This is a genomic window from Streptomyces sp. NPDC093094 (assembly GCF_044754345.1).
Taxonomy (GTDB): domain Bacteria; phylum Actinomycetota; class Actinomycetes; order Streptomycetales; family Streptomycetaceae; genus Streptomyces.
Window position 1 is genome coordinate 1 of record NZ_JBIVOX010000013.1, and the last position, 55,881, is coordinate 55,881.

The following is a 55,881-nucleotide window of genomic DNA, read 5'->3' on the forward strand; positions in this document are numbered from 1 at the left end:
CTTCGGTCTTGCGTCTCCGACTCTATCAGACCGTTTCCCGGCCCGATTTCCTCGGTGCTTTCCAGGGTCCCGCTCCCGCGTTTCCCTTTCCGGCGGTCCCGACTTTATCAGAAGTTTCGAGCCGGTCTGACCGGCCATCCTTTTCCGAATTCATCGGGGTGGCTTCATTGATATCGATGAGATCGATGTTTCAAGAAGCAGGTAGATACTAACCTGCCGCCGACCGGACCATGTCCAGTTCCAGGCAACTGTTCGAATCTACCTCCCCGCCTGCTCCGTGTCAACGGTTCTGGCGGGACGAAGAGGACACTAGCAGCTCACGGGGCCGTTCCGCACATCAGGCGGCGGTCGGCACGGTGGCGCTTCGTTCGGTGTCGGCGACATCGCCGGTGGCGCCCTCGCGGGCGGCCCGGCCGCCGAGGACGTAGACGTACAGGAGGAAAGCCAGCTCGGCGGCGATGCCGATCGCGATGCGTGCCCAGGTGGGCAGGCCGGAGGGGGTGACGAAGCCTTCGATGGCGCCGGAGACGAAGAGGACCAGAGCCAGGCCGATCGCCATGCCCACGGCCGCGCGTCCTTCCTCCGCGAGGGCGGTGCGGCGGGTGCGGGGGCCGGGGTCGACGAGAGTCCAGCCGAGACGGAGCCCGGTGCCGGCGGCGACGAAGACCGCGGTCAGTTCGAGCAGGCCGTGCGGGAGAACGAGGCCGAGGAAGGTGTCGAGGCGCCCGGCGGACGACATCAGGCCGATACCGACGCCGAGGTTGAGCATGTTGAGGAAGAGGATCCACAGGACCGGCAGACCCAGGAAGATGCCCAGGACCAGACACATGGCGGCGGCCTGGGCGTTGTTCGTCCAGACCTGCGCGGCGAAGGACGTCGCCGGGTGGCTGGAGTAGTAGGTCTCGTACTCGCCGCCGGGGCGGGTCATCTGGCGGAGCTCGCCGGGGGCTCCGATGGACGCCTGTACCTCGGGGTGGGTGCCGATCCACCAGCCCAGGAGGGCCGCGACGAGGGTGGACAGCAGCGCGGTGGGTACCCACCAGTGCCGCGAGCGGTAGACGGCGGCCGGGAAGCCGTGCACGAGGAAGTCCGTGACGTCGCGCCATGAGGCGCGGCGGGTCCCTGTGACGGCACTGCGCGCGCGTGCGACGAGTTGGCTGAGTCTGCCGGTGAGCTGCGGGTCGGGTGCGCTGGACCGGATCAGGGACAGATGGGTGGCGGTGCGCTGGTAGAGGGCGACGAGTTCGTCGACCTCGGCGCCGGAGAGGCTGCGGCGGCGCCGGAGCAGGGCGTCGAGGCGGTCCCACTCCGCCCGATGGGCGGAGACGAAGACGTCGAGGTCCATCGGTGTGCCTGCTCCTCGGCTGGTCGTCGCCTGTCGGCGCTTCTCGTCGCTCGACTGTGCTCGCCTTCGGCGGGCTCGTCATGGATGTCAGCTTGTCGTACTGCGACGCGATGCGTCCTCAGCTTGGCAGACTGGCGGATCTCGGGGCAGGTCGGGGAAGGGCGGCGGGCGTGAGTGAGCTGGTGACGGGTGAGGCTGTGGCGTTGGAGCTGCGCCCGGCGAAGCTGCCGAGCAGGGCGCTGGCCGTGTTGCTCGACCTGGTCGTGGCCGGGGTCGTCTATACGACCGTGTCGATCGGCCTGGCGATAGCCACGGCGTCGCTGGACGACGCGGCACAGATGGCGGTGTCGATCGCGTCCTTCGTCCTCGTGCTGGTGGGCGCGCCGATCGCGGTCGAGACGCTCAGCCACGGCCGTTCGCTCGGGAAGACGGCGTGCGGTCTGCGGGTGGTGCGGGACGACGGCGGGCCGATCCGGTTCCGGCACGCGCTGGTGCGCGGTGCGGTGGGTGTCGTCGAGATTCTGCTGACGCTCGGGGTGGTGGCCTGTGTCGCCTCGCTGATGTCGGCGCGCGGCAGGCGTCTCGGTGATGTCTTCGCCGGGACGCTCGTGGTCCGGGAACGGGTGCCTGTCGCGCCGAGCGGGTATGTGCCGCCGCCCCCGCCCTGGCTGTCGGGGCGCTTCTCGTCGCTCGACCTGTCCGCGGTGCCCGACGGGCTGTGGCTGGCGATCCGGCAGTACCTGACGCGGATGCGGCAGCTCGACCCGCAGATCGGGGCGGCTATGGCGGGGCGGCTCGCCGCGGACCTCGCGGCACGGACGGGGGCGCCGGTTCCGCCGGGCGTTCCGCCGGGCGCCTTTCTGGCCGCGGTGCTGCAGGAGCGGCAGACCCGGGAGGCCCAGCGGGCCTTCGGCCGGGGCACGGCCGCCGGCGGGCAGGGGACCGGGACAGCGGAAGCCCCCTGGGGTCCCGGAGTGCCCGGCGTGTCTCCCGGGGTGTCCGGAGCGCCCGGTCCGTACGGGGCCGCGGCGTCGGCGCAGGGTGACGGGGGCGGGGCCTACGTCCCGTCCGTGCCGGCTGCGCAGGCCGCTCCCGCGGTTCCGGAGGCCGAGCGGCCGTCGGGCGAGCGGCCCACCGGGGGTTTTGCGCCTCCCGCGTGATCCGGGCCGTGTCCGGACGGCCGCCCGCCGGAGGTCGGTCGGGTCGGTCCCGGTCGGGTCGGTCCCGGTCGGGTCGGTCCCGGCCCGCTCAGTCCCAGTCCCGGCCCGCTCAGTCCCGGTCCGCGAACTGCGACGGCGGCGTGTCGAGGTCCTCCAGCTCGATGCCGGGGGCCGCCAGGACCACGTCCCCGGCGATGTGGACGGCGTGCTGTTCTCCCGTGTCCAGGGCTGTGACCTGGTATTCGTCCACGGTCAGGGGGCCGTTGTCAGTGGCGTGTGCTTCGCTCTTCACCAAGGCCCAGGACTGATCCAGGGTGCGGGGGGCGAGGACCGGGTCCGTGAACGCGACCAGGCGTACGCGGGTCGCCTGTCCGGAGGGGGTGAGGCGCAGGAGACGGGCTGTGGCGACGAGGAACGCGGGGGACGTGCCGGTGAAGGCGTGGGCGCGCACATTGCCTTCCGCGGCATGGGTGCCGGTGGGGTCCGTGCGGACCCAGGTGACGCCGTCGAGGGCGGCGCCACGCACCTGCCAGCCGCCCGCGTGGAGTTCCAGGCGGAGGGGGCGGCCCAGCTCGTCCAGGGCGAGGTCGACGGAGCCGTGGGGGTCTCCCGCCGGAGTGGTCAGCTGGGAGACGTAGCGCCAGCCGGAGGGGCCGGGGGCGCAGTGGAAGTGTTCGAGCGCGAGGGGGGTGTGATCGTGCGGATCGTGGAGCGAATAGCGGCCGCGGGGCATGGGGGTCCTGGGTTCTGACGGCTTGGGCTCGGTCTCCGCAATTCTGACGGGCTCCGGCCGGGGCCCTGTCTCGAGGCCGCCGGCCGAGCCGGCGGTGTCTGCGGCAGGCCGCTCGGGCCGGCCGAAGGGGCAGGCCCCCGGCACGGGGGTGCGGGGGCCTGCCTCTGAGGATCCGGTACGGCGGTACCGGCGACCCTGGCCGGGTGCCGGTACCGGCAGCCTCGGCTCAGTAGCGGTAGTGGTCCGGCTTGTACGGGCCGTCGACCTCGACACCGATGTAGGCGGCCTGCTCCGGACGCAGGGTGGTGAGCTTGACGCCCAGCGCGTCCAGGTGGAGCCGGGCGACCTTCTCGTCCAGGTGCTTGGGCAGCGTGTACACACCGGTCGGGTACTCGGCCTGCTTGGTGAACAGCTCGATCTGGGCCAGCGTCTGGTCCGCGAAGGAGTTGGACATCACGAACGACGGGTGGCCGGTGGCGTTGCCCAGGTTCAGCAGACGGCCCTCGGACAGCACGATGATCACCTTGCCGTCCGCGAAGGTCCAGGTGTGGACCTGCGGCTTGACCTCGTCCTTGACGATGCCCGGGACCCGGGCGAGGCCGGCCATGTCGATCTCGTTGTCGAAGTGGCCGATGTTCCCGACGATGGCCTGGTGCTTCATCCTGGCCATGTCGGCGGCCATGACGATGTCCTTGTTGCCGGTCGTGGTGATGAAGATGTCGGCCGTCTCCACGACCTCGTCCAGGGTCGTGACCTGGTAGCCGTCCATCGCCGCCTGGAGCGCGCAGATCGGGTCGATCTCGGTGACGATCACCCGGGCGCCCTGGCCCCGCAGCGACTCCGCACAGCCCTTGCCGACATCGCCGTAACCGAGGACGACCGCGGTCTTGCCGCCGATCAGGGTGTCGGTGGCACGGTTGATCCCGTCGATCAGGGAGTGACGGCAGCCGTACTTGTTGTCGAACTTCGACTTGGTGACGGCGTCGTTGACGTTGATCGCCGGGAACAGCAGCGAACCGTCACGGTGCATCTCGTACAGACGGTGCACACCGGTCGTGGTCTCCTCGGTGACACCGCGGATCTCGGACGCCAGCTGGGTCCACTTCTGCGGGGTCTCGGCCACCGTGCGGTTGAGGAGCTCCAGGATGACGCGGTGCTCGTCGGACTCGGCGGTGTCGGGCGAGGGGACCTGGCCGTCCTTCTCGTACTCGACGCCCTTGTGGACGAGGAGGGTGGCGTCGCCACCGTCGTCCAGGATCATGTTCGGGCCGCCGGTGGGGGTGTTCGGCCAGGTCAGCGCCTGCTCCGTGCACCACCAGTACTCCTCCAGGGTCTCGCCCTTCCAGGCGAAGACCGGGACGCCCTGGGGGTTGTCCGGAGTGCCGTTCGGGCCGACGGCGACGGCGGCGGCCGCGTGGTCCTGGGTGGAGAAGATGTTGCAGGAGGCCCAGCGGACCTCGGCGCCCAGGGCGACCAGGGTCTCGATCAGGACGGCGGTCTGCACGGTCATGTGCAGGGAGCCGGTGACACGGGCGCCCGCGAGGGGCTGTGCGGCGGCGTACTCCTTGCGGATCGCCATCAGGCCGGGCATCTCGTGCTCGGCGAGGGTGATCTCCTTACGGCCGAACTCGGCCAGGGAGAGGTCGGCGACCTTGAAGTCCTGTCGGTTGTCGACAGTCGTCATTGCGAGCTGCTCCTCGGGGTTGGGGCGAGGTGTGGGTACGGCTGGTCTGCGCGGCGGCGGACACAGGGGTGCCCGAAAGAGGACACAGGCATGCCCGCGTGCGCGCAGCGCAGTCCGTCGGAGGCCCTCTCTCCCTCGGTCGGTCCGCCAGGGGACCGCCCGACCGCCATCAGCAGCGACGTCTGGCTCCATCCCAAGCTACACCGCTGGGCCCGGCCGTCCCCAGTCCGCCTTCGAACACATCGAGCCGATCATGCGGGGGCCGCGGGCGGAGGTGTCACCGGGCGGGCGCTACTGTCTGCGGCCGAACGGGCGGCACGAAGGGGCGAGTTCATGACATCGGCGCGCAGGCTGTCGGCGGCGGGGTGGCTGATCGGGGTGCTGGGACTCGGGGTGGCGGCCGGCTGCTTCTGGGCGGCGTGGACCGGTCACCGGACGAGCACGGTCGGCGGTGACTCGATGAGGCCGACGTACCGGCAGGGGGACACAGTGATCATGGAGGTGGTCGACGGGTCCGAGGTCGGCCGGGGTGACGTCGTGCTGGTCTCCGTGCCGCAGACGCGGGGCCTGCCGGTGATCAAGCGGGTCGTCGGGGTGGGCGGCGACCGGGTCGTGTGCTGTGAGGGCAGCGGGGCCGGGGCGCGGCTGCTGGTCAACGGGCGGCCGCTGGAGGAGCCGTACGTGGCGGACGGGGTCGTGGACGGTGCCGCGGGCGGTGTCCTGAACCAGCCGTACGACGTGAAGGTGCCGGAGGGCCGGCTGTTCGTGCTCGGCGACCACCGGGCGAACTCCAGGGACTCGCGGTCGTACGGGCCGGTGCCGGCCGGGGCCGTGCAGGGGCGTGTGCCGGACGGGTGGACGGTTCCGGCGGGGCCGGCGGTGCTCGGGTCGGTCGGGTGCGTCCTCGCCCTCGCCGGTCTGGGGCTGGGCGTCGCCGGCAGGGCGGCGCGGCGGCGGGGCGGGGTGCCGACGCCGTCGTGGCCGCCGGGGGCCTGAGAGGGCGCGGCAGGCTCGTGGAGGCGAGGCGCGGTGCGGCCGGGACCGGGTCCTGGTGTCCGCGCGGCTCCTCGGCGGCTCGGCCGCACCGCAGGCGTCGGGTCCGAGGAGGGGTGGCCGCCTGCCGGGGGGCGGCTGCCCCGTGCCGGATCGGCCCCGCTGCGGATCGAGGGAACCGGAGGGAGCTCGTCCGGCCCGCCGAGCCGGTCGGTGGCCTTGCGGGCGGTGCTCGGCGGCGTGTGGTCCGTGGCCGGTGGGGACCGGACCGCCCGGGGCGGTCAGCCGCCGCGCTGCGGCGGAGCACGGGGCCGGAGAGACCTGGAGAGACACGGCGGGCCCGCCGGGAGATCGGCGGGCCCGTGGGGTGCGGTGCGGGGATCCGGTGGTCAGTGGCCGACGGCCGGGCCGCCCGGGGTGGCCTCCCGGTCGGGGCCCTTGGCGGCCTCGGACGCGCTGAAGATGTCGGGTTCGAGGTAGATGACACGGGCGATCGGGACGGCCTCGCGGATGCGGGCCTCGGCGGCGTCGATGGCCCGGGCGATCTCGGTGGCGGTGCCGTCGTGCCGTACCGCGACCTTGGCGGCGACCAGGAGCTCCTCGGGGCCGAGGTGCAGGGTGCGCATGTGGATGAGGCCGGTGACGGTGTCGCCGTCGACGACGGCGGCCTCGATCCGCTGGACCTCCTCGATGCCGGCGGACTCGCCGAGCAGCAGGGACTTGGTCTCGATGGCCAGGACGACGGCGATCAGGACGAGCAGGACGCCGATGCAGACGGTGCCGATGCCGTCCCAGACGCCGTCACCGGTGAGCAGGGCGAGGCCGACGCCGCCCAGGGCGAGGACCAGGCCGACCAGTGCGCCCAGGTCCTCCAGGAGGACGACGGGCAGCTCGGGGGCCTTGGCCCGGCGGACGAACTGCTTCCAGGAGAGCTCGCCGCGCAGTCCGTTGGACTCCTTGATGGCGGTGCGGAAGGAGAAGGACTCGGCGATGATCGCGAAGACGAGGACTCCGACCGGCCAGTACCAGTGCTCGATCTCGTGCGGGTTCTTGATCTTCTCGTAGCCCTCGTAGAGGGCGAACATGCCGCCGACGGAGAACAGGATGATCGAGACGAGGAAGGCGTAGATGTAGCGCTCGCGCCCGTAGCCGAAGGGATGCTGCGGAGTGGCCTCGCGCTGGGCCCGCTTGCCGCCGACCAGGAGCAGGGCCTGGTTGCCGGAGTCGGCGAGCGAGTGGACGCCCTCGGCGAGCATCGAGGACGAGCCGCTGAAGGCGAACGCCACGAACTTCGATGCCGCGATCGCGAGGTTGGCGCCGAGTGCCGCCACGATCGCCTTGGTACCGCCTGACGCGCTCATGTGTTCGCGTTGTCCCTTCGTACGCAACCCTGGGCGCCGCCCTCGGCTTTGCCCGTCCTTTGCCGGTGGGCCATTGTTGCAGCCCGCTCCGGGACGGGTACCCCTGGTCTTCCCCGACCCACGGTCAGGCGATGACGGTCGCGCGGAAGAGGGTGCCCGTACCGGACACATCGGTCTTTTCGCCCGCCGGGACGAAGACGGAGGTGCCGGGGGTGAGTTGCTGCTCGCCCACCCGGACCGTGCCGGCGGTGCAGAGCAGGATCTGGGCGGTGGCGCGGGTGAGGTCGTGGACGGCGCCGGCGGGCGGGAGGACGTAGCGGGACAGCCGGAACTCGTCGATCGGCGTCTCGTAGAGCTCCTCGCCGTCCGGGGACGCCTCCGGGCGCAGCACGCCGGGGTCGGCGGCCTCGAAGCGGACGATGCGCAGGAGTTCGGGGACGTCGACGTGCTTGGGGGTCAGACCGCAGCGCAGGACGTTGTCGGAGTTGGCCATGATCTCGACGGCGAGGCCGCTGAGGTAGGCGTGCGGGATGCCGGCGCCGAGGTAGAGGGCCTCTCCGGGCTGGAGACGGACGTGGTTGAGCAGCATGGCGGCGATGACGCCGGGGTCGCCCGGATAGTGGTGGGCGAGGTCGGCGTACGGGGCGTACGCGCCGCCGAGGCGGACGCAGGCGGCGGTGGCCTCGGCGACCGTGTGGTGCATCTCGTCGGGGTCGGCGGTGAGGATCGCGGTGAGGACCTCGCGCAGGGCGGCGTCCTCGGGGTGGGCGAGCAGCAGGTCGGCGTAGGGCTTGAGGGAGTCGACGCCGAGGCCGGCGAGCAGGTCGGCGGAGCGCACCGGGTCGCGGAAGCCGCACAGGCCGTCGAACTCGGTGAGCGCGCAGACCAGTTCGGGCTTGTGGTTGGCGTCCTTGTAGGTGCGGTGCGGGGCGTCCGCGGGAACGCCCCGGCGCTCCTCGTCGGCGTGGCCCCGGCGGGCCTGCTCCAGGTCGGGGTGGACCTGGAGGGAGAGCGGCGCTCCGGCGGCGAGGATCTTGAGCAGGAACGGCAGACGCGGGCCGAACCTGGCGACCGCCGCCTCGCCCAGTTCCCGCACCGGGTCCGCGTCGACGACCTCGGTGAGCGTGCCGCGTGCGGTGCGGGAGGGCGCGCCGGGGTGGGCGCCCATCCACATCTCCGCCTGGGGCTCGCCGGTCGGTTCGACGCCGAGCAGTCCGGGGATCGCGGTGGTGGAGCCCCAGGCGTAGGGGCGGACGGTGTTGTCGAGGCGGTCCATGCGCGTCTGCCTGTTCTCTCTTCGTACGACGCGTGCGACGCGGGTCCGTTGCCGCGTACGACGGTCAGGGTTCCCGGGTCACATCAGGCTCCCGAGGCGAGCGCCAGGTAAACGGCGGCGAAATCCGTGATGGCGATCAGTTCCGCGAGGGTCTCCAGTTCGTCGCCGGACTCGGGTTCCAGCTCGCTGATGGGCGTGTCGTGGCTGAGGGCGAGGTCGCGGGCGGCGGGGGCGGCGGTCAGGCCGCCGAGGGGGCGGTCGCGCAGGAGCACCACGCGCGCGTGCAGGGCGGGCGGCTCCTCGACGCGGTCGCGGAAGAAGTCGTCGGGGTCGGCGCTGGCGGCGAGGGGCCCGGCCAGCAGGGTGCCGTGCGCGACGAGCGCCTCGGGCAGTTCGGCGACGAGGGCCGGGCGGCCGGCGAGTTCGGCGAGCGCGGCGGCGAAGCGCCGGCCGGCCGGGCCCGCGGAGACGCCTTCCGTCCAGACCACCGGCAGCGTGTCGGCGAGTTCGGCGGCGAGGGTCTTGGCGGGGTTGCTGTACGTCGCGATGGCCGGGCCGCAGCGTTCGGCGATGTGGTCGAGGCGGTCGGCGACCTTCTCCAGGGCGTCGCCGGGGGCGGCGACCAGGCCGATGCGGTCCAGCAGGGCGAGCAGCGGGGTCAGCAGGGCCCACAGGACGCCGGGTGCGGAGGCGGTGAGGGGTTCGTCCTGCTCGTACGGGGCGGTCGCCATGGGGACGAACAGGCCGTGCACGGTGGTGAGGGCCTCGCTGAGCGGGGTGCGGGCCGGGCCGACGGCGGCGACGGTGCAGCCGCGCCGGTACGCCTGTTCGGCGAGGAGCGACAGTCCGGGTTCGGTGCCGTCGGGTGTGGCGATCAGCAGCAGGTCGACGGAGCCCGCCCAGCCGGGCAGTTCCCAGCGCAGGGCGCCGGCCGCGGGGGCGACACCGGTGGGGGCCAGCCGGGTGACGGGGCTGCCGGCGCCGGCGAGGGTGCCGAGGAGGTCGGCGACGCAGATGGCGGCGGCGCCGGGGCCCGCGATGAGGACGCTGCGGGGGCGGCCGTCGGGCTTGAGGTCACCCACGCCGGCCTCGGCCGCGTGCCGGGCCGCGGTGCGGACGCGCGCACCGGCCTCGGCGGCGCCCCGCAGCAGAGCGCGTCGATCGGCCTCCGCGAGGGCGTCCGGGGTGTCGAGCAACGATTCGTCGAGCATGGGCGGAGAGCCTCCGGTCGCCGGGTCGGTGCGAGCGCTTGCGCGGCCTGTTGCGGGGGGCCGGGATGTGCGTACGGGGTTACGCGGGGCGGCGGGCCTCGTCGACGAGGAGCACGGGGATGCCGTCGCGGACCGGGTACGCCAGGCCGCAGTCCTGGCCGGTGCAGATCAGCTCGGCGTCCCGCTCCTCCAGGGGGGCGTGGCAGGCCGGGCAGGCGAGGATCTCCAGGAGGCCGGCTTCGAGCGGCATGGGGCGTCCCTTCGGGGCGGGGGCTGTATGCGTAGGTGCCTGGTCAGCGTACCGCCGGGACGGGGGTGGCGCGGGAGTACGGCGGGTCGGACGGGTGCCGGCGGGGCGATGCCGCGGGTGCGAGGTGCTGTACCCGCACCCCCGGCGTACTCGCACCCCCGGCGTGCCCGGAGGCGCGAGGGAAGGCCGTACCCGCACCCCCCGGCGTGCCCGGAGGCGCGAGGGAGAGCCGTACCCGCACCCCCCGGCGTGCCCGGAGGCGCGAGGGAGAGCCGTACCCGCACCCCCCGGCGTGCCCGGAGGCGCGAGGGAGAGCCGTACCCGCACCCCCCGGCGTGCCCGTCCGGATGCACGGTCTCGCCCGGCCGGCCCCGGTCGTGCGTGCCCGGGCCTCAGCCGCGGATGATCGACAGCGCCTCGTCGCGGATCCTGGCCATCGTCGCCCCGTCCCGGGCCTCGGCGTTCAGGCGGAGCAGCGGCTCGGTGTTGGAGGCGCGGACGTTGAACCACCAGTCCGCGGTGGAGACGGTGAGGCCGTCGAGGTCGTCGAAGGACACGCCCTCCCGGCCCTCGTAGGCGGAGCGGATCGCGGCGAGGCGCGCGGCCTGGTCGTCGACGGTGGAGTTGATCTCGCCGGAGGCGGCGTAGCGGTCGTACTGAGCGACGAGGCCGGACAGCGGCCCGTCCTGGCCGCCGAGGGCGGCGAGGACGTGGAGCGCCGCGAGCATGCCCGTGTCGGCGTTCCAGAAGTCCTTGAAGTAGTAGTGCGCGGAGTGCTCGCCGCCGAAGATCGCGCCGGAGCGGGCCATCTCCGCCTTGATGAAGGAGTGGCCGACGCGGGTGCGTACGGGGGTTCCGCCGTTCTCCTTCACGACCTCGGGGACGGACCAGGAGGTGATGAGGTTGTGGATGATCGTGCCCGTGCCGCCGTTCTTCGCCAGTTCGCGGGAGGCGACCAGGGCGGTGACGGCGGACGGGGAGACCGGGTCGCCGCTCTCGTCCACGACGAAGCAGCGGTCGGCGTCGCCGTCGAAGGCGAGGCCGAGGTCGGCGCCCTCCTCGCGGACGCGCCGCTGGAGGTCGACGATGTTGGCCGGGTCCAGCGGGTTGGCCTCGTGGTGGGGGAAGGTGCCGTCCAGCTCGAAGTACATCGGCACCAGTTCCAGCGGCAGGCCCGCGAGGACGGTGGGCACGGTGTGGCCGCCCATGCCGTTGCCCGCGTCGACGACGACCTTCAGGGGGCGGACGGAGGTCAGGTCGACGAGCGAGCGCAGAAAGGCCGCGTAGTCCTCCAACGTCTCGCGCCGGGTGACGGTTCCCGCGGTGGAGGCGGGGGCCGGAGCGCCCGACTCGCGCCACAGCTCGACGAGTTCGCGGATCTCGGTGAGGCCGGTGTCCTGGCCGATCGGAGCGGCGCCCGCACGGCACATCTTGATGCCGTTGTACTGCGCGGGGTTGTGCGAGGCGGTGAACATCGCTCCGGGCAGGCCGAACGCCCCGGAGGCGTAGTAGAGCTGGTCCGTGGAGCACAGACCGATCTCGGTCACGTCCACGCCGAGCGCGGCCGCGCCCCGCGCGAACGCGCCGGAGAGACCCGGGGACGAGGGCCGCATGTCGTGTCCGACGACGATCGCGTCCGCGCCGGTCACCCGGGCGAAGGCGGCGCCGAAGAGCTCGGCGAGCGACTCGTCCCACTGGTCGGGGACGACTCCGCGCACGTCGTACGCCTTCACGATCTGCGACAGATCAGCAACCACGGCCAACCCTCCTGAAAGTCCTGTCGGTCACCTCAAACTACCCGCAGCACCTCGCGCCCCGTCGTGCGCTCCAGGGGCGCGGACTCCCGCCCGTCACCCAGGGCAGGGATCGGATTCAGGCCGGGGAGGCCGACGGGACGCCCGAGCGGGCGCCGGGCCGGGTCAGTTGTCCGGCGAGCGGAGAACGCGCAGGTGGCCGCGGCGGGCGACCTCCATGGGGTCCGCCGCGCGGGCCCCGCCGGCCCGGGCGGCGCGTTCCTGCGGGCGGGCCGCCTCGCGCACCGCGTTGGCGAGCGCCTCCAGGTCGTCGCCGCTGGGGCGGGCCGGGGCGGAGCCGTCGAGGAGCCGGACGACCTCCCAGCCGCGCGGGGCGGTGAGGCGCTCGGAATGCTCGGCGCACAGGTCGTAGCAGTGGGGCTCGGCGTAGGTGGCGAGCGGGCCGAGGACCGCGGTCGAGTCGGCGTAGACGTACGTCAGCGTCGCGACGGCGGGTCGGCCGCAGGCGGTGCGCGAACAGCGACGTACAGGGCTCACGACGTTGGACGGTACCGCACTCTTGAGCGGGCCGCGACGACTCTCCACCAGGTCACCCCACCGTGTCGTGTTGCAAAACGTCCCACAAACCCTTTCTGTCCTACCCTGCCGAGCCGCGCAGGTATGCGTCCCGGTGGGCCGGACGCCGTCCGGCCCTGTGACCAGTCGGTACAAACTCGGCCATTCGGCCCCGGGTTCACCGGTCGCGGAGAGATACGGAGAGATACGGAATCGAGCCCGACCTCGGCCGGAACGGTCGTCCTGCGGCATGTCCGCGAGGTGGCCTGATGCCGTGCCGGGCGGCGTGTGGGCACCGGGCAGCCGGGCCGGGCGGCGACTAGGCTTCACCGGTGATGGACACCCCCGTACCGCCCCGTGCCACCGGCCCCGGGCCCCGCCGTCGCGACCGTCACGGCCGCGGCATGCGCGGCCCGATCGCGCCGCCGCAGGTGCCGCTCGCCGCGAGCCGGGCCGAGCTGTTCGCGGATCTGGTCCAGGACTCCGTGGAGCGCCTGGAACGGCGCTGGCCGCAGCTCGCCGACATCGACTTCCTGGTGCTCGAGGTGCCGCGGCCGGCCGCGGCCGGGGAGGCGTGGCACGACGAGCCGGTCCCGCTGGGGGACACGGTTCCGGCACGCGACGGACGTCGCGCGCAGGTGGTGGTCTACCGGCGGCCGGTGGAGATCCGCACCAAGGGGCGCGACGAGCGCGCCGCCCTGGTGCACGAGATCGTCGTCGAGCAGGTCGCCGAGCTGCTGGGACTCACCCCGGAGACGGTGGACCCGCGCTACGGCGAGGACTGATCCCCGGGGCCGCGGCCCGGGCTCACCTCTGCCCGGTCCGGCCCCGCCTGCTCGTCCGTCCGCCTGCCCGCTCGTGCGCCCGCTATCGCTGGAGCACCGACAGATCCTGCTCGGCCTGCGGTACGGCGACCGTGCCGCGGTCGTCCGGCAGGGTCTGCACGGTGAACGCCGGCACGCCGTCCTGCGGCGCGGCGAGGGTCCTGGCGGCGTACACCGGGCCGCCCGACACGGGCTCCACGGTGAGCGCGTAGGTGCCCTTCAGCCCGTCCGGCACCGGGATCTCCACGTTCTGGGTGGTACCGGCCTTGAGGGTGACGGTCTTCGTCGCGGCGGTGCCGCCCTCGGTGCCGGCCGAGGCGGTGATCTCGACCTTCGCGCCGTCCTCGGGCGCGGTGAGCGACAGGGTGGTGCCCTTGGCGGTGTTGCCGAGGACGCTCGCGCGGGTGCCGACCGGGCGGGCGGCGGGGATGAACGCCGTCTCCTGGTCGTCCCCCTTGCCGCGCACGACCCGTACGGCGGCGACGACCGGCACCGCGCGGCTCGTCGGGCTCAGGACCAGCGAACCGGCCTCGCCACGGGTCAGCTCGCCGAGGTCGACCGCACCGGTCATCCCCGACTTCACATGCAGCGTCTCCTGGCCGGCGGGGGTGATCAGGCCGGACGGGGAGGCGAGGCGGACCTTCAGGTCGGCGTCGGCGCCGCCCGGGGTGAAGACGACCAGCCGCACGGACGTGGCGTCCTCGGGGACACCGGGTACGACGAGGGAGCCGGCCGGGTCGGCCGCGGCGGGCAGCCAGTCGCCGCCGAGCTTGTCGTCCAGGGCCAGCACGTCGGCGCCGACGCGGCCGCTGCGCACATTGACGTGCACGGTGAGGTCGCCGTGCCTGCCGTCGGTGAGGGTGTCCAGCCGGAGCGGCTTGGTGGACCGCGGCTTGACCGTGATGCTCTCGGCGGCGTCGGTCTGGACCGCGCCGTCCTCGCCGTAGAGCTCGATGTCCACCTCGGCCGCGGAGTCGTCGGGGTTGGTGAGGTGGACGTAGTCGGTGCGGGACTCCTCGGTGCTGGCGCCCGGGAACCAGAACTCGGTGTCCGGGGCGGCGCAGTTGACGCCCGCGAGGCCGCGTCCGGTGCCCGCGGCGACCTCGGTGGTCTGCAGGACCGTCCAGCCCGGCGCGGCCTTGCCCTCGGCGGTGCCGAGCAGGGCCGGGGACCCGTCGCCTGAGCTGTCGCCGCTGACCGGGGTGCCGGCCTCGCCGGGCTCCAGGACGGGCTCGGGCGCCTTCTTCTTCGTGCTCCTGCCGGTCCCGGCGCCGTCCGCCGGGAGCAGTTCCGCCGTGCCCTTGCCGTCGGCGCCCTTCGTCACGGGCGTGAACGACGTGTACGTCGTCTCGGCGAGGTCGGAGGTGCTGGGCGCGGGGCACACCAGGCTGGTGCGCTCCACCGGCAGGTACGCGGCGGCCCTGGCGGTGTCCGTGCCGGAGGCGTCGGGGGCGGTGAGCGCGCCCAGACCGGTGACGGCGGCGACCGCGGCCACGGCGGCGATCAGGGACAGGGTCGTGCGGTTCACTGCTGGCTCCCGTCGGGGCGCTCGCTGCCGGTGGCGTGCGGGTGGTCCGGGTGGTCCGGGTAGTCCTGGTGCGCCGGGTCGTAGCCCTGGGGGTGGTTCGGGTCGTACGGCGGCGTCTGCGCGGTGCCTCCGTAGGCGTACGGGTCGTACGGGCGGGCCTGGTAGGGATCGGCCTGGTAGGCGCCGCCGTAGGCACCGGCCGGGTACTGCTCGGCCTGCCGGGCGTACGGGTCCGCGCCCTCCCAGGCGTCGTAGGACTCCTGCTGCGGAACGGCAGCCGGGACCTGCGGCGGGGGCGGGACGGCGAACTCGTCGGCACGGGCGGCCTCCTCGGCCTCCGTCCCGAACTCGGACTCCGTCCCGAACTCGGACTCCGTCCCGAACTCGGACTCGGCCTCGGCCTGGGCGCGCAGACGGCGGGCCCGGCGACCCTCGCCGGAGACGGCCTGGGCCGGGATCGGCGTCTCCTCGGGCAGGTCGTCGTCGACGTCGCGGCGGCGGCCGGGCAGGGCCAGGACGACGAGGACGAGGGCGAGGAACCCCTGTGCCCACAGCCAGGCGGTACGGGCGAACGGCGCGTCGTAGGTGACGTCCAGACGGCCGCCCGTGGCGGGCAGCTCGAAGCCCTGGGCCCAGCCGTCGAGGGTCTTCGCGGTGAGCGGCCGGCCGTCGAGGGTGGCGGTCCAGCCGGTGGAGGCGGTGTCCGCCAGGCGCAGCACGCGCCCGCCGGGCCCGGCGGGGATCTCGGTGTGGATCTCGACGGGGCCCGCGGCGACGGGCTGGGGCTCGGCGTCGGCGGACCCGGCGATCGTGGCGCGCGCGACCTCACGGTCCACCCGCCACAGGGCGCCGCCGTCCTGCTCGCTGAGCCGGGTCAGGCCCGGGGTGGCGTCCAGGACGCGGGTGATCTCGCGGGGTGCGCCCTTGTGGACGAGGACGAAGCGCACGGCGAACTCGCCGAGCTGGCTGGCCTGGTCGGCGCCGGAGCCGGCGACCAGGTTGGCCACGGTCCGGTCCAGGCGGGCGTTCGCACCGGCGGCGGCGGTGAGTTCGGCGTCGCCGAGGCGGGCGCCGGAGCCGCGGACCAGGGTGTAGCGGACGTGGGCGGCGGATTCGCTGTCCAGGACGAGGGTGCGTCGCTGGTCGCGGGAGCTGCCCTCGTAGGCGACGAACTCGGGCACCTGCACCGGTTCGCGGCGCTCCAGCGGACCGTCGGCGCCGCCGATCATCCAGCCGGCGGCGACGAGCAGCGGCCCCGCGGCGGAGGCGAAGGCGATCAGCGCGGCGACCGGCTGGCGCCAGCCGAAGCTCTGCTCGGCCACGCGTGCGCGCGCCCCGTCGGCGCCGAGGACGGCGGCCGCGAGCAGCGCGAGGCCGTAGACCAGGGTGGCGGGGCCCGCCCATGCGGAGCGGTTGGACAGCACCGCGAGGAGCAGGCCGACCAGCGCGACCGCCCAGGCGGTGAGGACGGCGGGGCGGCGCTCGGTGCGCAGCAGGGCGGCCAGCGCCGCGAGGACGACGCCGATGAGCATCAGCCCGTCCACGGTGCCGGGCCCGCCGGGGCTCGCGCCGAGCAGGTCGAGCGCGGAGGCGGCGGAGGCTCCGTACTCCAGGCCGGCCTCGGTGAAGAAGCCGGTCGGCAGCAGCGTCAGCGACCAGGGCGCGAGGACCAGCAGGGGGGTGCCGAGCTGGGCGAGGAAGCGCAGTCCGTAGGCGGTGATCTCGCCGCGGCGCACGACGAGCAGGCCGATGCCGAGGGCCAGCGCGGCGGGCCACACGATCGGGGTGAAGGCGGTGGTGACGGTCAGCAGCAGGGCGTACGCCCAGGTGGCACGCCAGCTGCCGCGGGCGCCGGAGGAGTTCGCCAGGCCGCTCGCCGCGATGCCCGCGCGGGCGAGGAGCGGCAGCAGCACGGCGAGGACGGCGGTGCCGAGCCGGCCGCCGGCGAGGGCGCCGGTGACGGCGGGCAGGAAGGCGTAGGCGACGGCGGCCCAGGCGCGCAGCAGCCGGGAGGTCACCAGGGGGCGGGAGGCGAAGTACGCGCTGATCCCCGCCAGCGGCACGGAGGCGACCAGCAGCACGGTGACGGCGAGGCCGGTGGAGCCCAGCAGCAGCGAGGCCAGCAGGGCGACGATCGCGAGGTACGGCGGGGCGGTGGGGGTGCCTCCGGCGCCGACCGGGTGCCAGGTGTCCAGGTAGCGCGCCCACAGGTCGCCGGCGCCCGCGGGGGCGGGCAGCAGGGCGCCGCCGAAGAGTGCTCCGCCGCCGATCAGGGCGCGGCAGGCGGCCAGCGAGGCGAGCAGCAGCACCAGGAACAGCACGGGGCCCGGCTTGCGGGCGATGCGCTTGAGGCGGGCGAACTGCTCGATCTCCAGGAAGTCGGCGTCGTCCCCGCCGGGTCCGGACTCCACCGCGCCGCCGTGCCGTCCGGCGCCGGAGGCGGACTCGGAGTCGGAGGCGCCGAAGAAATTGCCGGCGACCTGTTCGACGGTGGCGCGGAGGGTGGCGCCCGGCGGCGGGAACAGCTGCCTGAGTTCGCCCTTGTCGATCTGGGGGCGGCCTCTGCCGCGGCGGCCGGCGGCGATCCGCTCGGGCCGCAGCAGCACGCCGAGCAGGCCGCGGATCTCGTCGACGGCCTGTCCGGGGACCTTGCCGACCAGGTAGGCGAGGGTGCGCAGCAGGGTGCCGAGGACGAGCCGGAGCAGCACCCAGGGCAGCGCGGCGGTGCGGGTGTTGACCAGGAGGGTGTAGACGGCACCGGCCTTGTCGACCCGGTGCGGGGAGGCGGTGGTGCGGCCGGCGCAGTCGACGGCGCGGCGTTCGCGGGAGGACGCCTCGGCGTGACGGACGACGGCGTCGGGGGCGACGAGGACGCGGTGGCCGGCGGCGGTCGCGCGCCAGCACAGGTCCACGTCGTCGCGCATCAGGGGCAGGCGCCGGTCGAAGCCGCCGAGCTCCTCGAAGACGTCGCGGCGGACCAGCATGCCGGCGGTGGAGACCGACAGCACGGGCCGGACGTGGTCGTGCTGGCCCTGGTCCTGCTCACGGCGGTCCAGGCCGGTCCAGCGGCGGCCGGAGTGGGCGATGGAGACGCCGACCTCCAGCAGCTGCCTGCGGTCGTACCACCCGCGCAGCTTGGGGCCGACCACGGCGACGTCGTCGCGGCCCAGTTCGAGTTCGTTGTCGACGACGCGCAGCAGCTGCGCGAGGGCGTCGGGTTCGGGGGCGCAGTCGTCGTGCAGCAGCCAGAGCCACTGGACCGGTTCGCCGTGGGGGAGTTCGGGCAGGTCGTAGTTGTCGTCGCGCCACTGGCGGGTGACGGGGTCCCAGCCGCTCGGCCGCTTCAGGTACGGCAGCTCCTCCGGCGTGAGCCAGGGGGCGGTGCGGTGGGCCTCCTCGACGGCCTGGCCGAAGCCGGTGCGGCGGGCGAGGTGGAGCACCCGGTCGGGGCCGAGGGCGTCGGTGACCTGCGTCGCGGAGTCGTCGGCGCTGCCGGTGTCGGCGGCCACCGCGTACTGGACGGGGCGCTCCTGGCCGAGCAGCCCGGCGAGCGCGTCGGGCAGCCAGCGGGCACCGTCGTGGGAGACGATCACCGCGGTGACGACATGACGCGGGAACTCAGGAGTGGCAGCGTGTTCATGGGCTGCCGTGTGGCTGTGCACGGACATCGAGGTACGGGCCCCGGTTCGGTGGACTGCGGTGGACGCCTGTGCTCCCTGGGGGCGGCGAGGCGTCTCTGGACGAGCGACCACACTATCGGCTGGGCATGACAGCGGCCCGCCGCCTGTGGATAACCCACATGCGACGGGCCGTTCGTGACGTTTGTGCGATTGCTCCGGTGCCGCGCGCTCAGACGGCCGCCTTCTTCAGGCGGCGGCGTTCGCGTTCGGAGAGTCCGCCCCAGATGCCGAAGCGCTCGTCGTTGGCCAGGGCGTACTCGAGGCACTCGGAGCGGACCTCGCAGGCGAGGCAGACCTTCTTGGCCTCGCGGGTGGAGCCGCCCTTCTCGGGGAAGAAGGACTCGGGGTCGGTCTGGGCGCACAGTGCGCGCTCCTGCCAGCCGAGCTCCTCGTCCGCGTCGTCGACCAGCAGTTGCTGCACCAGCTCGGTCATGTGCGCCCCTCGTCCGTCTTTCGCGTCCCCGTGATCCAGCCGTTACCGATACCGGCTGAACGACACGAGTGAAATTACAAGTGTGCTGCTCCGGGCGAGTCAAGCCGAGATCTGCTATTGAGCCCCTTATTCACTCTGCGGAACCAAGGCCATGCGGAAAGTGTTCAAATCGCCATAAACCTTGACATGCAGACAGAGCCCTCGGAGCCCCCCGGCCCGCACAGGTCTGTACGGAGAGGGACGCCCGGACGTTCGATCTCGTTCCGACACGTGTGCCGAAGCGAACCGGATCACAGTCGGATCACGTATCCACAACGACGCTCACGCTCCCGGTGGTGCGCCATGTGTCCCCGACCCCGGCTGCACAAACCTTTCGCCTGCGACATGAACCGGATGAGGTGAAACATGTCCCACATACCGGGCGTCGAGTTGACAGCCGAGGTGTGAGCCGGTGTCCTTGTGGGCATGCTCGCGAACTTGGCGCTCACCTCGACCCGCACCGCCGGGTCCCTCGGTGCTGCCACCGTTCGCCGTAGCTGTTGCTGTTGTCCCGGCTGTTGAGCCCAACGCGCTCCGGCCGCCTCTGAGTCCACCGCGACTCGGCTGCTTGTTCCCGCCGCCCGTACCCGGGCACCCCTGTCCCCCGTGATCCGGGCGGACGGCCACGCGACACCCAGCCATCCCCCACACCCCGCCGAGGAACCACCGCATCCATGAACAGCGACAGCGACCTCCAGATCGCCGGCGACATCCTCGAAGTCCCGCACCTGCTCCAGATCCCGCGCGAGCACCCGGCCACCGTCGCCGAGTTCGCCGGGCTGGCCCGCTCCATCGCCGCCGACAGCGCCCAGTGGCGGCACCTCGTGCGCTACGACGCCACCACCCGCTGGTACCACCGGCTGCGCACCGGCCCCGGCTACGAGGTGTGGCTGCTGTCCTGGGTGCCCGGACAGGGCAGCGGACTGCACGACCACGGCCGCTCCTCCGGCGTGCTGACCGTCCTGGACGGCACCCTCACCGAGCACACCGGGCGCGGCACGCGCGTGCTGGGGGCGGGTGCGCAGCGGGTGTTCGCGCCGGGCTACGTCCACGAGGTCGTCAACGACGCCCTGGAGCCGGCGGTCAGCCTGCACGTCTACTTCCCCGGTCTCACCGAGATGCCGATGCACGCCCCCCGCTGCGAGGCACGTCACGAGACCGCCCGGCTGACCGCCTGACGCAATGCCGTTCCCGCCTGCGAGACTTGGCGCATGCGCATTGTGGTTCTGGCAGGCGGCATCGGCGGTGCCCGGTTCCTGCGCGGTCTGAAGAAGGCCGTGCCGGACGCGGACATCACGGTCATCGGCAACACCGGGGACGACATCCACCTCTTCGGGCTCAAGGTCTGCCCGGACCTCGACACGGTGATGTACACCCTCGGCGGCGGCATCGACGAGGGGCAGGGCTGGGGACGGGCCGAGGAGACCTTCCATCTGAAGGAGGAGCTCGCGGCCTACGGCGTGGGCCCCGACTGGTTCGGGCTCGGCGACCGGGACTTCGCCACGCACATCGTGCGGACCCAGATGCTGAGCGCCGGGTTCCCGCTCAGCGCGGTCACCGAGGCGCTGTGCGACCGCTGGCAGCCGGGCGTACGGCTGATCCCGATGACCGACGACCGGGTGGAGACCCATGTGGCCGTCGAGCTGGACGGCGAGCGCAAGGCGGTCCACTTCCAGGAGTACTGGGTGCGGCTGCGGGCGTCGGTGCCGGCCGAGGCGGTCGTGCCGGTGGGCGCCGAGCAGTCCAAGCCCGCGCCCGGTGTGCTGGAGGCGATCGCCGAGGCGGACGTGGTGCTCTTCCCGCCGTCCAACCCCGTCGTCTCCGTCGGCACGATCCTCGCCGTGCCCGGCATCCGCGAGGCCATCGCCGAGGCGGGCGTGCCGGTGGTCGGCCTCTCCCCCATCGTCGGCGACGCGCCCGTGCGCGGGATGGCCGACAAGGTGCTCGCCGCGGTGGGCGTGGAGTCCACGGCCGCGGCCGTCGCCGAGCACTACGGCTCCGGACTGCTGGACGGCTGGCTGGTCGACAGCGTCGACGCGGGCGCGGTGGAGCGGGTGGAGGCGGCCGGGATCCGCTGCCGGGCCGTACCGCTGATGATGACCGACGTCGACGCGGCCGCGCAGATGGCCCGCGAGGCGCTGGCGCTGGCCGAGGAGGTGCGGGCGGCGTGAGCGGGACGTCCGTGCCGGGCTACCGGGTCTGGGCGGTGCCCGGGCTGCCCGAGATCGCGCCCGGCGACGATCTCGCCAAGCTGATCGCCGCCGCCGAGCCCGGCCTCGCCGACGGGGACGTCCTCCTGGTCACCTCGAAGATCGTCTCCAAGGCCGAGGGCCGGATCGTCGAGGCCGCCGACCGGGAGGCCGCGATCGACGCCGAGACCGTCCGGGTGGTCGCCCGGCGCGGCACGCTGCGGATCGTCGAGAACCGGCAGGGCCTGATCATGGCCGCCGCCGGGGTGGACGCCTCCAACACCCCCGCCGGCACCGTGCTGCTGCTGCCCGAGGACCCCGACATGTCCGCGCGGGCGATCCGCGAGGGGCTGCGCGCGATCCTCGGCGTCGAGGTCGGTGTCGTGGTGACCGACACCTTCGGACGGCCCTGGCGCGCGGGGCTCACGGACGTCGCGATCGGCGCCGCCGGGATACGCGTGCTGGACGATCTGCGCGGGGGCACCGACGCCCACGGCAATCCGCTCGGCGCGACCGTCGTCGCCACCGCCGACGAACTCGCCGCCGCCGGCGATCTCGTCAAGGGCAAGGCCGCCGGACTGCCCGTCGCCGTCGTCCGCGGGCTGGCGCACGTGACCACCGGGAGCGGCGCGGAGGGCGCCCGGGCCCTGGTGCGCCAGGGGCACGACGACATGTTCCGGCTCGGCACCTCCGAGGCGGTCCGGCTCGCCGTCACCCAGCGCCGCACGGTCCGCGCCTTCACGGACGAACCCGTCGACCCCGGTGCCGTACGGCGCGCGGTCGCCGCGGCCGTCACCGCGCCCGCCCCGCACCACACGACCCCGTGGCGGTTCGTGCTGCTGGAGTCGGCCGCGTCGCGCACCCGGCTGCTGGACGCGATGCGGGAGGCGTGGATCGCGGACCTGCGCCGGGACGGCAAGTCCGAGGAGTCGGTCGCCAAGCGCGTACGGCGCGGTGACGTGCTGCGCGACGCGCCCTTCCTGGTGGTGCCCTGCCTGGTCATGGACGGCTCGCACACCTACGGCGACGCCCGGCGCGACGGGGCCGAGCGGGAGATGTTCGTCGTGGCCACCGGCGCCGGGGTGCAGAACTTCCTGGTCGCGCTGGCCGGGGAACGCCTGGGCTCGGCCTGGGTGTCCTCGACCATGTTCTGCCGGGACGTGGTGCGCGAGGTGCTCGCGCTGCCGGACGGCTGGGACCCGATGGGCGCGGTCGCGGTCGGCCACCCGGCCGGGGAGCCGCGGCCGCGCGCCGAGCGGGACGCCGGGGCGTTCATCGAGGTGCGCTGACCGCGGCCCCGCCGGGCGGGGCCGGGACCGGCCGGGGTGCGTGTGGCGTACGTCAAGGCCCGAACGGCCTCCGGTGACGCGCCCTGGCGCCTACGCTCGTAGGACCGGCCGGTTTCCCGGGGGTCCCACTCGTGGCAGGACGTTTCGCTCAGCGCCCCACGCGTACGACGGTGCGCGGGGGCCATGTCGCCGTGCCCGGCGCGGTGCCGCGGCCGGCCGCGCAGCCCGCGCGGGTGCGGACGTACGTGCCCGAGGGCCCGCTCGATCTGGGCCTGGTGCTGGGGCCGTTGCGGCGCGGGCCGGCCGATCCGACGTTCCGGGCGCTGCCCGACGGGTCGGTGTGGCGGGCCAGCCTCACCCCCGCCGGGCCGGGCACGCTGCGGGTCTCGGCCCGCGGCGGCGAGGTGCGCGGCGAGGCATGGGGGCCGGGGGCCGAGTGGCTGCTGGAGCAGCTGCCGCAGATGCTCGGAGCCCACGACGACCCCGACGCGTTCGTCCCGAGGCACCGGCTGGTGGCGCTGACGCGGCACCGGCGGCCGGGACTGCGGCTGACGCGGACCGGGCTGGTGCTGGAGTCGCTGATCCCGTCGGTCCTGGAGCAGAAGGTCACCACCGACGAGGCGTACCGGGCGTGGCGGCTGCTGGTGCGGAAGTTCGGGGAGCCGGCGCCGGGACCCGCGGCGGACGGGCGGCTGTTCGTGATGCCCGCGCCGCGGACGTGGGCACTGATCCCCTCGTGGGAGTGGCACCGCGCCGGGGTCGACGACAAGCGGGCGTCCACGGTCCTGCGGGCCGTACGGGTCGCGGCGCGGCTGGAGCAGGCGGTGCGGATGACGCCCGAGGAGGCGCGGGCACGGCTGGAGGTCGTCCCGGGGATCGGACCGTGGACGTCGGCGGAGACCGTGCAGCGCAGTCACGGGGCGCCGGACGCGGTGACCGTCGGGGACCTGCATCTGCCGGGGATCGTGGGATGGGCGCTGGCCGGGGACCGGCACGCCGACGACGCGGTGATGCTGGAGCTGCTGGAGCCGTACGCCGGGCAGCGGCATCGCGCCGCCCGGCTGATCCTGCTGAGCGGGAAGACCCCCGCCCGGCGGACGCCGAAGATGCCGAGGGCCGACATCGGCCGGCTGTGAACAGGGCCAGTGGCCGGAGGGCGGAAAGCCCCCTGGCCCCTTGGCCCACCGGCCCACCGGCCCACCGGCCGCTTCTTCGGATCCGCCTGCTGGTCCGGAGCCGTCCACCGCTCCGGAACCGCCACTGCTCCAGGGCCGCCCACCGCTCCGGGGGCGTCTACCGGTCCGGGGGTGTCTACCGGTCCGGGGGCGTCTACCGGTCCGGCGAGAAGCGCAGCGATCCCGCCGGGATCGTCGCGTCGCACCACACTCTCGCGCCGTCCCGCAGCTCGTTGTCGGCGCCGATCACGGCGCCGTCGCCGATGACCGTGCCGCTCAGGACGGAACGCGTGCCCACCCGGGCACGGATGCCGATGAGGGAGTCGGTGACGACGGCGCCGGGCTCGATGACGGCGCCCGGCAGGATCGTGGAGCCGAACACCCGCGCGCCCTCGGCGACGAAGGCGCCCTCGCCGACGACGGTGCCGCCCGCCAGCTCGGCGTCGGGGGCGACCCGGGCCGTCGGCAGGATCAGCCGGTCCCCGCAGCGGCCCGGCACCGCCGGGGAGGGGACACGGCCGAGGACCAGGTCGGCGGAGCCGCGGACGAAGGCCGCCGGGGTGCCGAGGTCCAGCCAGTAGGTGCTGTCGACCATGCCCCGGAGAAAGGCGCCCGCAGCCAGCAGGTCCGGGAAGGTCTCCCGTTCCACGGAGACCGGGCGGCCCTGCGGGATCGTGTCGATGACCGAGCGGCGGAAGACGTACGCACCCGCGTTGATCTGGTCGGTGACGATCTCCTGCGGCGTCCGGGGTTTCTCCAGGAACGCCAGGACCCGGCCCGTGCCGTCCGTGGGGACCAGGCCGTAGGCGCGCGGGTCGGTCACCCTCGTCAGGTGGAGGGAGACGTCCGCGCCGGCCCGTTCATGGGTGTCGACCAGGGCCCGGATGTCCAGGCCGGTGAGGATGTCGCCGTTGAAGACGAGGACCGGGTCGTCGGGGCCCGAGCGAAGGCGGGAGGCCACGTTGCGGATCGCTCCGCCGGTGCCGAGGGGCTCCTCCTCCGTGACGTACTCGATGTGCAGACCCAGCGACGAGCCGTCGCCGAAGCGGGGTTCGAAGACCTCCGCCAGATAGGACGTCGCGAGCACGATGTGCTCGACCCCTGCCGCCCGCGCCCGCGCCAGCTGGTGCGTGAGGAACGGCACCCCCGCCGCCCTGACCATCGGCTTCGGGGTGTGCACCGTGAGCGGGCGCAGCCGGGTGCCCTTGCCGCCGACCAGGAGGATCGCTTCTGTCACCTGTCGTCTCTGCTTCCTGCCGGGACCGGCCGAACTGTCTTTCGGCCGGCCAGTGTGTGCAGACCCTTGCAAGGCGCTCTCGACGGCCGCGCGGTGTCGCGTCCCCCTCCCCGGCGGCTGTGGGCATGCCCCCCTCGGACGCGCTCCCGGCAGGCTCCCGGGCGACAGGCCCCGGCGGCGGGCCGCCCGGTCAGCGGCCCTGGAGCAGGGCGGCGTCCGAACGGACCGTGCCGAGCTTGCCGTACAGAAGCCCTCCCGGACACTCCGTGGCGAAGCCGTCCCGGTGACCGGAGATCACGTTCAGTCGTACGTTCTTGCCCTTCTGGTAGAGGTTTCCACCGCCGGACGTGAGGTACGTCGTCCCGGCCGGGTTCATTCCGTGGAGGCCGAGCTTCCAGGCCGTCAGCCGGGCGATGGCCTTCACCGCCGAGGCGCTCGGCTTGGTGGAGCTGAACGTGCCGAGCACGGCGATCCCCGTGCTGTTGCTGTTGAAACCGAGCGTGTGGGCGCCCATGACGGGCTTGGCCACCCCGCCGGCCCGGCCCTCGTAGATGTTTCCGCACCGGTCGACGAGGAAGTTGTAGCCGATGTCCCGCCAGCCCATGCTCTTGACGTGGTAGCGGTAGATACCGCGGATGACGGACGGGGCCTGCGAGCAGAGGTACTGGTTGCCGGACGCCGTGTGATGCACGAAGGCCGCCTTGGCCTGGCTGGTGTACACGAACGTCTTCTCGCGCAGAGTCTCGTCCGCGCCCCAGCCGCGCCGGGTGACGATGACCGGGCGCGGGCCGATCTTCGGCGTCGTGACCGTGTCGCCGAGTCCCGACGCCACCGCTTCCGCCGTCGTCCGCGCGCGGCTCAGCGCGGGGATCACGGTGGCGCCGAGCGGGGCGAGGCCGGAGTTGGCGGCGGACGCGGTCGCGGCCCCGGGGCTGAGCGCCCCGGTGCGCGGCGAGTAGGCCGGGGAGCCCCGGGACACGTCGTCGGCCCGGCCCGGGTCGACGAGTTCCAGCCGCAGCCCCGCGGGCAGCGGGGTCCCGGTGGTGACGGTGCGTCCGCCGCGGCCGGTCTCCTCCACCCTGCTCTGTGCGGTGGCCCAGACCCGGACCTCGACGCCGTCCGAGTCCCCGACCCACAGCGGGGCGGTCGCGCCGTGGACCCGGCGTGAGGTGCGCTCGGCGGTGCCGGGGTCGGCGGAGTGCTCGGCGTTGTGGGTCTCGACGTCCTGCCAGCCGGACCACTGGCCGGTGACGGCCCCGCGGGTGCGGACCTGGACGCTGCCGCGCAGTTCGCTGGCGGGGTCGTCCCAGATGACGCCGAGGAGGGAGAAGTGCCGTACGTCACGGCGGGTCAGGCCCTGTACGGCGGTGGAGCCGAGGGCGCGTCGGTCGGCGAGCGGGACCAGGGGGAGGGACTGGGTCCCGCCCGGGAGGTCGGGGGCGGCGCCGGTGGAACGCTCCGCGGCCGGAGCCGGTCGGGCCGTCGCCGTGGCTGCGGTCAGGGTCAGCGGCAGGGCCAGTGCGGCCGCGCAGGTGACGCCGATCGAAGAGGCAAGGAATCCACGCATGCCCCTGATCCTGGACATAGCCATATATATCTGTCCATCGGGGACTTGACGGGCCGTCGGTCCGCATTGCGCCGAACCGGTGGTCTGCGCTCGGCCGAACCGGTGGTGGTGCCGTCCGGCGCGGGCGCGTCGGCCCGCGTACGCTTGCGCGGGTGAATGCGACCGACCGCACCCCTGCCGACCTGCTGCGTTCCGCGCTCGCCACGGATCCCGCGCGACCGCTGGTGACCTTCTACGACGACGCGACCGGTGAACGCGTCGAACTGTCCGTGGCGACCTTCGCCAATTGGGTGGCCAAGACCGCCAACCTCCTCCAGGACGGGATGTCCGCCGAGCCGGGCGACCGCGTGGCGCTGCTGCTGCCCGCGCACTGGCAGACGGCCGTGTGGCTGCTGGCCTGCTCCTCGGTGGGCGTGGTCGCCGATCTCGGGGGCGATCCGGCGCGGGCCGACCATGTCGTGGCCGGGCCGGGCCGGTTCGAGGAGGGGCTCGCGTGCGGCGGGGAGCGGTACGCGCTGTCGCTGGCGCCGCTGGGGCGCCGCTTCGTGCCCGGGCCGCCCCAGGGGTACGCCGACTACGCCGTGGAGGTGCCGAGCCACGGCGACCGGTTCGTGGCGTACGCGCCGGTGGACCCCGAGGAGCCCGCGCTGGTGGTGGCCGGGGCGGAGCTGACCGGGGCCGAGGTGGTGGAGCGGGCCCGGGCCGAGGCCGGGGCGCTGGGGCTGACCGGTCCGGGGTCGCGGCTGCTGTCCGGGCTGGCGTACGACACATGGGAGGGGCTCAGCGCGGGGCTGTACGCGCCGCTGGCCTCGGGGGGCTCCGTGGTGCTGTGCCGGCACCTGGAGGAGGCGTCGCAGGAGACCGTCGCCCGGCGGATCGAGAGCGAGCGGGTGACGGCCACCTCCCGCTGAGACACCCTCCGGCCGGGGACACCGCGCACCGAGGCGGGCCGGGATCCCGGGAAGGACCGGGATCCCGGGAAGGACCGGGGCGGGGCGCCGCCGCGCGGCCCCGGCCCGTGAAGCGGGACCGGCCCGTGAAGCGGGACCGGCCCGTGAAGCGGGACCGGCCCGTGAAGCGGGACCGGCCCGTGAAGCGGGACCGGCGCCCCCGGCACGCGGGGCGGGTCGCCCGTTCGGAGCAGTCCCACCCTCCACCGCCCGGGCTTCCACGGCATCGTCGTAACCGCAGGACGACACGCCCGTACGCCGTGAGAGGTGGACTCAGACGTGAGCGACACCGCAGGCACACGCTCCCGACGTCCGGGTGACGGACCGGCGGTCGGGCAGGGCGTGGTGGGGGCCGGGGCGTCGGCGTCGGGCAGGGGGCTCATACGCAGGCGCCGGAGACGGTGGCTGCGCGGTACGGCCCTCGGCGCGTCCCTGGTGGTGCTGGCCGCCGTGGGGGCCGGGTGGGCCGTGTACGCCAAGCTGGACGGGAACATCACGCCCGACGAGGCCGCCGCGGCGGAGCTCGCCCGTTACGAGAAGGAGCGCCCGACCGCGCTGGTGAAGGGCGCGCAGAACCTGCTGCTGATCGGGTCGGACTCACGGGCGGGGCAGGGGAACCGCAAGTACGGGCGCGACTCGGGCACCGAGCGGTCGGACACCACGATCCTGCTGCATCTGTCGTCGGGCCGGCACAGCGCCACCGCCGTGTCCCTGCCGAGGGACCTGATGGTGGACGTGCCCTCCTGCCGGCGGCCGGACGGCACCCGCACCGAGCCGATGTTCGCGATGTTCAACTACGCCTTCGAGACCGGTGGCTCGGCGTGCACGATCCGGACGGTCGAGAAACTGACGGGAATCCGGATCGACCACCACATCGTGGTGGACTTCAGCGGCTTCAAGAAGATGGTCGACGCGGTGGACGGCGTCCGGATCTGTATCGACGAGCCCATCCGCGACAAGGCGGCGAAACTGCGGCTGCCGGCCGGGCGCGTCCTGCTGAACGGGGAACAGGCCCTCGGCTACGTCCGCGCCCGCAAGTCCCTCGGCAACGGCAGCGACACCGACCGCATGGACCGCCAGCAGCGCTTTCTCGGCGCACTCGTCAACAAGGTGCGCAGCAATGACGTCCTGCTGAACCCGGTGAAGCTCTACCCGGTGCTGGACGCGGCCACCTCCTCCCTCACCACCGACCCCTCCCTGGCCAGTTTGCGAGGTTTGTACGAACTTGTGCGCGGGGTACGCCACATCCCCGCCGAGCAGGTGCAGTTCCTGACGGTGCCGCGGGAGTCGTACGTCTACAACGTCAACCGCGACCAGCTCGTGGAGCCGGACGCGGAGAGGCTGTTCGCCCGTCTGCGCTCGGACACACCGATCACCGTCGCCGAGGAGGCTCCGCCGGATTCCGCCGCGAAGAACGGCACGGATTCGGAGTCGAACGGTCACACTCGGTACGGGAAAAGCACCCCCGTTCCGGCACCCACGTTCCGGGGAAACACCGCCGCCGAGGACGACTGCGGGTAAAGCCATCCCCAAGCCGGTGACCCCTCACGAACGCACGTTCAAAGAAATGGGCGGTATTGCCCGGTTGTAGGGACGTGGAATTTGTCACCGTCGTCGCTCCACCCTGAACTGGGCGGATAGTGTGAGCGCTTCCGGTGCCCCCGGGTCGAGAGGTCCTACCGGTCCTCCTCCCGGGGTCGCGCACTGTTTGTACGAGAGCCGAGCGTCTTTGAGGGGGAAGGCGCCGCGTGGCCCCGACGGAGGATTCGGACAACCGTGGACGCGCAAGGCCGTAGGCGGGCGGACAACATCGATCCCGCAGACCAGTGGGTGCTCAATCCGGACACCGGCGAATACGAACTGCGACTGAACAATTCCGCACCGCAGTCGACCGTACCGGGACCGCGCAGAGCGGCCCGCCGCGCCGAGGGCGCGGCCCGTTCCCGCACCGACGCGCCGGGCCGTGACGCGCCCGAGGCGCCCGGCCGTGACGTGCCGGCGCCGCGCCGGCGCCGCGCGGTGCCCGAGGAGCCCGCTCCCGGGCGGCGCGGGCGGCGGCCGGCGAAGAAGACGGGCAAGGGCAAGAAGGTCCTCAAGTGGACCGGCGGCGGCATGGCGCTGGTCCTGGTCGTGGTCGGCGCGGCCGGCTACCTCTATCTCAAGCACCTAGAGGGCAACGTCGACACGACGGACGTCGGTACCGCGGGCGCCAGCCACTTCCGCAAGGACGAGGCGTTCAACATGCTGCTGATCGGCACCGACAAGCGCACCGGCGAGGGCAACGAGGGATACGGCGACAAGGGCAGCTCCGGGCACGCCGACACCACGCTCCTGCTGCACGTGGCCAAGGACCGGTCGAACGCGACCGTGATGAGCATCCCGCGCGACATGATCGTGGACATCCCGGACTGCGAGACCAAGCAGGAGGACGGCTCCTTCGAGACGATCCCGGGCATCCACGACCGTTTCGGCTACAGCCTGGGCGTCAGCGGCCGCGACGCCGGCTGCACCATGCGCACCGTCCAGGAGCTGACCGGCATCAAGCCGGACCACTTCGTGATGGCCGACTTCAACGCCATCAAGACCCTGACCGCGGCCGTGGACGGCGTGGACGTGTGCGTCGAGAAGGCCGTCAACGACCCCGACTCCCACCTCAAGCTGCCCGCCGGCCCCTCCAAGGTCGAGGGCGAGCAGGCGCTGGCGTTCGTCCGCACCCGGCACAGCTGGGGCAACCAGGGCGACCTGGACCGGATCAAGGTGCAGCAGCAGTTCCTGGCCTCGCTGATGCGCAAGATGTCCTCCAGCGACACCCTGACCAGCCCCACGAAGCTGATCAAGCTCGCGGAGGCGGCCACCGACGCCCTCACCGTCGACAAGGCGATCGGCAAGGTGGGGACGCTCAAGGACATCGCGCTGGAGCTGAAGAAGGTCCCACCGAAGAACATCGCCTTCGCCACGGTGCCGGTGAGGGACAACCCCGCCGAGACGGTGAAGGTGACCGTCGTCGTCGACGAGACCAAGGCGCCGCCGATCTTCGACGCCATCAAGAACGACGTCTCCTTCACGGAGGTCAAGCAGAAGCAGCAGAAGGAGAAGGCGGCCGTCGCGGCCCGGCTGAAGGGCACCAAGGCCCCCGCCTCCGAGGTGCGGGTGCAGGTCCTCAACGGCGGGGCGGCCGACGGCAGCGCGCAGAAGACGCTCAACTGGCTCCAGTTGAACGAGAGCATCACCAAGTCGGAGAACGGCGGCAACGCGCCCGCCGAACTCGCCAGGACCACGCTCGAGTACGCACCTGACCAGGCGGCCCAGGCCCGTACGCTCGCTGCGGCCATGGGACTGTCCGGTGCGGCGATGAAGCCGGGCGAGAGCGTGACCAACTCCCAGGGCCTGCCGACGATGACACTGACCCTGGGCAAGGACTTCAAGGGGGCGGGCATCCCGCTGACGGGACCCGCGAAGATCGACGTGGACAAGTCCACGGCAGACAAGGTTCAGTGCGCCGGCTGAGCGTGTGAAGCGACCGAACGGGCCTGTCGCGCGTCCTACAGGACGAGCGGCAGGCCCGTTCGGCGGCGCAGGGGTGGGGAGGACTCGGAAGTGACACAGAACAGCGTGCAGGAGGAAGCAGCCCAGGAGACCAGGCGCGCTCAGCAGCCCCCCGGGGGCGGGGACGACGGCTCACCGGCCGCGGACACCGCGGACACCGCGGACGCCCAGGGTGAGCTGCGGCGCGGCAGACGGCGCGCGCCGCGCAGGCACCGGGTGCTGCGGTGGTCGGCGACCACGCTCGCGGTGCTGATAGTGACCACGGCGGGCGCCGGCTACCTGTACTACCGCCACCTGAACGGCAACATCGAGAAGGGCGAGCGCAGCAGCGGCGACTCCAAGGCGACGAAGACCGCGGCGAACTCCGCCGGCCAGACGCCCCTGAACATCCTGCTCATCGGGTCCGACAGCCGCGCCTCGGACGAGAACGTGGCGCTGGGCGGCAGCAGGGAGAACCGCGGCAATCCTCCGCTGGGCGACGTGCAGATGCTGATCCACCTCTCCGCGGACCGCGAGAGCGCCGCCGTGGTGAGCATTCCGCGGGACACCCGTGTCGACATCCCCAAGTGCCGGGACCCGGAGACCGGTGCCAAGTACGCGGCGGACAACGACATCATCAACGAGTCGCTGGCGCACGGCGGTGCCGGCTGCACCCTGGCCACCTGGCAGAACCTCACCGGCGTCTACATCGACCACTGGATGACGATCGACTTCGCGGGCGTGGTGCAGATGGCCGACGCCGTCGGCGGTGTCGAGGTCTGCGTGAACCAGAACGTCCACGACCGCCCGCTGCCCGGGGTCCCCGGCGGCTCCGGCCTGAAGCTGACGCAGGGCCCGCACAAGATCAAGGGCGAGGACGCGCTGCGGTGGCTGCGGACGCGGCACGCGTTCGGCAGCGACATCCAGCGGGCCAAGGCCCAGCACATGTACATGAGCTCCATGATCCGCGAGCTGCGCGACCAGAACGTCTTCAAGGACACCGGCCGGCTGATGGACCTGGCCGAGGCGGCCACGGACTCCCTGGCGGTCTCCGAGGAGATCGGCACGGTCAAGAAGCTCTACGACCTGGGCATGGAGCTGAAGTCCGTGCCGCCCAACCGCATCACCATGATGACCATGCCCTGGGCGGAGGACCCGGAGAACCGCAACCACGTGGTCCCGGACGGCGCCAACGCCGACAAGGTCTGGGAGATGCTCCGCGACGACGTGCCGTTCGACAAGAACGGCTCGGGCAAGCCGTCCGCCAGGAAGCCCAAGGAGGTGCTCTCCTCCGACCCGGCCGCCCCGGACGGCGAGATCGGCGTGCTGGTGCAGAACGCCACACGCTCCGAGTCGCTCGGCGTGGTCAACGGGCGGGCGAACGAGCTCACCCAGGCGCTCGTCGCGAAGGGCTTCGCCCGCGCCGCGTCCGACACCTCGGGTTCGTACGCCGAGGAGCGGACCGTCGTGCGCTACCCCAGTGCCGAACTGGAGGGCGACGCCCAGCGGGTCGCCAAGTCCCTCGGGATCCCGCTGAGTTCGGTGAAGAAGTCGGCCGAGGTCTCCGGCGTCACCCTCGTGGTGGGCGGCGACTGGCGCACCGGTACGGCGTATCCGAAGCAGACGCCGCCGAAGGCGGGCGATCTGCCGGAGAACTCCGACGCCCTCAACGGCGCGGACAGCAGCAAGTGCATGGACGTGTACAAGCCGTACCGCTTCTAGCGCCGCCATGCCTCCGTCCTCCGTGGGAGCGGCGCAGATCACAGCACCGCCGGTTGCCTGCCCGCTCCCCTCTCGGCATGATCATCTTTCTTGACCCGAGAAATGACGGAGGTTCAATCGTGCTCAACCGCAAGCGAATTGGCTCGGCGGCGGCCGTCCTCGGCCTGACCGCGGCCGGGACGCTCGCCGCCACCGGCACCGCGGCGGCGGCGAGCTACAACGGCGCCTGTGGCTCCGGCTACGCCGTGATCGACTCCAAGGACGTCGGTGAGGGCAACGCCTTCCTCACCTACAACAGCTCCAACGGCTACAACTGCGTCGTGACCGTCACGGACACCCCGGGCGTGGCCAGTTACCTGCGCACCAACCTGCGGCTGCACCGCACCGACACGGTGTGGAAGTACAACGAGCAGGACGAGGGCAGCTACAAGTACTACGCGGGCCCGGTCTACCTGTCCGCCAGGAACTCCTGCATCGACTGGGGCGGTGCCGCCGCCTCCAACTACACGCGCATCGACTACGGCGTGCACTGCGGCTGACCGCCGCCGCCGGACACCTCGACCACGAACATCCATCGATCACGGGGGAACACCCGATGCGCATGAACTCCAAGATCACCCGCTGGGTGACCACCGCCGCGACGCTGGCCGGCGTCGCGGTCGTCGCACCGGTCGTCACGGCGACGCCCGCCGCGGCGGGCGCCTACGGATGCGCCGGCAACCAGGTCTACACGAAGTCCGTGTACGCCAACAGAAACGGCTACACCGGCAAGATAGGCACCGTCTACTCCTACTACGACGGCACCTACAACTGTTCGGTGTTCGTGAAGTCCGCCTACGTCGGCACGCCCACCCAGATGAACTTCTCCATCTACAAGGAGAACGACGGCACGTTCGACGACGACACCGGCGCGTTCAGCTCCTACGCGGGCCCGGTGAAGATCAAGGCCCCCGGCTCCTGCGTGAGCGAGATGCTCATCATGGACACTCCCGGTGGCACGCAGATGTTCTTCGGCCAGGCCGCGCCGCCGCACAACTGCGGCTGACCCGCGCGGGCCAGGACGCCCCGGCCGCCGGTCCCGGCGGCCGCCCACCGCAGAAAGCCCGGCCGGGAGATCCCGGCCGGGCTTTCTGCGGTGCTCCGGCTCAGCGCCAGCGGAAGGACGCGTTCTCGTTGTACGTGTTCACCAGCTGCCCCTTGGTCTGGGGAGCGGCGAGGTCGTACGCGCCGGAGTAGTTGGAGTTGAAGTACGACGCGCCGGTCTTGCTCCAGGCGCTGTTGGCGTAGGAGGCGGCGTTGTTCTTGACGTGCTGACCGACTCCGGCGGTCCCCAGACCCCAGTCGGCGAAGTTCAGCGGGTACCCGGTGCCGCCGAAGTTGTCCCAGTTGGCGACGGCGGACGTCGCACCGGCGGCGCCGCCCTTCTGGTACGAGTTGTAGTACACGCAGAACTCGTTGCCGAACCTGCCGCCACAGATGTCCGACATGTCGGCCTGGGCGGGAGCTGCCGTGGCCAGGGACCCGACGACACCCGCGACAAGGACACCGCCGGCCGCCAGCGCTGCACGCATACGCATGATTCTCTCCAGTGGTCAGTGATCGAGAGGGACTTCTCCGCGGGACGGCCCGGTCGGGGCCGTGCGCGTGCTAGCGCCAGCGGAAGGACGCGTTGTTGTTGTACGTGTTCACGAGGTTGCCCTTGTCACGGGGCGGGGCCACGTCGTAGGCGCCGGCGTAGTTGGAGTTGAAGTAGGACACGCCGGTCTTGCTGTCGTGGCTGTTGGCGTAGGACGCGGCGTTGTTCTTCACGACCTGGCCGACACCGGCCGTGCCCTCGCCGCCGTCGGTGAAGCGCCAGGGCAGGTCGCCGCCCCAGTTGGCGACGTCGTGGTAGGTGGCCGTCCAGCCGCCCTTCTGGCCGGAGTTGTACCAGAGGCAGTAGTCGGAGTCGACGACGCCGCCGCACAGGCTGTCCGGGATGGAGTCGGCCTGGGCGGGGGCGGCGGTGGCCAGCACGCCGAGGGTGCCGACGGCGGCCAGGGCGGCCGCGAGGGCCGAGCTGCGCATACGCATGAGAGGTCCATGCCTTTCAGTCCGGGATGTGGAGGAGAGAACAACCGCGGGGGCGCGGCGGGCGGGAGCCTGCCTCACGAGGACTCGCCCAGCTCGGCGGCGGCCCGCTTGAGCTGGTCGGTCTTGTGCTGCTTGACCTCGGCGAGGCCCTCGGCGTCCTGCTCGATGCGCTCCTGCTGCCACGCGGACTCGACGTCGAACCAGGTCCGCACGAGTCCGGTCTTCTTCTTGCATCCGACGTCCGCTCGGGCCGTCGAAATCTCGGTGCCGCTCGCCTTCGGTACGGCGAAGGCGGGGTCGTCGATGGCGTCCATCGGCGAGCTGTAGCGGTAGCCCTGCTTCGCCATGCACGCCGACCAGTCACGGAAGGCGGCGAGCACCTTCGGGTCCTTCTGGCTGCGTGCGTAGCTCTCCATGTTCAGGTCCCGGGCCTTCTGGTCCGGCCCGAACTCGGCCTCGGCGCCCGCCAGTCTGCGCTTGGCCTCGCCGATGCACCCTCCGTCGGGGTCGAGCGTGCCGTCCGCCATGGGCCTGCCGGCGAGGGCCACGCGCCCGGCCGGGCTCAGCGACTTCGCCGCGCTCTCCTGCTCGGTCTCGGGCGTCGGGAAGTGGTAGCCGTAGACCTCCGCGGTGTGCGAGTTGGCGATGCCGTAGCGGCGGTCCATCACCCCGATGTCCGGCGAACCGCTCTCCTGCTCCGGGCGGTAGTCGAAGCCCGCGCGGTCCATGCAGCGCTGGGTCAGGCTGCTCATCGCCCGGGTCAGCTGGGTCATCTCGGTCTCGGAGAAGATGTAGCCCTCGACCGGCAGGGCCAGGTCTGCGGTGAGGCTGGAGGACCGGGGCGCGACCGAGCTGTCGGGCTGCTCGGGCGCGGCCGTGCCGTCACCGTCGTCGGAGCAGCCCGCGAGCAGCAGGGTGGCGGCGAGCATCAGGAGCGCTGTCGTCTTTCGCACGTCTCTTCCCTCGGAAACCGTCGAGAACCATGAGGTGGGGATCAGCGCCGCAGCGCCTCGGCGGGCTGGATGCGGCTGGCCCGCCACGCGGGGTACAGGCCCGCGACCAGTCCGGTGGCCAGGCCGACCGCCGGGGCGGCGACGACGGTCGCCGGGTGGATCACCGGGGTCCAGTCGCGGACGACCGCCAGCGCGACCACGGTGACGGCGCCGAGGCTGGTGCCGATCAGCCCGCCGAGCGCACCCAGCGCACCGGACTCGGCGAGGAACTGGGCGGTGATGTGCCGGCCGCGCGCACCCAGCGCCCGGCGCAGTCCGATCTCGCCGGTGCGTTCCAGCACGGCGACCAGCGTCGTGTTGGCGATGCCGACCGCGCCGATCACCAGGCAGATCCCGGCCAGCAGCATGAACAGCTCGTCGAGGTCGGAGGTGACGTTGCCGCGCAGGCTCCTGGGGTCCGGCGGCGGCACCGCCCGGAAGTACTCGGGGTGGGCGGGGTCGAGCGCCAGCGCCGCCTCGGAGGCGATCTGCCGGGCCGCGCCCAGGTCGGTGGAGATGAGCATCTTGGCCCGGTCACCGCTCTCCGGGCCGCCCCAGATCCGCTCGGCGGCGGTGCGCGGCACCACCACCGACAGCAGCAGGTCCGCCTTGCGCTCGACGTCGTCGACGATGCCGATGACCGTGAAGGCGTGGTCGCCCACGAACACCGCGGGCGCGGTCTCCAGCGTGGTGATCCCGAGCCGGCCGGCCAGTCCCGAGCCGATCACGGCCACGTTCTCGCCGCGCCGGTCGTGATACGTGTCGAAGGTACGTCCCTGCTCCAGCCGCGGTCCCGCCGCGCCGAGGACGCCGGGGGACGCCGCGACCACCTGGGTGCGCTCGCCCTGCGCCCCGGCCCCGGGCGGCGCCGCGGAGACCAGTTCCTCGGGGCCGAGCCTGACGGGCCAGTACACGCCCGCGTCCCGGACGCCGTTGAGCGCGCCGATCCTGCGGTCCGCGTCCGCCGGGAAGGCGTTGGCCAGCAGGTCGGGCTGCTCACCGCCGGTGTCCTCGACGGTCACCTCGGTGGCGGTGAGCGCGTTGAAGCGGGAGTCGATCTGCGAGGACGTGGTGGCGGTCAGGCCGAGCACCGCGACGAAGGTGCCGACGCCGAGCACGGTGCCGAGCGCGGTGAGGGCCGAGCGCGCCGGACGCTGGAGGATCCCGGCGGCCGACTCAGACAGCAGATCCCGTGCGCCGAGCCGGGAGCGGTCGCCCCGGGCGGTGCCGCCGCGGCGGCGGAGCGGCGCGGGGCCGCGGCCGCCGGGGGGCGACGTCCGGCTGCGGCGGCCGAGGAGCGCCGCGGGGATGCGTCCCTTCACGCGGCCGTCACCGCCTGCTCGGCGAGCACGCCGTCGCGGATGGCGACGGTGCGCCGGCCGCGCGCGGCGACACCGGGGTCGTGCGTGATGACGACGAGGGTCATGCCGTCGGCGTGCAGCTCGTCCAGGAGGCTCAGGATCGACTCGGCGGTGGCGGTGTCGAGGTTGCCGGTCGGTTCGTCGCACAGCAGCAGCGAGGGACGGGCGACCAGGGCGCGGGCGATGGCGACGCGCTGGCGTTCGCCACCCGACAGCCGGGTGGGCAGCGCGTCGGTGCGGTGGCCGAGGCCGACCCGGTGCAGGGCCTCACGGGCCCGTTCGGCGCGCTCGCGGCGGGTGGCGGGGTCGTAGAGCATGGCGAGGGTGACGTTCTCCACGGCCGAGCGGTGCGGCAGCAGATGGAAGCTCTGGAAGACGAAGCCGATCCGCCGTCCGCGCATGCCGGTGCGGCCCGCGTCGGAGAGCCGTGCCGTGTCGACGCCGTCGAGGAGGTAGCTGCCTTGCGTGGGCGCGTCCAGCAGGCCCGCGAGGTTCAGGAAGGTCGACTTGCCGGAGCCGGAGGGGCCCACGACGGTGACGTAGTCGCCCCGCTCGATGGTCAGGTCGCACGGCTTGAGCGCCTCGACGGGCGGCGGCCCGGGATAGGTGAGCGCGACACCGCGGAACTCGACGACGGGGGGCACCGGGGCGGACCCGGGGGCCGCCGTTCCCGCCGCGGGCGCGGAGGCGGGGCGCGGCGCGCGCCCGCGGCGCAGCGCGGTGAGCCCGAGTCGGCTCATCGGGCGACTCCGACGACGACCTTGTCGCCCTCGCCGAGGCGGGCGCCGCGCAGCGGGGTGACCTCGGTGCAGCCGTCGCCGGAGGTGCCGGGGCGGACCTCGACGCGGCGGCGTTCGCCGGAGCGCTCCAGGACGGTGACGGTGGTGCGCGAGTCGGCGCCCGCGGACAGGGCGGACACCGGTACGACGAGCACCTTCCTGCCGGTCGTGGCGGCCTCGATGGTCAGCCGCACGTCCTGCCCGGCGAGCCGGGCGGCGAGCGTGGAGTCGGGCCTGACGACGACGGTGTAGCCCTGGCCCGCGGCGCCCGCCTCCTCGCCCTCGGGGGCGGTGGGGACGTCGGCCACGGAGGCGACCGTGCCGGTGACCTGGTCGCCGTAGACCTCGGAGAGCACCTCGACCTTCTGGCCGGGCCGCACCAGGTCCTTCTCGTGGGCCCCGAGCGTGCCCCGGACCACCAGCCGGCCCGCGGAGACGGTGGCGAGCCGTTCGCCGACCTCGCCGCCGACCTTGGCGTTCATGGTGTCGACCCGGGCCGGGAAGCCGCTGAGGAAGACCACCTCGGAGGCGGGCACCATGGCACCGGAGACCGCCTCGGCCTCGGCCAGATCGGACCTGGCCTCGGCGAGGTCCTCACGGGCGTACCGGATGTCGTCGGCGTCCTGGCCGGAGCCCTTGGCGTCCGCCGTCTTGCCGTCCGCCGTCTTGCCGTCCGCCGTCTTGCCGGCGCCGGAGTCCGCGGAGCTCCCGGAGCCCGCTCGCAGCAGCCCGTCCAGCCGTCGCTCGGCCTCCTTGACCTGGTCACGGGCGCCGCCCACCGGGTCCTCGCCGCCGTCGCCCCCGCCCACGACGACGGGCTCGTAGCCGATGGCGGCGTACAGGTCGGTGACCGCCTGCTTGGTGCCGGCCCCGTAGGTGCCGGCCGGGTCGGATCCGGTGCCGTGGCCCAGGGAGCCGAGGGCCTTCTGGAGCTGGCGTACGTCGTCGCCGTGGGTGCCCGGCTTGAGGTCCCGGTAGACCGGGAGGGTGCCGGGCAGCGCGAAGACGGGGCGCCCGGAGACCTCGGCCAGCACCCGGCCGGCCTTGAAGGTCTGCCCGGAGCGCACCATGACCTTGGTCACGACGGGCGCGGCGGAGCCGTCGGCCGCGGTGGCGACCGGTGCCAGGTCGACGGTCTGGGACGCGGCGACGACCCCGCGGGTGACGACGGTGTCGGCGAGAACACGCCGCTCGACGGGCGCGGTGAGCACGTCCGGGGCGGGCGGCCCGGCGTCGGCGGCGGCCTGGGCCGGCGACTTCACCAGCGTCGAGGTCCACAGCGCGGCACCCGCGAGAACCACAGCACCTGTCGCCAGGGCGGCCACGGCACGCTTGCGCCGCGACAGCCCCGAGCCCGCCCCCGGCTGGGACATGCTTCCCCCATTGAAGTCTGCGTACGGCGAACGGCGCTGGCCGGTGCAGATGGTCAATCCCAGCCATCCGAAGCCGTGTTCGATCCCCCAGGCGATCATCCTTCTTGACTGGCTGTCAAGTTGATAAGGAGTCACCTTCAAGCCAGTAAGATCATTTCCAGCCATACAAGAAATGCACACTTGCCTCAAAGGCATCACTGCATGTCAGGATCCTCGTCGGCCCAAAAGCCGAACAGACCTTCCAGGGGGAAAAACTATGCGTATCGGTGCAAAGATCGCCGGTCTCGTGCTCGCCGCCGGCGCCGTCGCGGTCACGACCACGCCCGCCCAGGCGTACTCGTTCGACAACTACAATGACGGCAAGTGTGTGGCCGAAGAGCTGTGCATGTACTACCACTCCGCCGGCTACTCGTCCTCGTCCCTCATCGACTACTACGACGAGGAGCCGAGCCACCACGACGACCGCTTCCTGTCGTCCGGCCCCGGCCAGGGCCAGGTCGTCGGCAACAACGCCTCGTCGGCGAAGTGCTGGGGCACCCGGTACAACTACGCGATCTTCTTCAACTCCAACTTCAACGGCCAGCGCCACAACCACACCTGCGACGGTGTGCGCCGTGACACCCCGGGCTGGCTGCAGAACAACAACGCCTCCAGCTACGAGCCTTTCTAGGCCCCGCGGAGCAGATACATCGTGCGTACCACCAGGATCGTCCTGGCGCTGAGCTGTGCCGTTCTCGTGCTGAGCGGCTGCTCCTCCTCGGACCAGGGTCCCGGCCGGACCCGGTCCGAGGATGCCCCGCCGGTCGACTTCAAGACACCCCCGGCGGTCTCGGCCACCCCGACCATGCGCAGCTCGGCCTCCTTGGAGCTGCCGCTGGAGGCGTACGCCTGGACGGACTCCGAGGAACGCACCCGGCGCCAGGGCGAGGACCTGCTGGCCGCGGACTGCATGCGCGGCCACGGCTTCGACCTGGCGCCCCGCCCCGCCTACCGGGGCGACAAGGCGCTGCGGGACGCCCGCCGTTACGGCGTCAGCGACCCCGACTCCGCCTCTCGGTTCGGCTACCGCCTCGACCCCGCCGCCCGCGGCCCGAAGCCGCCTGAGGAGAACTACTCCCCCGCGGAGTCCCTGGTCCTGTTCGGCCCCCAGGAGGGGCAGGGCAGCCGCAAGAGCGCCGACGGCAAGGCGATCCCCAAGGGCGGCTGCTGGGGTCAGGCACTGCGCGACCTGGCCTCGGACGGTCCCGAAGTCGACCCGAGCGACGAGGAGTTCGCCGACCAGCTGGCGGTCTTCACGTACCAGGCGTCGCAGAAGGACCCGCGGGTGAAGAAGGTGTTCGCCGCCTGGTCGGCCTGTATGAAGGAGAAGGGCTACGACTACCGCGGCCCCATGGAGGCCGGGGACGACACCTCCTTCCAGAACTCCGACACGGTCTCCCGGCGCGAGATCCAGGTGGCCGAGGCCGACGTCGCGTGCAAGCGCGAGCACAACCTCATCGGCGTCTGGTACGCGGTCGAGGTCGCCTATCAGGAGCGCGCCGTCGAGCAGAACCAGCAGCAGCTGGACACGCTCAAGCAGCGCAAGGAAGCCATCCTGAAGGCCGCCGCCCGGGCCGGAGCCACTCCGTGAGGCTGCCGCGCGCGGTTTCGTCCCTGCTGGTCGCAGCCGCCTTGACGGCCTGTTCGTCCGGCGGCCCGGAGCCCGCCGGGAAGCCCCGGACGTCACCCGGGACGGCCGGTGCCCCGGCACCCCGCATCACCTTGCCGCTCGATCCGTACCAGGTCTCCGACGAGGACTTCTCCACCGTGTCGCGCGCCCTGGGCGTCCTGACCGACCGCTGCATGCGCAAGCAGGGCTTCCGGTACGACGAACAGGCACCCGAGGGGGTCGCCACCACGGACCTCGGACACGAGCGCCGCTACGGCATCACGGTGCCGGAGAAGGCCCGCGCGTACGGCTACCACCTGGACGGCGCACCGGTCCGGCAGGTGACGGAGCCACCGCGTCCGAAGGGCTACCAGCGTGCCCTGATGGGCACCGGCAAGCCCGTCGGCGACACGGGGCGGTTCGACGACGGCTGCGCGGGCCGGGCCCACCAGGACCTGGAGGCGGGCATCGACATGGACGCCGTGGACCTCCCCCAGTGGTACAAGCGGGACTCCTTCCAGCGGTCCCTGAAGGACCCGCGGGTGACACGGGCGTTCGCCGCCTGGTCCGGCTGCATGGCCGAGTCCGGGCACCGCTACCGCACCCCGCTCGACCCGCTCGCCGACCGCAGGGTCCTGGGCGAGAAGGTGACGGCCCACGAGCGCACGGTGGCCGTCGCGGACATCGCGTGCAAGCAGCGGACCGGCCTGGTGGACACCTGGCGGGACGCGGAGGCCGCGCTGCAGCGGAGCCTCATCGGCCGGCACCGCGCCGAGCTGGACTCGGCGCGCGCGGAAGCGGCCCGGCTCATCACCCGGGCCGACCGAATCGTCGGCGCCGACGGGAACTGACCCGCGGCACCGATCCACGGGCTGTCGCTCGACGGCCCGGTCGTGAAACGAGGGGACACACATGAACCGCTGGGCCACGCTCGCCGCCGCCGGCGCCGCCGCCCTGACCTCGGTGCTCGCCTACTCGGGCACCGCGCAGGCCGCCGACGGCACCTGTGAGATCCAGGAAGCCTGTTACTACTTCAACTCCAACACCTCGGGGTCGATGATCGACTACGAGGGCGACCAGTGGACCCACCACGACGACTACTTCATCTCGGGCGGCAACGGCCAGGGCCAGGTCGTCGGCAACAACGCGGCGTCGCTGTTCTGCAACATGGGCCCGCTGTTCACCTGCGAGACGTGGTTCAACTCCGGCTACGGCGGCGACTCGTTCAAGACGCTGGGCACCAAGCGCGTCAACCTGCCGACGTGGCTGAAGAACAACAACGCCTCCAGCAAGAAGTACTACTCGGGCGGCTGCAGCGGCCCCGGCTGCTGAGTCCGTGTGATCAGTGCGAGCCGGCGTTCGCCCGCACGGCCGGGCGCCGGCTCGCGATCACCTTTCTGGCCAGCGACTTCGGGCTGGTCAGGAAGCCCCAGCCCCACGACATGTGCATGGTCGCCAGCGCCACCGGGATCTGGAGCCGCGCCTTCAGCGGCAGCCCCCTGCCGGCCGGGACCGAGCCCGCGGTGATCGCCGCGAGATAACCGCCGGGGATCACGAGGCCCCACGGGGTGAGGGCCGCGCCGGCCACGAGGCCGGCCGCTATCGCGCACACCGCCGCCGGCGGGGCGAGGTAGCGCAGATTGATGGAGCCGGCGTGGTAGCGGGCCACCACATGCCGCCAGCGGCCGTAGTCCTTGTACTGCTTGGCCAGCGCCTTCACGCTCGGGCGCGGACGGTAGGACACCCGCAGCTCGGGCGAGAACCAGATCAGGCCGCCCGCCTCACGGATGCGGAAGTTCAGCTCCCAGTCCTGGGCACGGACGAACTCCTCGTTGTACCCGCTCTGCCGTTCCAGCGCCTCGCGCCGGAACACACCGAGGTAGACGGTCTCGGCGGGGCCGGCCTCGCCGCCCGTGTGGAAGGCCGCGTTGCCCACGCCGATCTTCGAGGTCATCGCGGCCGCGACCGCGTGCTCCCAGGCGTTCTCGCCCTCGGCGTGCATGATCCCGCCGACGTTCTGCGCGCCGGTCTCCTCCAGGAGCCGTACGGCGGTCGCGATGTAGTTCGGCGAGAGCATGCCGTGCCCGTCGACGCGGACCACGACCGGGTGCCGCGAGGCCCTGATCGCCGCGTTCAGCGCGGCGGGCGTGCGGCCGCTCGGGTTGGGCACCGTGTGCACGCGGGAGTCCTCGCGCACCAGGTCGGCCGCGATCTCGTCCGTGCGGTCCGTGGACGGACCGAGGGCGATCACGACCTCCATCTCGCCCTCGTACTCCTGGGCGAGGATCGCTCGGACGGCGCCGCGCAGATGCCGTTCCTCGTTGAGGACGGGCATGATCACGGACACGGCGGGAAGCTGCACGTCGGGCTTGGCGTTCATCGGTGCTCACGTTACCGCGAACGGGGGACAGCGAGGTGACCGGCCGTGGCGATGCGCCGGACAGCAGATCGTATGGGCCTACGGTGCTCACGCATCCCGCGTTCGGCCTCGCCCGGAGGTGTCCCATGCCCGCTCCGCCCAGGTCCCCCGGCCGGCCGCAGCCCCGTCGGCGGCCGTCCCGCCGCCCCGCCCGGCCCGCTCCCCGGCCCCGACGCCCCCGCTGGGCCGTACGGGCGGTGACCGGTCTGTCGGTGGTGGTGCTCGCCGCCGCCGGCATCGGGCACGCCGTCGTCACCGGCCTCGACGCCGACATCGCCCGCGTCGACCCGTTCAAGGACATGAAGAACCGGCCGCGCGCCGGGCACGGCATGAACATGCTGCTCGTCGGCACGGACGGCCGCGACAGGATCACCAAGGCGGAGCGGCGCAGGTACCGGCTCGGCGGCGCCCCCTGCCGCTGCACCGACACGATCATGATCGTGCACATCTCGGAGGACCGGGAGCGGGCCAGCGTGATCAGCCTGCCCCGCGACTCCTACGCCGAGCTGCCCCCGCACACCGACCGCACCACCGGCGACCGGCACCGGGCCCACCCCGTCAAGCTGAACGCGGCCTACGCCGAGGGCGGCCCGCAGCTCACCGTGCGCACGGTCGAGCAGATGACCCGGGTGAAGATCGACCACTATCTGGAGGTCGACTTCACCAGCTTCATGAGGACCGTCGACGTGCTCGGCGGTGTGCGCATCTGCGCCACCGAGGCCCTGAAGGACTCCTACACCGGCCTGGACCTGCCCGCGGGCCCGCACCGGCTCGGTGGCGGCGAGGCCCTCCAGTACGTCCGCGCCCGTCACATCGACGGCGCCGCCGATCTCGGCCGGATGCAGCGCCAGCAGCGCTTCCTGGCCGCGCTGGTGGACCGGGCCACCTCCTCGGGCGTGCTGCTGAACCCGCTGAAGTTCCGCGACGTGACCCGGGCCGTGCTCGGCTCGGTCCGCGCCGACAAGGGCTTCGGCACCGACGAGCTGCTGGACCTGGGGCGTGCCATGCGCAACTTCTCCCCCTCCTCGTCGGAGTTCGCCACCGTCCCCATCGGCCGGATGGGATACGCCGTGAAGGGCATCGGCTCCACGCTGAAGTGGGACCCGGCCAAGTCGGCACGGCTCTTCCGGGCCCTGCGCGACGACCGGCCGCTCGCCGCCCACCGGCCCCGGGTCACCGCCGTACGCGTCCCCGTGGCGCCCCAGCAGATCCGTGTCCAGGTCGAGAACGGCACCACCACCGCGGGCCTGGGCCGCCGTGTCGACAGGGCCCTCGCCGCGACCGGCTTCCGCACCACCCGCCAGCCGGTCAACGCCGCCCGGCCCGCGGCCGAGCGCACGGTCGTCGCGTACGACCCCCGCTGGGACCGTTCCGCACGCTCCCTCGCCGCGGCCCTGCCCGGCAGCGGACTGCGCGCGGTCAAGGGACAGGGGGCGACGCTGAAGGTGATCGTCGGCGCGGACTTCGAGAAGGTCCGCAAGGTCCGCGCGGAGAACGCGCGGCAGGGAGAGTTCGGGGTGGTCCGGGGCGACGAGGTGGGCTGCCCGTAGCGGCCCGGCGCGGGAACCCGCCCGGGGTCAGTCCTCGTAGCCCTCGGCCGCGCGCTTCTCGCGCAGTTCCCTGATCGCGCGCCGGCGGGCGAGCCGGTGCGTACGGCGGATCTGGGCCTCCTGGTAGCGGCGGTTGTCCCGCTCGGTCTCGGGGACGACCGGCGGCACCGAGCGCGGCTTGCCGTCGGCGTCGACCGCGGCGAAGACGAGGTACGCGGAGCCGACCTGGGTCGCGGGCGTGGACTCGTTCCAGCGCTCGGCCAGGACCCGCACGCCGACCTCCATGGACGTCCGGCCGGTCCAGTTGACCTGGGCCTTCACATGGACGAGGTCGCCCACGCGGACCGGCTCCAGGAAGACCATCTCGTCCATGGAGGCGGTGACGGCGGGGCCGCCGCTGTGCCGTCCGGCCACCGCGCCCGCCGCGTCGTCGACCAGCTTCATGATCACGCCACCGTGCACCGTGCCCAGGAGGTTGGTGTCGTTGTGGGTCATGATGTGGCTGAGCGTGGTCCGGGACGCCGAGGTCGGCTTGCCCGGTATGTCCGCGTTGTCCATGTCAGCGGTAACGGCCTGGTCTGTCATGCCCTCCACCTTATGCCGAACCGGCAGGCGGGGAATTTGTGTCAGATTGGCAACAGCACCGCCCCTGTTCCCCACGCTCTCTTGTAAAGCACACGGTCGGGACCGGCACACTGGGGCCCATGAACGATTGGCCCGAGGGATGGTCCGACGACAACCGCGGCAACCGCGGCCCCGCCTACGGACGCGGCAGCGGCGCCGCCCCCGAGGGCGCGCGCGTGATGCGGCAGGTCGGGCGCGGTCCGTCCGCGGGCGGCCGCCAGGCGCCGCCCCAGCACCCCGGCGTCCCGCAGCAGCCGTCGTACGTCAACGGCGGCGGCGACGACTTCGGCGGGTACGACAGCGGCTACAACACCGGGCAGGTCTACGGCGCCCCCGGCGGCGGCGGTCCGCACGACCCCGGCCACACCGGCGGGCCCCGGCCCCGGCCGGACTGGCGGCGCCGGATCAAGTGGACCGCGATCACCGTCACCGGTGTGCTGGTCGTCACGGCGGTCGGCACCTACTTCTGGGCCGACTCCAAGCTCAACCGCGAGGTCGACCTGTCCAAGGTCATCGAGCGGCCGGAGGCGGGCGAGGGCACGAACTACCTCATCGTCGGCTCCGACAGCCGCGCGGGCATGACCGCCGAGCAGAAGAAGAAGCTGCACACCGGGTCCTCCGAGGGCAAGCGCACGGACTCGATGATGATCCTGCACACCGGCGACGGCGCCCCTACGCTGATCTCCCTGCCCCGTGACTCGGACGTGGAGATCCCCAGCTTCAAGGGCTCCGAGTCCGGCAAGACCTACCCGGGCACCGGGCGGCACGTGAAGCTGAACGCCGCGTACGCCGAGGACGGGCCGGAGCTGCTGGTGCGCACGGTCGAGTCCAACACCGGCCTGCACATCGACCACTACGTCGAGATCGGCTTCGCCGGCTTCGCGAACATCGTGGACGCGGTCGGCGGCGTCGAGATCGACATCCCGAAGGCGTTCAAGGACAAGAACTCCGGCGCGAACTTCGAGGCGGGCAAGCAGACCCTCGACGGCCAGGAGTCCCTCGCCTTCGTCCGCACCCGCTACGCGTTCGCCCGCTCCGACCTGGACCGCACCAAGAACCAGCAGAAGTTCCTCTCCGCGCTGGCCAGCCAGGTCGCCACCCCGGGCACGATCCTCAACCCCTTCAAGCTCTACCCGACCATGGGTGCGGGTCTGGACTCCCTGATCGTCGACAAGGACATGGGCCTGTTCGACCTGGCCGACATGTTCTGGGCGATGAAGGGCGTCAGCGGCGGCGACGGCACGTCCATGAACATGCCGCTGGCGGGCTCCACGGGCGGCAACCTGCTGTGGGACAAGGACAAGGTCAAGACGCTGGTGAGCCAGCTGAAGAACGACGAGACCGTCACGGTGACGGGTGACTGACCCGCGGCCCGGCCGCGTCGAGGCGGTGCTCTGCGACGTCGACAACGTCATCCGCTTCTACGACGTCTCCGAGGTGACCGCCCTCGAACGGGCCGCCGGGCTCGCCGAGGGCACCACCCTGAAGGTGGCCTTCGCGCCGGAGAACGACCTTCCGCTGATGCTCGGCCGCATCGACATGGACGAATGGGTCCACTGCATCGTCGGAAGCCTGCGCGGAGCCGTCCCCGAGCCGGTCGCGTACAAGCTGGGCGACGCGCTCGCCGGAGCGCCCTTCCACGCCGACGACACGGTGGTGGGCCTGCTGCGGCGGGCCCGCGCCCGGGTGCCGCTGGTGCTGGTCAGCAACGCCTCGGTACGGCTGGAGGCGGACCTCGCCGCGCTCGGCCTGGACGACCTCGCCGACCATGTGGTCAGCAGCGCCCGGGTGGGCCTGGCCAAGCCCGACCCCCGCATCCTGCACCTCGCGGCCGGGCGGGCCGGGGCGGCCGCCGAGCACTGCCTCTTCGTCGACGACACCCTGGAGAACGTCGAGGCCGCGGCCGCCCTGGGCATGCGGGGCGTGCACTTCCGCACGCCCGCCGACCTGGAGTCGGCGCTGGCCCCGCTGCTCTGACGGGCCCGGCGGCCTCACGCCGTCGCGTGGGCGAGCAGCGCGCCGTGCTCCAGCACCAGTTCGTCCCCGTCGGTGTACTCGGCCGCGGCGAGACGGTCGTACGCCGTGCGGATCCCGGCGACGGTGCCGGCGTCCAGGACGTACGTCCCGGCACCGACGGCCGCCGCATCCAGCAGGGCGGGCACCGGGTGCGCGCACAGCCGGGCGAAGGTCGAACCGTAGGCGTCGGCACGCCCGGCCCACATCCGCCGCTCGGCGCGGTCGAAGGCGGTGGCCGCCGTGGTCGTCACGGCTTGCGGCCCACGCCCGCGAAGTGGGTGACCTCCACGGGCTCGCCCGGCCCCTCCGGCCGCCAGCGGGAGCAGCTGACGATGCCGGGCTCCAGCAGTTCGACGCGGTCGAAGAAGCGGGTGAGTTCGTCGCGGGTGCGCAGGGTCATGGGGGCGGAGCCCTGGCTGTTCCAGTACTCGACGGCCTGGGTCATCGCCTCGCCGTCCACCTCGGTGGTGGGGTGCGACAGGGCGAGGTAGCTGCCCGAGGGCAGGGCGTCGAGGAGCCGGTCGACGACGGAGACGGCCTCGTCGGTGTCCATGACGAAGTTGAGGATGCCCAGCATGGTGACGGCGACCGGGCGCTCCAGGTCCAGCGTCTCGCCGGCCCGGCGCAGGATCGTCTCGGGGTCGTGGACGTCCGCCTCGATGTAGTCGGTCGCGCCCTCACGGGTGCTGGTGAGCAGCGCGTGCGCGTGGGTCAGCACGAGCGGGTCGTGGTCGACGTAGACGATCCGGGACGAGGGCTCGACACGCTGGGCGACCTCGTGCGTGTTCTCGGCGGTCGGCAGCCCGGTGCCGATGTCGAGGAACTGCCGTACCCCCGCCTCACCGGCGAGGTGGCGCACCGCTCGCGCCAGGAACGCCCGGTCGGCGACGGCCGAGCGGGGCAGCGCGGGCACGAAGGACAGGATCTGGTCGCCGACCTCCTGGTCGACGGCGTAGTTGTCCTTGCCGCCCAGCCAGTAGTTCCAGATGCGCGCGGAGTGGGACACATCCGTACGCAGGCGGTTCACGCGGGCTACGCCTTCGTCCTGGGGAGTGGTGGAGTCGGACATGATGCGGGCTCTCTCCTTGGCCGGTACCGATCGGTTCGCGCGCTCAACTTAGACACAATCCTGTTCTCCTGTCGGCCACTTGACCGATCGCCCGCCCACTTCGAACCACAGCAGCTTCCCCGCCCCGCGCCCGGCGGGATCGTCGCCGGGCGTCAGGCCGCCCCAGGAGTCGGCGTACTCCTGGACGAGGCACAGCCCGCGCCCGCCGACCGCGTCGGGCAGGGCAGGCGCGACGCGGCCCCCGGACGGCTCGGCGAAAAGGCCGGGGACGCGCGGATCGCTGTCCCACACCCCGACCCGCAGCCGCCCGTCGCCCAGCGCGGCGAGCCGCAGGGAGCAGGGGCCCCGGGTGTGCCGGTAGGCGTTGCCGACCAGCTCGGACGTCAACAGCTCCACACCGTCCCGCAGTTCCGATCTGCCGTGCCCGTCGAGCGCGGCCCGCACGGTCATGCGTGCGACACGTGCGGCTCTGGGGTCGCGCGGCAGGCGAAGGGCGTACGCCCAGGTGTCGGGCGGGGATACGGTGCGCATGGAGCCTCCGGCATCTACAGGGAGGAAGTTCGGGCTGGGCCCAACGGCCGCGCCGGGCGGTGGCATGCCTGGGGTGGTGCGCTTCCGGCTTATGGGGGCGGGGAGTTGGGCGGCTTGGGTATCACCGTAGACTTCAGATGCTGAAGGTTTTGCTCAATCCAGCAAAACCTTCAGCAATCTCCTTCGTGTGGGTGACCACTACGTCAGGTGTATGAACGGAGTGAGGGCATGGCATCGAGACCTATCCCGACGGCCCGCCGCCTCCGCATCGGCGTGGAGCTGCGGCGGCTACGGGAACGCGCCGGCATGACCGCCGTCGAGGCAGCCAGATCCCTGGGGACAACTCAGGCCCAGATCAGCAACATTGAAGCGAACCGCTTCGGCGTCAGCGCAGACCGCGTCTTCACCCTCGCCCAGATCTACGGCTGCACGGACTTTCCCCTGGTCGACGCCCTGGCTGCCATGGCCGCTGACCGTACGCGCGGCTGGTGGGAGGAGTACCGCGAGACCCTGCCGTCCCGTCTCCTCGACCTGGCCGAGTTGGAACACCACGCCATGGCACTGCGCGTGACCCAGGTCATCAACGTCCCCGGTCTGCTCCAGACACCGGAACACTCCCGTGCGCTGTTCCGCGAGGCGGTTCCAGCCCTGCGGCCACACGAGATCGAGTACCGCATCTCCCACCGCATCAAGCGCCAGGCCATCCTCCACCGCGACCAGCCGCCGCCCTACACGGCGATCGTCCACGAGGCCGCCCTGCGTATGCAGTTCGGCGGTCGCGATGTGGCCAGGGCCCAGTTGCGGCACCTCGCCGAGATCAGCGAGCACCCTGCCATCAGCCTCTGCGTGATCCCGTTCGACGGCACCTCGTTCCCCACGACCGGCCACGCCGTCGACTACTTCCACGGCCCGGTAGCCGCCCTCGACACCGTCGAGATCGATACCGCACACGGGAGTGAACTCGTCGATGCAGCAGGACAATTGGATAAGTACCGGCTCGTCCTGGACCGTATGGCGGCTGTCGCCCTGAAGCCCGCCCCCTCGCGTGACCTCGTCCACTGCATCGCCCAAGACATCTGAGAGGCAATCCGTGACCGAACCGACCTGGCAGAAGTCGACCTATAGCGAAGAGGGCTCCGCTTGCGTGGAGATAGCCACCTCTCCCACGGCCATCCGTATCCGCGACTCCAAGACCCCCGCGGGGCCCCGCCTCGCCGTCCGCCCCGCTGCCTGGGCGGCCTTCCTCTCGCAGGCGGCCAAGGTGAGCGGCTGAGGGCGCGCCCGCAGGGGTGTCCGCGCGCAAGTTCTCGCAAGTTCCTGGCGACGGCTCGACGGTGAGTACAAGATCGAGCACGGAATCCCGACGACCAGGGAGGCACAGCGATGGCGCTGATCATGCTTGGCAAGGACCCCGAAAGCCCGAACGACAAGTCGCCCACCGTGTACCTCGACGACGAGAGCGACACGTACTTGACGAGAGCGACACGTACTTGGTGCAGGGATGGAAGGTGGCCGACTCCGCTCGGCGTTCACAACTGGACCTGCCCGATCACGAGGATGTGGTCGAGATCCCGAAGCGCATGATGCAGTTCTTCCCGGAGGTGAAGGACCGTGGCGCCACCGACTCTTGAGGACCGGCTGCGCGGGTGTACCCGTTCCGCCGTCCATCTGGAGATGCGCGACGAGTACATGCCCTCCGATCCGCGATTCGTCGCCTGGCAGGCCGGTGTCCTCGACGATCCCGCCGACGGCGATCCAGAGCGCCGGCCGTGGCTGCGGCTGGTCGCCGACCTCGTGGCCCACGGGGTCGAGGTACGCAGAGCCCGGATCGTCTCGGAGCCCGTGTCGGAGTACATCCGGTTCGAGCACCACCTGACCGACCCCAACGTGAAGGCAGGCGAGCAGGTTCGCTGGCTGCCTCGCCGACATGCCTCGGCGCTGGCCCTGCCCGGCAACGACTTCTGGCTCTTCGACGACACGTCGGTCGTCTTCCACCACTTCGCAGGGGACGGCGAACTCGCTCCGAATGACGAGGAGTTCACCGACGATCCGGCCGTCGCGCGACTGTGCACCGACGCGTTCGACTCCGTCTGGGCCGTGGCGGTACCGCACGCGGACTACAGGATCACCTGACCCCACAATCCCCAATGTGACTTCATCCAGTGTCCAGCAGGCAAAGCAGGCCCTCGGTCGGCGTCTTCGCGAGATCCGCAAGGACGCCGACCTCACGGCGCGGGAGCTGGCCAGGCTCGCCGACTGGCACGAGTCGAAGTGCTCGCGGCTCGAGAACGGGCGCACTCCCCCGTCGGACGCCGATATCCGGACGTACACGACGCTCTGCGCCGCCCAGGACCAGACCGCCGACCTGATCGCGACGGCCCGGGGGATAGAGGGTGCGTACGTTCAGTGGCAACGTATGGAGCGGGCCGGGCTGCGCCATGTCCAGCAGTCCGTGGCGCCGTTGTTCGAGCGCACGCGCCGCTTCCGCGTGTACCAGTCCTGGGTGGTCCCCGGCCTGCTCCAGTCGGAGGCATACACCCGGGCCGTGCTCGGCACCGTGGCTCAACTCCGGAACACACCTGCCGACATCGACGAGGCCGTGGCGGTCCGCATGGACCGGCAGCGCATCCTGTACTCAGGCGATCACCGCTTCGCCATGCTCGTGGAGGAATGGGTACTGCGCACGGTCATCGGCGACAAAGACACCATGGCGGGAGCGCTCGGCCACCTGATCTGCGTCGCCACACTGCCTTCTGTCAGCCTGGGCATCATCCCCCTCGGTGCACAGCGAGGTGCTGGATGGCCCGTCGAGTCGTTCACCATGTACGACGACTCTCAGGTCAACGTCGAGCTTGTCTCAGCACACCTGACCGTCACGCAGCCCGGAGAGATCGCGGAGTACGCAAAGGCGTTCGCCGAGTTGTCCGCCCTCGCCGTGTACGGCACCCGGGCCCGGTCCCTCATCACCGCGGCCATCGACTCCATCGGGTGATCCCCGAGCAAGCTCACGCAAGTCCGTGGATCGGCGGTTCACCGCTCTCATACGTTCATTGGGCCCCGGAGCGGCCCAGCAGGCGCGCTGCGTCGCAGTCGACGGCCCGTGAAGGCTGCGCCCACTCTCAGAAGGAGCCAGAAATGAGAAATGAACCCGATCTGTACGCCCTCGACATCACCTCCGTGGACTTCGTCCAAGCCTGCGGAGGGCCGTGCACCGAGGGGTGTGTCGTTCTCGCGCAGGTCGCCGACGGCGTGTGGGCGCTCGGGGACAGCAAGCGTCCGGAGTTGGAGCCGCTGCGGTTCACGTCGGCTGAGCTGGCGGCGGCCGGGATCGATCCGGCGCGGTTCGGGCTGGGTGCCTGAGACTCCGCCACGGGCCGGGCCCGCCCCCGCGACGGATGGGCCCGGCTTTCCTCTCCCTCTCCGAGTACGGCGGGACAACAGGTGCACCAGCACGGCTACCAATGGACCGGTCCCAAAGAGCGCTTCGACCAGGAAGCGCTGCGCCGGCCTCCGCATCCGGAACCGCCACCGCCCGGCGGCAAGCCCGAACTGATCCAGCGCTACCAGGAGGTCGCGGCGGAGTTTCCGACCTCGGATCTTCCGCCTCTGGAAACGGCTCACTGGCTCATCAAGCCACGCTCGCTCGTGCGTGGCACATGGAGCGAGGCTCAAGAGGCGGCCGAGTGGCTCGGGAAACGGTGGGCCGAGCACACGGACCGGTTCGCCTCCGCCCACGACCGGGACATGACCCGCCTGTCCAGGCTCGTCGGCTCGGCCGCCGTGCAACTTGCCGCGGGGGTCGACGTGTCGTACGGCTTCTATCTGGAACGACCTGCCTTTCTGCATCTGGCCGTGGTGACCTGTAGTCCCAACCGCTCGATGCCCGACCTGCCCTGTCCGCTCGGCTGACCGAAGAGCGGGCGAAGACCCAGAAGGAGGCTGCCTGTGTCCCGTAGCGAATCTGAACCTGTGCATCTGGAAGGCGACGCGTGGAAGGCGTACTTCCGCGACTTCAAGCGGTCCGCGTTCCGGCTCGAAGTGCACCAGACGTACAGCATGCCTGACGAGAACACGACCTTCGGTGCCTTCCGGGCCGGGGAGCCCATGCCCGACGACTTCAATGCGAGGTGGCACGGGATCATTCGAGGCCATGCGGAAGCAGGACGGACCATGACCCGCGCCAAGATCGTGCGGCGCCCGCTGACGCCGTACAGCCGGTACCTCTTCTCCTGGGCGGTGCCCACGAACACCGCCGCGGGCGAGGACTACCGCATCGTCGATCTGACCGGCCGGCCGAATCCCGGGCTGCCGGAGCAGGACTTCTGGATGTTCGACGAGACGACCGTCGTCCATCTCAACTACCGCCCGGACGGAACGCAGATCAACCGCAAGCTGGTCACCGGCGACATCACCCCGTACCTGGAGTGGAAGCGCATCGCGCTGGACGCGGCAGTGCCTTTCGAGGAGTACAGGACCAGTCTCGAAATCCGACGACGAAGCCCCGGCCCGACGTGAAGTCCGGCCGGGGCTTCCCGTGCGCAGGGCGCTTACGGCAGGTTGCGGGCCATGACGATGCGCTGGACCTGGTTGGTGCCTTCGTAGATCTGGGTGATCTTGGCGTCGCGCATCATGCGCTCGACGGGGTAGTCGCGGGTGTAGCCGTAGCCGCCCAGGAGCTGGACGGCGTCGGTGGTGACCTCCATGGCGACGTCGGAGGCGAAGCACTTGGCGGCCGCGCCGAGGTAGGTCAGGTCGGCGTCGCCGCGCTCGGAGGCGGCCGCGGCCTGGTAGGTCAGCGCGCGGGCGGCGGAGATCTTCATGGCCATGTCGGCGAGCATGAACTGGATGCCCTGGAAGTCGGCGATCGCCTTGCCGAACTGCTTGCGCTCCTTGACGTAGCCCTTGGCGTAGTCCAGGGCGCCCTGGGCGACGCCGAGGGCCTGGGCTGCGATGGTGATGCGGGTGTGGTCCAGGGTCTTCATCGCGGTGGCGAAGCCGGTGCCCTCCTCGCCGATCATGCGGTCGGCGGGGATGCGGACGTTGTCGAAGTAGACCTCGCGGGTCGGGGAACCCTTGATGCCGAGCTTCTTCTCCGGCGCGCCGAAGGAGACACCCTCGTCGCCCTTCTCCACGACGAAGGCCGAGATGCCCCTGGAGCGCTTCTCCGGGTCGGTGACGGCCATCACCGTGTAGTACTCGGAGACGCCCGCGTTGGTGATCCAGCGCTTGACGCCGTTCAGGATCCAGTGGTCGCCGTCGCGGACCGCGCGGGTCTTCATGCCGGCCGCGTCGGAGCCCGCCTCGGGCTCGGACAGGCAGTAGGAGAACATGCCCTCGCCCTTGGCGAGCGGGGTCATGTACTTCTTCTTCAGCTCCTCGGAGCCGGACAGGATCACCGGCAGGGAGCCCAGCTTGTTCACGGCCGGGATCAGCGAGGAGGAGCAGCACACACGGGCCACCTCCTCGATCACGATGACCGTGGCGAGGGCGTCGGCGCCCGCGCCGCCGTAGGACTCGGGCACGTGCACGGCGTGCAGGTCGGCTCCGACCAGCGCGTCGTGGGCCTCCTGCGGGAAGCGGGCCTCCTCGTCCACCGCGGCGGCGAACGGGGCGATCTTCGCCTCGGCCAGGGAGCGGACGGCGTCGCGGAGCATGTCGTGCTCCTCGGACGGGCGGTACAGGTCGAAGTCAGCCGATCCGGCCAAGGTCTCTCACGCTCCAAAGACGCTGCGGTGCTGGCGCTAATTACCGTTAAGTAACCCAAATTTTAGTGCCCCGGCCCGCACCTGGGGTACGTGAGCTAGGCGACAGCCGGAAAAGTGCCTGTCAGAGGGGTGCCGCACGCCCCGGATATGCTCGGGCCGGCATCACCGTCGGCATCACCTCTGGAGCACCCATGGCCCTCAAGATCACCGTGATCGGCACCGGTTATCTCGGCGCCACCCACGCCGCCGCCATGGCGGAGCTGGGCTTCGAGGTGCTCGGGCTCGACGTCGTCGAGGAGAAGATCGACCTGCTGCGGCGGGGCGAGGTGCCGATGTACGAGCCCGGCCTCCAGGAGCTGCTGCGCCGGCACGTGGCGGGCATCGAGGGGTCGAGCGGCCGGCTGCGCTTCACCACCGACTACGCCGAGGTGGCCGCATTCGGCGATGTGCACTTCGTCTGTGTGAACACCCCGCAGCGGCACGGCGAGTACGCCTGCGACATGTCGTACGTCGACGCCGCCTTCGCCTCGCTGGCCCCGCACCTGACGGGTCCGACGCTGGTGGTCGGCAAGTCGACCGTCCCGGTGGGCTCCGCCGAGCGGCTGGCCGCCTACGTCGCCGAGCACGCCCCGGCCGGCGCGGACGCCGAGGTGGCCTGGAACCCGGAGTTCCTGCGCGAGGGCTTCGCGGTGCAGGACACCCTGCACCCGGACCGGATCGTGGCCGGTGTGCGCGGCGAGCGCGCGGAGAAGCTGCTGCGCGAGGTGTACGCGACGCCGCTGTCCGAGGGCACGCCGTTCGTGGTCACCGACTTCCCGACGGCCGAACTGGTGAAGACCTCCGCGAACTCCTTCCTCGCCACGAAGATCTCCTTCATCAACGCCATGGCCGAGGTCTGCGAGGCCGCCGGCGGCGACGTGCTCCGGCTCGCCGAGGCCATCGGCCACGACGACCGGATCGGGAGCAAGTTCCTGCGGGCCGGGATCGGCTTCGGCGGGGGCTGTCTGCCGAAGGACATCCGGGCGTTCATGGCGCGGGCGGGCGAGCTGGGCGCGGACCAGGCGCTGACGTTCCTGCGCGAGATCGACTCGATCAACATGCGGCGGCGCGGCCAGATGGTGGAGATGGCACGCGAGGCCCTCGGCGGCGGATCGTTCCTGGGCCGCCGGGTGGCGGTGCTGGGCGCGAGCTTCAAGCCGGACTCGGACGACGTGCGCGACTCCCCCGCGCTGAACGTCGCCGGGCAGATACACCTCCAGGG

55 protein-coding genes (1 of these 55 only partly in view) are annotated in these 55,881 nt (G+C 72.2%); 29 read left to right on the forward strand and 26 right to left on the reverse strand.

Annotated elements, in window-relative coordinates; genetic code table 11:
* Positions 1-337: 337 nt before the first annotated feature.
* Complete coding sequence (locus ACIQGV_RS26400) at positions 338-1,345, reverse strand: stage II sporulation protein M (RefSeq protein ID WP_402498255.1); 1,008 nt, start codon at positions 1,343-1,345, stop codon at positions 338-340.
* Positions 1,346-1,515: 170 nt separating this feature from the next.
* Between ACIQGV_RS26400 and ACIQGV_RS26405 the strand changes: the two genes are divergently transcribed.
* Positions 1,516-2,505 (forward strand): RDD family protein, encoded by a 990-nt coding sequence (locus ACIQGV_RS26405; protein ID WP_402498258.1) that lies wholly within the window; start codon positions 1,516-1,518, stop codon positions 2,503-2,505.
* Positions 2,506-2,614: 109 nt separating this feature from the next.
* Here the strand turns inward: ACIQGV_RS26405 and ACIQGV_RS26410 are convergent, their stop codons facing one another.
* Together ACIQGV_RS26410 and ahcY are read right to left on the reverse strand one after the other, a co-directional pair.
* Entirely contained in the window at positions 2,615-3,238 is a 624-nt protein-coding gene (locus ACIQGV_RS26410) for a hypothetical protein (RefSeq protein ID WP_402498261.1), read from the reverse strand.
* Between the two features lie 226 nt (positions 3,239-3,464).
* Positions 3,465-4,922: an adenosylhomocysteinase gene (gene ahcY, locus ACIQGV_RS26415; RefSeq protein WP_402498263.1), complete on the reverse strand. Its 1,458-nt coding sequence runs from the start codon at positions 4,920-4,922 to the stop codon at positions 3,465-3,467.
* A gap of 333 nt (positions 4,923-5,255) precedes the next feature.
* Between ahcY and lepB the strand changes: the two genes are divergently transcribed.
* On the forward strand, positions 5,256-5,918 hold the full coding sequence (gene lepB / locus ACIQGV_RS26420; RefSeq protein WP_402498265.1) for a signal peptidase I: 663 nt from the start codon (positions 5,256-5,258) through the stop codon (positions 5,916-5,918).
* 386 nt (positions 5,919-6,304) lie between these two features.
* Here lepB and ACIQGV_RS26425 read toward each other — a convergent pair whose 3' ends face one another.
* From ACIQGV_RS26425 to ACIQGV_RS26450, 6 genes are all read right to left on the reverse strand, one after another.
* A complete protein-coding gene (locus tag ACIQGV_RS26425) occupies positions 6,305-7,276 on the reverse strand; it encodes a cation diffusion facilitator family transporter (protein ID WP_402498267.1) in 972 nt (323 codons plus the stop codon).
* A gap of 124 nt (positions 7,277-7,400) precedes the next feature.
* Complete coding sequence (gene manA, locus ACIQGV_RS26430; protein ID WP_402498269.1) at positions 7,401-8,552, reverse strand: mannose-6-phosphate isomerase, class I; 1,152 nt, start codon at positions 8,550-8,552, stop codon at positions 7,401-7,403.
* An 83-nt stretch (positions 8,553-8,635) separates the two neighbouring features.
* Positions 8,636-9,763 (reverse strand): SIS domain-containing protein, encoded by a 1,128-nt coding sequence (locus tag ACIQGV_RS26435; RefSeq protein ID WP_402498271.1) that lies wholly within the window; start codon positions 9,761-9,763, stop codon positions 8,636-8,638.
* Positions 9,764-9,842: 79 nt separating this feature from the next.
* The gene (locus ACIQGV_RS26440) at positions 9,843-10,013 is read right to left on the reverse strand and encodes a Trm112 family protein (RefSeq protein WP_079163527.1); all 171 of its coding nucleotides are present in this window, start codon (positions 10,011-10,013) and stop codon (positions 9,843-9,845) included.
* Positions 10,014-10,405: 392 nt separating this feature from the next.
* Positions 10,406-11,770, reverse strand: coding sequence for a phosphomannomutase/phosphoglucomutase (locus ACIQGV_RS26445; protein ID WP_402498273.1), 1,365 nt, complete (start codon positions 11,768-11,770; stop codon positions 10,406-10,408).
* A gap of 162 nt (positions 11,771-11,932) precedes the next feature.
* The gene (locus ACIQGV_RS26450; protein ID WP_402498275.1) at positions 11,933-12,352 is read right to left on the reverse strand and encodes a DUF3499 domain-containing protein; all 420 of its coding nucleotides are present in this window, start codon (positions 12,350-12,352) and stop codon (positions 11,933-11,935) included.
* A gap of 305 nt (positions 12,353-12,657) precedes the next feature.
* On the opposite strand from ACIQGV_RS26450, the gene ACIQGV_RS26455 reads away from it, so the two are divergent.
* Positions 12,658-13,107, forward strand: coding sequence for a metallopeptidase family protein (locus ACIQGV_RS26455; protein WP_402498699.1), 450 nt, complete (start codon positions 12,658-12,660; stop codon positions 13,105-13,107).
* Positions 13,108-13,189: 82 nt separating this feature from the next.
* On the opposite strand, the gene ACIQGV_RS26460 is transcribed toward ACIQGV_RS26455, so the two are convergent.
* The 3 genes from ACIQGV_RS26460 to ACIQGV_RS26470 all read right to left on the reverse strand — a co-directional run bounded on the left by ACIQGV_RS26460 (position 13,190) and on the right by ACIQGV_RS26470 (position 18,787).
* Complete coding sequence (locus tag ACIQGV_RS26460; RefSeq protein ID WP_402498277.1) at positions 13,190-14,674, reverse strand: DUF5719 family protein; 1,485 nt, start codon at positions 14,672-14,674, stop codon at positions 13,190-13,192.
* On the reverse strand, positions 14,671-18,342 hold the full coding sequence (locus ACIQGV_RS26465; RefSeq protein ID WP_402498279.1) for a glycosyltransferase family 2 protein: 3,672 nt from the start codon (positions 18,340-18,342) through the stop codon (positions 14,671-14,673). Before ACIQGV_RS26465 ends, ACIQGV_RS26460 begins: the two co-directional genes overlap by 4 nt.
* Before the next feature lie 181 nt (positions 18,343-18,523).
* Positions 18,524-18,787, reverse strand: a complete 264-nt coding sequence (locus ACIQGV_RS26470; protein ID WP_003975777.1) for a WhiB family transcriptional regulator — start codon at positions 18,785-18,787, stop codon at positions 18,524-18,526.
* Positions 18,788-19,500: 713 nt separating this feature from the next.
* On the opposite strand from ACIQGV_RS26470, the gene ACIQGV_RS26475 reads away from it, so the two are divergent.
* The 4 genes from ACIQGV_RS26475 to ACIQGV_RS26490 all read left to right on the forward strand — a co-directional run bounded on the left by ACIQGV_RS26475 (position 19,501) and on the right by ACIQGV_RS26490 (position 23,440).
* Positions 19,501-20,004: a cysteine dioxygenase gene (locus ACIQGV_RS26475; RefSeq protein ID WP_402498281.1), complete on the forward strand. Its 504-nt coding sequence runs from the start codon at positions 19,501-19,503 to the stop codon at positions 20,002-20,004.
* A 33-nt stretch (positions 20,005-20,037) separates the two neighbouring features.
* Positions 20,038-20,997, forward strand: coding sequence for a 2-phospho-L-lactate transferase (cofD, locus tag ACIQGV_RS26480; protein WP_402498283.1), 960 nt, complete (start codon positions 20,038-20,040; stop codon positions 20,995-20,997).
* On the forward strand, positions 20,994-22,304 hold the full coding sequence (locus ACIQGV_RS26485) for a coenzyme F420-0:L-glutamate ligase (RefSeq protein WP_402498284.1): 1,311 nt from the start codon (positions 20,994-20,996) through the stop codon (positions 22,302-22,304). The genes cofD and ACIQGV_RS26485 overlap by 4 nt, the downstream gene beginning before the upstream one ends.
* Before the next feature lie 131 nt (positions 22,305-22,435).
* A complete protein-coding gene (locus tag ACIQGV_RS26490; protein WP_402498286.1) occupies positions 22,436-23,440 on the forward strand; it encodes a DNA-3-methyladenine glycosylase family protein in 1,005 nt (334 codons plus the stop codon).
* 193 nt (positions 23,441-23,633) lie between these two features.
* Here ACIQGV_RS26490 and ACIQGV_RS26495 read toward each other — a convergent pair whose 3' ends face one another.
* Together ACIQGV_RS26495 and ACIQGV_RS26500 are read right to left on the reverse strand one after the other, a co-directional pair.
* Complete coding sequence (locus tag ACIQGV_RS26495) at positions 23,634-24,716, reverse strand: sugar phosphate nucleotidyltransferase (RefSeq protein WP_402498287.1); 1,083 nt, start codon at positions 24,714-24,716, stop codon at positions 23,634-23,636.
* Between the two features lie 190 nt (positions 24,717-24,906).
* Positions 24,907-26,283 carry a peptidoglycan recognition protein gene (locus ACIQGV_RS26500; RefSeq protein WP_402498289.1) on the reverse strand — a complete coding sequence of 459 codons (1,377 nt, stop codon included), beginning with the start codon at positions 26,281-26,283 and terminating at the stop codon, positions 24,907-24,909.
* 152 nt (positions 26,284-26,435) lie between these two features.
* Here ACIQGV_RS26500 and ACIQGV_RS26505 point away from each other — a divergent pair, with 152 nt between their 5' ends.
* The 6 genes from ACIQGV_RS26505 to ACIQGV_RS26530 all read left to right on the forward strand — a co-directional run bounded on the left by ACIQGV_RS26505 (position 26,436) and on the right by ACIQGV_RS26530 (position 33,525).
* The gene (locus ACIQGV_RS26505; protein WP_402498292.1) at positions 26,436-27,194 is read left to right on the forward strand and encodes a TIGR03089 family protein; all 759 of its coding nucleotides are present in this window, start codon (positions 26,436-26,438) and stop codon (positions 27,192-27,194) included.
* 318 nt (positions 27,195-27,512) lie between these two features.
* Positions 27,513-28,754 (forward strand): LCP family protein, encoded by a 1,242-nt coding sequence (locus tag ACIQGV_RS26510; protein ID WP_402498294.1) that lies wholly within the window; start codon positions 27,513-27,515, stop codon positions 28,752-28,754.
* 255 nt (positions 28,755-29,009) lie between these two features.
* A complete protein-coding gene (locus tag ACIQGV_RS26515; RefSeq protein WP_402498296.1) occupies positions 29,010-30,740 on the forward strand; it encodes an LCP family protein in 1,731 nt (576 codons plus the stop codon).
* A 90-nt stretch (positions 30,741-30,830) separates the two neighbouring features.
* Positions 30,831-32,480 carry an LCP family protein gene (locus tag ACIQGV_RS26520; protein ID WP_402498299.1) on the forward strand — a complete coding sequence of 550 codons (1,650 nt, stop codon included), beginning with the start codon at positions 30,831-30,833 and terminating at the stop codon, positions 32,478-32,480.
* A gap of 77 nt (positions 32,481-32,557) precedes the next feature.
* The gene (locus ACIQGV_RS26525; RefSeq protein WP_402498301.1) at positions 32,558-33,019 is read left to right on the forward strand and encodes a spore-associated protein A; all 462 of its coding nucleotides are present in this window, start codon (positions 32,558-32,560) and stop codon (positions 33,017-33,019) included.
* 62 nt (positions 33,020-33,081) lie between these two features.
* Entirely contained in the window at positions 33,082-33,525 is a 444-nt protein-coding gene (locus tag ACIQGV_RS26530; protein ID WP_402498304.1) for a hypothetical protein, read from the forward strand.
* A gap of 100 nt (positions 33,526-33,625) precedes the next feature.
* Here the strand turns inward: ACIQGV_RS26530 and ACIQGV_RS26535 are convergent, their stop codons facing one another.
* The 6 genes from ACIQGV_RS26535 to ACIQGV_RS26560 form a co-directional block, all read right to left on the reverse strand.
* Positions 33,626-34,057, reverse strand: a complete 432-nt coding sequence (locus ACIQGV_RS26535; RefSeq protein ID WP_402498306.1) for a hypothetical protein — start codon at positions 34,055-34,057, stop codon at positions 33,626-33,628.
* Positions 34,058-34,127: 70 nt separating this feature from the next.
* Positions 34,128-34,553 (reverse strand): peptidase M23, encoded by a 426-nt coding sequence (locus ACIQGV_RS26540; protein WP_402498308.1) that lies wholly within the window; start codon positions 34,551-34,553, stop codon positions 34,128-34,130.
* Between the two features lie 74 nt (positions 34,554-34,627).
* Positions 34,628-35,506: a hypothetical protein gene (locus tag ACIQGV_RS26545; RefSeq protein ID WP_402498311.1), complete on the reverse strand. Its 879-nt coding sequence runs from the start codon at positions 35,504-35,506 to the stop codon at positions 34,628-34,630.
* A 41-nt stretch (positions 35,507-35,547) separates the two neighbouring features.
* Entirely contained in the window at positions 35,548-36,732 is a 1,185-nt protein-coding gene (locus ACIQGV_RS26550; RefSeq protein ID WP_402498702.1) for an ABC transporter permease, read from the reverse strand.
* A gap of 131 nt (positions 36,733-36,863) precedes the next feature.
* Entirely contained in the window at positions 36,864-37,646 is a 783-nt protein-coding gene (locus tag ACIQGV_RS26555) for an ABC transporter ATP-binding protein (RefSeq protein ID WP_402498313.1), read from the reverse strand.
* Positions 37,643-39,058, reverse strand: a complete 1,416-nt coding sequence (locus tag ACIQGV_RS26560; protein WP_402498316.1) for a peptidoglycan-binding protein — start codon at positions 39,056-39,058, stop codon at positions 37,643-37,645. Before ACIQGV_RS26560 ends, ACIQGV_RS26555 begins: the two co-directional genes overlap by 4 nt.
* A 256-nt stretch (positions 39,059-39,314) precedes the next feature.
* Here ACIQGV_RS26560 and ACIQGV_RS26565 point away from each other — a divergent pair, with 256 nt between their 5' ends.
* The 4 genes from ACIQGV_RS26565 to ACIQGV_RS26580 all read left to right on the forward strand — a co-directional run bounded on the left by ACIQGV_RS26565 (position 39,315) and on the right by ACIQGV_RS26580 (position 42,038).
* A complete protein-coding gene (locus ACIQGV_RS26565; protein ID WP_402498318.1) occupies positions 39,315-39,728 on the forward strand; it encodes a hypothetical protein in 414 nt (137 codons plus the stop codon).
* 21 nt (positions 39,729-39,749) lie between these two features.
* Positions 39,750-40,688, forward strand: a complete 939-nt coding sequence (locus ACIQGV_RS26570) for a hypothetical protein (RefSeq protein ID WP_402498321.1) — start codon at positions 39,750-39,752, stop codon at positions 40,686-40,688.
* A gap of 131 nt (positions 40,689-40,819) precedes the next feature.
* Positions 40,820-41,557 carry a hypothetical protein gene (locus ACIQGV_RS26575; protein WP_402498323.1) on the forward strand — a complete coding sequence of 246 codons (738 nt, stop codon included), beginning with the start codon at positions 40,820-40,822 and terminating at the stop codon, positions 41,555-41,557.
* 61 nt (positions 41,558-41,618) lie between these two features.
* Positions 41,619-42,038 (forward strand): hypothetical protein, encoded by a 420-nt coding sequence (locus ACIQGV_RS26580; protein ID WP_402498325.1) that lies wholly within the window; start codon positions 41,619-41,621, stop codon positions 42,036-42,038.
* A gap of 10 nt (positions 42,039-42,048) precedes the next feature.
* Here ACIQGV_RS26580 and ACIQGV_RS26585 read toward each other — a convergent pair whose 3' ends face one another.
* On the reverse strand, positions 42,049-43,086 hold the full coding sequence (locus ACIQGV_RS26585) for a glycosyltransferase family 2 protein (protein ID WP_402498326.1): 1,038 nt from the start codon (positions 43,084-43,086) through the stop codon (positions 42,049-42,051).
* Between the two features lie 125 nt (positions 43,087-43,211).
* Between ACIQGV_RS26585 and ACIQGV_RS26590 the strand changes: the two genes are divergently transcribed.
* Positions 43,212-44,675, forward strand: coding sequence for an LCP family protein (locus ACIQGV_RS26590; RefSeq protein WP_402498328.1), 1,464 nt, complete (start codon positions 43,212-43,214; stop codon positions 44,673-44,675).
* Between the two features lie 27 nt (positions 44,676-44,702).
* On the opposite strand, the gene ACIQGV_RS26595 is transcribed toward ACIQGV_RS26590, so the two are convergent.
* Positions 44,703-45,260, reverse strand: coding sequence for an acyl-CoA thioesterase (locus ACIQGV_RS26595; protein ID WP_402498330.1), 558 nt, complete (start codon positions 45,258-45,260; stop codon positions 44,703-44,705).
* 119 nt (positions 45,261-45,379) lie between these two features.
* On the opposite strand from ACIQGV_RS26595, the gene ACIQGV_RS26600 reads away from it, so the two are divergent.
* The gene (locus ACIQGV_RS26600) at positions 45,380-46,663 is read left to right on the forward strand and encodes an LCP family protein (protein WP_402498332.1); all 1,284 of its coding nucleotides are present in this window, start codon (positions 45,380-45,382) and stop codon (positions 46,661-46,663) included.
* Positions 46,656-47,276, forward strand: coding sequence for an HAD family hydrolase (locus ACIQGV_RS26605; RefSeq protein ID WP_402498334.1), 621 nt, complete (start codon positions 46,656-46,658; stop codon positions 47,274-47,276). The genes ACIQGV_RS26600 and ACIQGV_RS26605 overlap by 8 nt, the downstream gene beginning before the upstream one ends.
* Before the next feature lie 14 nt (positions 47,277-47,290).
* On the opposite strand, the gene ACIQGV_RS26610 is transcribed toward ACIQGV_RS26605, so the two are convergent.
* Genes ACIQGV_RS26610 through ACIQGV_RS26620 form a run of 3 tightly spaced genes read right to left on the reverse strand, consistent with a single transcriptional unit; the run spans position 47,291 to position 48,915 of the window.
* A complete protein-coding gene (locus ACIQGV_RS26610) occupies positions 47,291-47,566 on the reverse strand; it encodes a hypothetical protein (protein ID WP_402498336.1) in 276 nt (91 codons plus the stop codon).
* A complete protein-coding gene (locus tag ACIQGV_RS26615; protein WP_402498338.1) occupies positions 47,563-48,384 on the reverse strand; it encodes an SAM-dependent methyltransferase in 822 nt (273 codons plus the stop codon). Before ACIQGV_RS26615 ends, ACIQGV_RS26610 begins: the two co-directional genes overlap by 4 nt.
* A gap of 48 nt (positions 48,385-48,432) precedes the next feature.
* Complete coding sequence (locus ACIQGV_RS26620) at positions 48,433-48,915, reverse strand: ATP-binding protein (protein WP_402498340.1); 483 nt, start codon at positions 48,913-48,915, stop codon at positions 48,433-48,435.
* Positions 48,916-49,143: 228 nt separating this feature from the next.
* On the opposite strand from ACIQGV_RS26620, the gene ACIQGV_RS26625 reads away from it, so the two are divergent.
* From ACIQGV_RS26625 to ACIQGV_RS26660, 8 genes are all read left to right on the forward strand, one after another.
* The gene (locus ACIQGV_RS26625; protein ID WP_402498343.1) at positions 49,144-49,995 is read left to right on the forward strand and encodes a helix-turn-helix domain-containing protein; all 852 of its coding nucleotides are present in this window, start codon (positions 49,144-49,146) and stop codon (positions 49,993-49,995) included.
* Between the two features lie 10 nt (positions 49,996-50,005).
* Positions 50,006-50,188, forward strand: a complete 183-nt coding sequence (locus ACIQGV_RS26630) for a DUF397 domain-containing protein (protein WP_402498346.1) — start codon at positions 50,006-50,008, stop codon at positions 50,186-50,188.
* 235 nt (positions 50,189-50,423) lie between these two features.
* Positions 50,424-50,546, forward strand: coding sequence for a hypothetical protein (locus ACIQGV_RS26635; protein ID WP_402498348.1), 123 nt, complete (start codon positions 50,424-50,426; stop codon positions 50,544-50,546).
* A 43-nt stretch (positions 50,547-50,589) separates the two neighbouring features.
* Complete coding sequence (locus tag ACIQGV_RS26640) at positions 50,590-51,048, forward strand: DUF6879 family protein (protein ID WP_402498704.1); 459 nt, start codon at positions 50,590-50,592, stop codon at positions 51,046-51,048.
* 16 nt (positions 51,049-51,064) lie between these two features.
* On the forward strand, positions 51,065-51,907 hold the full coding sequence (locus ACIQGV_RS26645; RefSeq protein ID WP_402498351.1) for a helix-turn-helix domain-containing protein: 843 nt from the start codon (positions 51,065-51,067) through the stop codon (positions 51,905-51,907).
* Positions 51,908-52,050: 143 nt separating this feature from the next.
* Positions 52,051-52,275, forward strand: a complete 225-nt coding sequence (locus ACIQGV_RS26650; RefSeq protein ID WP_402498353.1) for a DUF397 domain-containing protein — start codon at positions 52,051-52,053, stop codon at positions 52,273-52,275.
* 81 nt (positions 52,276-52,356) lie between these two features.
* On the forward strand, positions 52,357-52,824 hold the full coding sequence (locus ACIQGV_RS26655; RefSeq protein ID WP_402498356.1) for a hypothetical protein: 468 nt from the start codon (positions 52,357-52,359) through the stop codon (positions 52,822-52,824).
* Between the two features lie 60 nt (positions 52,825-52,884).
* On the forward strand, positions 52,885-53,430 hold the full coding sequence (locus ACIQGV_RS26660) for a DUF6879 family protein (protein ID WP_402498358.1): 546 nt from the start codon (positions 52,885-52,887) through the stop codon (positions 53,428-53,430).
* Positions 53,431-53,462: 32 nt separating this feature from the next.
* Here ACIQGV_RS26660 and ACIQGV_RS26665 read toward each other — a convergent pair whose 3' ends face one another.
* Positions 53,463-54,620, reverse strand: coding sequence for an acyl-CoA dehydrogenase family protein (locus ACIQGV_RS26665; RefSeq protein WP_402498361.1), 1,158 nt, complete (start codon positions 54,618-54,620; stop codon positions 53,463-53,465).
* 191 nt (positions 54,621-54,811) lie between these two features.
* Here ACIQGV_RS26665 and ACIQGV_RS26670 point away from each other — a divergent pair, with 191 nt between their 5' ends.
* Positions 54,812-55,881, forward strand: the 5' portion of a protein-coding gene (locus ACIQGV_RS26670) for a UDP-glucose dehydrogenase family protein (protein ID WP_402498364.1). It continues 274 nt past the right edge of the window; 1,070 of the gene's 1,344 nt are visible here — the first part of the coding sequence; its start codon is at positions 54,812-54,814; its stop codon lies off the right edge, out of view.

Excerpts from the sequence above, each read along its gene's own strand:
- ACIQGV_RS26560 (WP_402498316.1), bottom strand. The coding sequence starts at position 39,058 with ATGTCCCAGCCGGGGGCGGGCTCGGGGCTGTCGCGGCGCAAGCGTGCC.
- ACIQGV_RS26435 (WP_402498271.1), bottom strand. The coding sequence starts at position 9,763 with ATGCTCGACGAATCGTTGCTCGACACCCCGGACGCCCTCGCGGAGGCC.
- ACIQGV_RS26525 (WP_402498301.1), top strand. The coding sequence starts at position 32,558 with ATGATCATCTTTCTTGACCCGAGAAATGACGGAGGTTCAATCGTGCTC.
- ACIQGV_RS26475 (WP_402498281.1), top strand. The coding sequence starts at position 19,501 with ATGAACAGCGACAGCGACCTCCAGATCGCCGGCGACATCCTCGAAGTC.
- ACIQGV_RS26650 (WP_402498353.1), top strand. The coding sequence starts at position 52,051 with ATGAGAAATGAACCCGATCTGTACGCCCTCGACATCACCTCCGTGGAC.
- ACIQGV_RS26455 (WP_402498699.1), top strand. The coding sequence starts at position 12,658 with ATGGACACCCCCGTACCGCCCCGTGCCACCGGCCCCGGGCCCCGCCGT.
- ACIQGV_RS26585 (WP_402498326.1), bottom strand. The coding sequence starts at position 43,086 with ATGAACGCCAAGCCCGACGTGCAGCTTCCCGCCGTGTCCGTGATCATG.
- ACIQGV_RS26410 (WP_402498261.1), bottom strand. The coding sequence starts at position 3,238 with ATGCCCCGCGGCCGCTATTCGCTCCACGATCCGCACGATCACACCCCC.
- cofD (WP_402498283.1), top strand. The coding sequence starts at position 20,038 with ATGCGCATTGTGGTTCTGGCAGGCGGCATCGGCGGTGCCCGGTTCCTG.
- ACIQGV_RS26400 (WP_402498255.1), bottom strand. The coding sequence starts at position 1,345 with ATGGACCTCGACGTCTTCGTCTCCGCCCATCGGGCGGAGTGGGACCGC.
- ACIQGV_RS26535 (WP_402498306.1), bottom strand. The coding sequence starts at position 34,057 with ATGCGTATGCGTGCAGCGCTGGCGGCCGGCGGTGTCCTTGTCGCGGGT.
- ahcY (WP_402498263.1), bottom strand. The coding sequence starts at position 4,922 with ATGACGACTGTCGACAACCGACAGGACTTCAAGGTCGCCGACCTCTCC.
- ACIQGV_RS26595 (WP_402498330.1), bottom strand. The coding sequence starts at position 45,260 with ATGACAGACCAGGCCGTTACCGCTGACATGGACAACGCGGACATACCG.
- ACIQGV_RS26640 (WP_402498704.1), top strand. The coding sequence starts at position 50,590 with ATGCGCGACGAGTACATGCCCTCCGATCCGCGATTCGTCGCCTGGCAG.
- ACIQGV_RS26580 (WP_402498325.1), top strand. The coding sequence starts at position 41,619 with ATGAACCGCTGGGCCACGCTCGCCGCCGCCGGCGCCGCCGCCCTGACC.
- lepB (WP_402498265.1), top strand. The coding sequence starts at position 5,256 with ATGACATCGGCGCGCAGGCTGTCGGCGGCGGGGTGGCTGATCGGGGTG.
- ACIQGV_RS26440 (WP_079163527.1), bottom strand. The coding sequence starts at position 10,013 with ATGCCGCTCGAAGCCGGCCTCCTGGAGATCCTCGCCTGCCCGGCCTGC.
- ACIQGV_RS26465 (WP_402498279.1), bottom strand. The coding sequence starts at position 18,342 with ATGTCCGTGCACAGCCACACGGCAGCCCATGAACACGCTGCCACTCCT.
- ACIQGV_RS26625 (WP_402498343.1), top strand. The coding sequence starts at position 49,144 with ATGGCATCGAGACCTATCCCGACGGCCCGCCGCCTCCGCATCGGCGTG.
- ACIQGV_RS26555 (WP_402498313.1), bottom strand. The coding sequence starts at position 37,646 with ATGAGCCGACTCGGGCTCACCGCGCTGCGCCGCGGGCGCGCGCCGCGC.
- ACIQGV_RS26425 (WP_402498267.1), bottom strand. The coding sequence starts at position 7,276 with ATGAGCGCGTCAGGCGGTACCAAGGCGATCGTGGCGGCACTCGGCGCC.
- ACIQGV_RS26620 (WP_402498340.1), bottom strand. The coding sequence starts at position 48,915 with ATGCGCACCGTATCCCCGCCCGACACCTGGGCGTACGCCCTTCGCCTG.
- ACIQGV_RS26540 (WP_402498308.1), bottom strand. The coding sequence starts at position 34,553 with ATGCGTATGCGCAGCTCGGCCCTCGCGGCCGCCCTGGCCGCCGTCGGC.
- ACIQGV_RS26565 (WP_402498318.1), top strand. The coding sequence starts at position 39,315 with ATGCGTATCGGTGCAAAGATCGCCGGTCTCGTGCTCGCCGCCGGCGCC.
- ACIQGV_RS26590 (WP_402498328.1), top strand. The coding sequence starts at position 43,212 with ATGCCCGCTCCGCCCAGGTCCCCCGGCCGGCCGCAGCCCCGTCGGCGG.
- ACIQGV_RS26500 (WP_402498289.1), bottom strand. The coding sequence starts at position 26,283 with ATGCGTGGATTCCTTGCCTCTTCGATCGGCGTCACCTGCGCGGCCGCA.
- ACIQGV_RS26615 (WP_402498338.1), bottom strand. The coding sequence starts at position 48,384 with ATGTCCGACTCCACCACTCCCCAGGACGAAGGCGTAGCCCGCGTGAAC.
- ACIQGV_RS26470 (WP_003975777.1), bottom strand. The coding sequence starts at position 18,787 with ATGACCGAGCTGGTGCAGCAACTGCTGGTCGACGACGCGGACGAGGAG.
- ACIQGV_RS26600 (WP_402498332.1), top strand. The coding sequence starts at position 45,380 with ATGAACGATTGGCCCGAGGGATGGTCCGACGACAACCGCGGCAACCGC.
- manA (WP_402498269.1), bottom strand. The coding sequence starts at position 8,552 with ATGGACCGCCTCGACAACACCGTCCGCCCCTACGCCTGGGGCTCCACC.
- ACIQGV_RS26530 (WP_402498304.1), top strand. The coding sequence starts at position 33,082 with ATGAACTCCAAGATCACCCGCTGGGTGACCACCGCCGCGACGCTGGCC.